The organism is Chryseobacterium sp. FR048 (assembly GCF_056844665.1).
Window position 1 is genome coordinate 519043 of record NZ_JBXDSE010000001.1, and the last position, 43432, is coordinate 562474.

Here is a 43432-nt window from a genome sequence, read left to right on the forward strand (position 1 = left end):
ATTTACAGTAACATTATGTGTATTGGCAATTTGTATTGCATCTGTACAACTTGGAACGGTTCCTTTATTCCAGGTAGCAGCATTATTCCAGTTTCCGCTGGTAACTGAAGCAAATGGGATATCTGAATTACTGATTCCTATATATAAAGGTCCAGCTAAAAGATCTGCCTGAGGTAGCGTCACACGTTGTGCTCCCGGTGTTATAGTTCCGTTCTGATGTGTTCCACCTATAGCACTGTTCGCGGCCATTATTCTGGAGTTACCACTGGTTGCCAGAAATGCTCCCGGTGCAAGCAGGGCAACAGAGTAAGAACTTGCAGCAATAGAAGTTCCTTCATTAGACACAGTCCAATTTCCATCATATCTATCTGTAACAGTATAAGTTCCATCAACAATGCTCAAACCTGAAGTCGTTGTAGTGGCATCATTATATACTGCAGCAAGCTCACCTGCAGCCGCTCCTGTTGTATTAGTTCTCGTAATAAACATACCTCTGTCAGATCCTGTAGTACTTACAAAAGGATATTTACTTGTTGTAGCTGTAGGATCACTTCCGGCAGTAATGGTAGTTCCTGTTCCTGTAGCAGCCCAATATCTTGAAAATTTAGCACCTGGTAAAAATCCAGTTCCGCTTGGTGCAGTAAGGGTATTTGCTGCCGCATTATTTCCAAAAGTCATTTTATTATTTCCCAGGTTCACTCTTGCTCCGGTCATATTCAGGTTATAAGCAACCTTAATATCATTAAAGGACCAGTTGATATTAGGAACAGCAGTATTGGTATTAGAGAAAGTAATGTTTCTTATTATCCCATTATTGAATGTTCCTGACCCTGACACCGTCTGTACATTAGCTCCGCTAAGTGTAAGGTTACCTGAAGTAGTTGATCCTACAGAAAGATCGATTGTACCGTTATTAACTATATTTCCGGCAACATTCAGTGTTTTTCCTGTTGTTCCGTTAAATACATTAATCATCCCTCCTGGATTTACATTCAGATTTCCACTCACAGCAAATGAAGTTGGAGTTGTTCCGTAAGCCAAAGTCCCTTTTACAGTCACATTACTGGCTGCCTGGCTTGTAGCATTGATGGTAACCACATGCCCTGTATCCACAGTTACATTATCAAATACTGTAGGTACGGCATTTGCATCCCAGGTTGAAGCTGATCCCCAGTTTCCAGTAGCAATTGATGTAAAATTCCCTGGAGGGCTTGATGTCAATGTAACATCGTCTATTGCTGCAGGTGGTTGTGTACCTGATGTACTATCATTGGTCCACATGAATACCAAACGCATGCTAACCGGACTGGTAGCATTTCCTAAATTAGTGATACTAATATTCTGATTCGTCCACGCTGCTCCTTTTAAATTATATAGCCAGTTGTTCGGGTAAGTACTTGTACTCGGTATATTACCCGCTGTAGGTGTATAAGTTGTAGGTACCAGATAGACTCTGAGATAATCATAATCATCTCCTATGTAATTCTCACCCTGAACAAGCAGCTTAAAAGATAAATTAATCTTTATTTCTCCCGCGGGAAAGGTTACATCCTGGTATAAAAACGTTGTGGAAGTGTTGGTAAGTGAATAGTTATTCGCATACGGAGCACTTGCACTATTCGAAATGTAAGCAGAATTTGTTCCTGAAAATCCTGCGGCAGCATTCGTATCGACCTGCCACTTGTTGGTTTCTGTTCCATTGACAAAAGTCCATCCGGCAGTACCGGATTCAAATCCCCCATTATTCACCGTGGGCGATATAAGAGTGGTTTGTGCTGATGACCATATTCCGAGGGTCAGCATACACATGTGTAAAAGTTTTTTCATACTTCGTAAAATAAAAGTTAGGGCGGTAAATGTAAGCAAATATTTAAATCAATATCAAAATTTATCTTAAAATGATACACCAAAACATTTAAAATACCTATTATTTTTATCAAAAATTAAACGATTATTTAATTTTAACTAAAATTCAACAATTGATGACAAAAATACAAAACACTGATTTACAGTAAATTAAATTAAACAAATCAAAAAACTACTCCTGAGGAAAAACCCCACTTAACATAATATATTTCTTGATAAATTTTATAGACTATTCTTTTTTTACAGACTTTTAAAACAAAAAAAGAGTGACAAAAGCCACTCTTTCAAATTATTATATCTCTTTTTAATTCAGATAGAACTCATATTTATTAAGCAACTGAATTTCTTTGATCAGATCACCGTTCAGATCCACCGAGTGCTTCATAGACTGCACTTCTATATGAGAATCGTCATCAATATTTTTGATAAAGAACTTCAATTTCTGATTTCCTTTATTCCTGTCCAGAACCGTTCTGAAAAAGTCGAGATCCTCCGGTCTTACATCCATTACATCCATTACCAAAGATATACTTTTTGCAAATCGCTCAAATGCTTCCTGAAGTTCTATGACATCATTTACATTCACAAAAACCCTTCCGTCTTTTACCTGAGCAAATTTGATCTTGAAAATTACAAATCTCTGGACCTCCAGTTTTTCCTTCAATCTCATATAATCTCTGTCTCCCAATCTGAAAGAATAGGAACCCGAATAGTCTTCCAATGTCACAAATGCCACTTTTTCACCGCTTCTGAAACCATCCTGAACTCTGTATTCTGTAATCAGTCCGGCTACAGTATATTCTTTACCACCGCCGCCATTTTCTCTTTCTTTCTGAAGGGTTTTCCAGTCTTTCTTCTTTTCCTGGAAAAGCTCTTCCTGTTTATTGGCAAAAGCCTGCTCTTTATAGGCATCAACCTCATCAAGATTCAGAAACATGAAATTACCTTTCGGCTCAGCCTTTTTTGTTACCTCTTCCACAACTTCTTCTTCTCCCGCTACTACATCATCAGACACGATCTCGGTAAGGTCTACATTATCATCCTGAGCGTCCTGTTCTAATACCGGAGCTTCTTCTGTCGCTGTTTTTCCTTCTTCATCTTTTTCCAGCACCGACTTTTTGGAAAGCTGCCCCTGCATAAACTGAAACTGATATTTGAATTCATCCAACGGATGTGCAGAAAGATAGAAACCAATGATTTCTTTTTCCTTATTCAGCTTATGCATATTCGGCCATTCCGGGCACGGTGGCAATTTAGGCTGCTCAATCTGAACTTCTTCTGCAAAATCTGCAAACAGGGAATGCTCCATCTCGTTCTTACTCTCCTGGAAGCTTTGTCCATATCGGATCAGTCTCTCCAGATTGGTTCTTCCTGCCATGTCAATATCAAAATACTGTCCTCTGTGGAAAGAATCCAGTTCATCAAAAGCTCCTGCCAGCACTAAACTTTCCGCCACCCTTTTATTCATTTGGGAAGGCATTATTCTTTCAAAGAAATCGTAAATATTTTTAAATCTTCCGTTTTCCCTTTCTCTTGTAATTGCTTCACTCGGTCCCTCCCCGATTCCTTTAATCGCTCCAAGACCAAAGCGAACCTGGCCTTTTTCGTTTACAGAGAATTTGTATTGAGATTCATTAACGTCAGGCCCCAAAACATCCACCCCCATACTCTTACAATCTTCCATGAACATGGTGATAGAGTCTGTGTTGTTAATGTTATTACTCATTACACTCGCCATATATTCTGCCGGATAATTGGCCTTCAGATAAGCTGTCTGATAGGCAATAAAGGCATAGCAGGTAGAGTGCGACTTGTTGAAGGCATATTCTGCAAAGGCTTTCCAGTCATTCCAGATTTTTTCTAAACGTTCTTCGTTCAGATTGTTCTTTCTACCTCCTTCAATGAATTTAGGGTACATTTTATTCAGAACGTCGATCTGCTTTTTACCCATTGCTTTTCTCAAAGTATCGGCTTCCCCTTTTGTAAAGTTGGCCAGTTTCTGGGATAAAAGCATTACCTGCTCCTGATAAACGGTAATTCCGTAGGTTTCTTTAAGGTATTCTTCCGTTTCCGGCAGGTCATATACAATTTCTTCAATTCCGTGCTTACGGTTGATAAAGTTTGGAATATACTTGATAGGACCCGGACGATATAATGCATTCATGGCAATAAGATCGGCAAAAACCGTAGGCTTAAGCTCTCTCATGTATTTTTGCATCCCGGGACTTTCATACTGGAAAATCCCTACCGTTCTTCCTTCTTTAAACAGCTGATAGGTTTTAGCATCATCAAGCGGAATAAGATCCGGATCAATATCTACTCCATATCTTGCTTTTACCAGCTTCAATGCGTCTTTAATGATCGTCAGCGTTCTCAGCCCCAGGAAGTCCATCTTCAGAAGTCCCGCACTTTCAGCCACCGAGTTATCAAACTGTGACACCAAAATATCGGCATCTTTTGCTGCTATAGTTACAGGAACCAGGTTACTTACATCCTCAGGTGTAATGATTACCCCACAGGCATGGATTCCCGTATTTCTGATACAGCCTTCCATCTTTTTTGCACTGGCAAGAACACCGTGGCGCGCGTCATCCGGACTGTCCAGAACATACCTCATCTCATCAACAAGCATCTGTTCTTCCGGTTTCAGTTTATCATATTTTGCCAAAGCTTTTGCAATGTTCATCCCCGGACTTGGAGGAATAAGCTTAGCAATATTGTTGGTATCAGGAATCGGAACATCTAAAACTCTTCCGGCATCTTTAATGGCGGATTTCCCTCCCAATACAGAGTAAGTAATAATCTGTGCTACCTGAGTTTTACCATATTTTTCAACAACCCATTTGATAATTTTATCTCTACCTTCATCATCAAAGTCAATATCAATATCGGGCATCGATACCCTTTCCGGGTTCAGGAATCTCTCAAAAAGGAGATCATATTTAATAGGGTCTACGTTGGTAATTCCGATACAGTAAGCAACGGCAGAACCCGCTGCAGATCCCCTTCCCGGGCCTACCCATACTCCCATTTTACGGGCTTCGTTACAGAAATCCTGTACAATAAGGAAATATCCCGGATACCCGGTATTGGCGATTACTTCAAGCTCAAAGTCCAGACGTTCTTTAATTTCATCTGTAATACCTCCTATCGGATCATATCTTCTTTTAGCCCCCTCATAGGTAAGATAAGTAAGATAAGCCATCTCCCCTCTTTTTCCTCCGTCTACATCATCTTCAGCATGAATAAACTCTTCCGGAATATCAAACTTAGGTAGAAGAACATCTCTTTTTAAGGTATAAGGCTTAAATTTTGCTGTAAATTCTTCATAAGCATCAAATGCATCAGGATATGCCAGGAAAGCTTCTTTTATTTCATCAGAATTTTTGATGTAATATTCTCCCGTCGCCAGCCCTCTCCTTTTACCAAATCCTTTTCCAATAGGTGTTGTCAGCTTCTCACCATCTTTGATACAGCTTACAATATCCTGGATATTGGCATCATCTTTATTGGTGTAAAACGTTTCGTTTTGGGCTAAAATCTTAACATTATATTTATCCGCCAGATAGAGAAGAACTTCATTTAAGTGTTCTTCTTCAGGCAGTTTATGGTTTTGAAGCTGTACATAGAAGTCATCTTCAAAGGTATCTTTCCACCATTTGAAAAGCTCCTCCCCTTTCTGCTCACCGGTATTTAAGATCGCATCGGGAATATCTCCCATAATTCCGGAAGTCAAAGCAATGACTCCTTCTTTATACTCAGCAATCAGCTCACGGCTCACCCTGGGAACTCCAAAGTAGAATCCTTTAAGGAATCCAATACTTGAAAGTTTTGCTAAATTTTTATATCCGTTAAAATCTTTTGCCAAAAGCACCACCTGCGTCCTTCTGTCCGGATCATCTTTGGTAAACTGCTTCTGCTCATAACGGTCTGAAATATAGAATTCGCAACCCACAACAGGAATTAGCGGCTCTGAAACAGGCTCCGTTTCATTGAATTCTGTTCCGTTTTCTTCAGCCTCCTGCTTTTTAGCTAAATATTCTTTATGTTTTTTGGATCTGTCTCCATTAGCTCCCTCTACTGCAGAAACGAACTTGAAAGCTCCCATCATATTTCCAAGATCCACCATTCCTACTGCCGGAAAATTTTCTTCGGAAGCTTTTTTGATCAGATCATTGATGCTGGAAGTAGCCGTCAGCGTAGAGAAAACACTATGGTTATTGAAGTTGAAATATCTACCGAGATCAATTTCGTCAATACTTCCGAAATCCTGCTGCTTTTTCTTATTATGAAAATCAGCAACCTGCCTTCTGATAACAATATTAAAAGGCTTAATAGGATCCGGATAAAGACTTCTGAAATAAGCAAGCTGATCCTCTGAAATCTTTAATGTTTCAGCAGGAACCACTCCAATTCTTACCATCTCAAAGAAAGCTCTGGCTGTAGCATTTACGTCGGCCGCCGCATTGTGGGCTTCGTCAAACTTATTGCCATACAGCTTTTCATAAAGCTCTTCCAACTTCGGAGGTTTGAACCTTCCACCACGACCACCGCCCAACTGGCAGTAATCCGTTCCCAAGATCATGGTATCCGCTTTAGGCTTTTCCTGTAAATTGTCTTTTAAATTTTTCCTGTAGAATTCAGCTCCTACGATATTGTAGTCAAACTCTACATTGTGCCCGGAGACCACTCTTACTCTTTCCAGTACTTTGGAAAATTCTTCTAAGATCTCCTGCAGATCACGTCCTTCTTCATTGGCAATCTTCGTTGTGATCCCGTGAATTCTGGCAGCGTTGAAGGGAATATCATACCCTTCAGGTTTTATAATATAATCCTGGTTTTCAATCAGATTTCCGTCATCATCGTGCAATTGCCATGCAATCTGAACCATTCTGGGCCAGTTATCCGAATCTGAAAGCGGAGCGTTGAAATTTTTTGGTAAACCGGTTGTTTCTGTGTCAAAAATTAAATACATATAATTTTCTAACTTTTTTATACAAAAGAGAATGTAAAGTTACTTCATTTTTTCCAAATATGGCTTTAAAGTCACCATTTAAACGATCAATAGTATGGAAAAACAGCATTGAAATTATCAATAAAAAACGGTAATCAATGATACCGTTTCAACTGTTTCATAAAAATCATTCAATTATCCTGATTACGGGTCATAGATTTTGCCCAATGCGGTATCCCGGGAGTTTATTTTCCCGAAATAGTATAGGTAAAAAGACTTATTTCTGAAAAAATAAATAAGGAATTAACAGTAAATCAATTGATTTCTTACAAAATACTAACAACTGTTAGTATTTTGTTTTTTTAATGTATATTTGCTTCCTATGGAAAATACACTTCACGAAAAAGTTTCTCAGGATATTTTACTTAAAGCGTACAATCATATGATGCTGGCAAAAGCAATGGCTGACATTTATGAAGAAAACAGGAATGTGTGCAAATACGTTCACAGTACTTCAAGAGGTCATGAAGCCATCCAGCTGGCAACTGCTTATCAGCTCAAGAAGGAGGACTGGGTTTCTCCTTACTACAGAGATGAGAGTATTCTTTTAGGAATCGGTTTTGAACCTTATCAACTGATGCTTCAGTTATTGGCTAAAGCTGACGATCCTTTTTCTGGAGGAAGATCCTATTATTCACATCCTTCAAGTAGGGATGAAAACAAACCGAAAATCATTCACCAGAGTTCCGCTACCGGAATGCAGACCATTCCTACAACAGGGGTGGCACAGGGAATCAAATATATCCAGGATTTCAATCTTCAGAATTTTGAAAACAACCCTGTGGTAGTATGCAGCCTTGGAGACAATTCTGTGACTGAAGGTGAAGTGAGTGAAGCGTTACAATTTGCCGCTTTACACCAACTTCCTATTATCTTCCTTGTACAGGATAATGAGTGGGGAATTTCTGTAACGAAAGACGAAGCAAGAACGTGTGATGCCTATGATTTTGTGGCAGGATTTACAGGTTTAAGTAGAATGAGAGTGGACGGAACTGATTTCGTGGAGAGTTTTGAAGCCATGAAAAAAGCTGTTGATTTTGTAAGAACAGAAAGAAAGCCTTTAGTGGTATGTGCAAAAACCGTTTTGATCGGGCACCATACTTCGGGAGTAAGAAGAGAATTCTATAGAGACGAAGAAGATTTAACTAAACATAGAGCTAAAGATCCTGGAGAAATCCTTAGAAAGCATTTACTGGAAACAGGTACTGATGAAGATCTTCTGAAACAGATTACGAAAAAAGCCCGACTTGAAGCTGAGGAAGCTTTTGAAAGAGCTAAAAACGCAGAAGATCCAAAGCCTGAAACAGTAATGCAGCACGTTTTCGCTCCTACTCCAATTACTGAAGAAGCAGGAACTCGTGAACCGGCCAACGGTGAAAAGATCGTTATGGTAGATGCTGCCATCCACGCTATTCAGGAATTAATGTGGAAACATCCTGAAGCGCTACTTTACGGACAGGATGTAGGGGAAAGAATCGGTGGTGTTTTCCGTGAAACGGTAACTTTAGGAAAAAAATTCGGAAGCAAGAGAGTTTTCAATACGGCTATCCAGGAAGCCTATATCATTGGTTCTACCGCGGGTATGAGTGCTGTAGGATTAAAACCGATCGTTGAAGTACAGTTTGCCGATTATATCTACCCTGGAATCAATCAGCTGATTACGGAAATTTCAAAATCCAGCTACCTGAGTGGCGGAAAGTTCCCGGTCAGCAACATCATCCGTGTTCCGATCGGAGCTTACGGTGGTGGTGGCCCTTACCACAGTGGCAGCGTAGAAAGTATCTTAGCCAATATTAAAGGAATCAAAATAGCGTATCCAAGTAATGCAGCCGATTTCAAAGGTTTGCTGAAGGCTGCCTATTACGATCCGAATCCGGTAGTAATGCTGGAGCATAAAGGATTGTACTGGAGCAAAGTTCCGGGAACTGAAGATGCTAAAACAATAGAACCGGCTGAAGACTATGTTCTTCCGTTCGGAAAAGGAAAAGTAATCATCGAGGCGGATAAGAACGAAACTGAAAAAGGAAGAACAGTATTGGTTGTTACTTACGGAATGGGTGTTTACTGGGCTAAAGAAGCTGCCAAGCAATTCAATGGAAGAGTTGAAGTGATCGATTTAAGAACGTTGATTCCTCTTGATGAAGAGCTTGTTTTTGAAAGAGTAAAAGCACATGGAAAGTGTATTGTTCTGACTGAAGAGCAACTCAACAACTCTTTTGCTGAAGCCTTTGCTCACCGTATTTCTAAAAACTGTTTCAAATATCTGGATGCTCCGGTAGAGACAATGGGATCGCTGGATGTACCTGCAGTTCCTATCAACCTGGTACTGGAAAAAGAAATGCTCCCGAATGCTGAAAAGCTTTCCAAAAAGATCGAAGAAATGCTGAAATATTAAATTTCTATATATTGAAACCTCTAAATATTTTTTAGAGGTTTTTTTATGCATTTTTTTTATTACTTTTATTTAAGATTATAAATCTCAATGCTAGGCCATTATACCTCAATAAAGTCTGAAACATTATCTATAACAGGTTATACCAACCAAACCTCATTACAGTTTGGTACTTATTTTGTCTGTACACGCAAAACACATTCATCTTTATGATCACAACCAAATACGTCAATTATAAACAGGTTCTCAATCTATCCGGCGTTCATCTTATCCTGATTTCTATCTGGTGTACGCTGATTGCTGTTATTTTTTATTTCTTCAACTGGCACTGGATGACTATTCCATGGGTTCCCGTGGCTCTGATTGGTACAGCGGAAGCATTTTTGGTAGGTTTCAAAAACAACCAGGCGTATGACAGACTTTGGGAAGCCCGCAAGATCTGGGGCGGAATCGTCAACTCCAGCCGTTCATTTGCTTCTATGGTGTACGCTTTTGATACTCAGAATGAGCAGATTGGCACTTTTGATCTTGAAGACCGTAAGAAAAGAATTGTCAACCGCCACATTGCATGGTTATATACTTTCCGTGAACAGCTTCTGGTTCCTACAGAATGGGAGCATATCAGCAGCAGTGAAAATAATAAATTCGGAAATATCAACCTGAGAAGAAACCGACTGATAAGAGCAGGATTTCCTGACTATGGAAGAGCTCCTATTTTCCTCCACAAATACCTTTCTGAGGAAGAATATGAATTGAAAAATCATTACAAGAATTTCGCAACCTATCTGATTTCTCAGCAAGCCAAAGACATCAATGAACTGAAAAATATGAATGCCATCACAGATTTCAACCAGACACAGCTTCAAAACAGTCTGAATGAATTCTATAATTTTCAGGGACAGGCAGAAAGAATTAAAAAATTTCCTTCGCCAAGACAGTTTGCCAGCACCGCATTTGTATTCAACATCTTATTTATTACCCTTCTTCCTCTGGGATTAGTGAATGAATTTGCCAAATTGGGAGATTGGGGAATATGGACGTCTATTCCTTTCTGTATCATCATCGGCTGGATCTATATCATTATGGAACTGGTAGGAGATTATTCTGAAAACCCTTTTGCTGGTTTGATGTTTGATGTACCTATGCTTTCCATATGCAGAACTATCGAAATCGATCTTCTTCAAATGGGTGGTGAAACAGACCTTCCGGATCCTATTGCCTCTAAACAGGGAGTATTGGTATAATATTTCATTATGCGAAAGTTCAAAATTATATTCAGCTGCTTAGTATTGCTTCCTTTTTTCAATATAAAGGCACAGACCGAGGAATGTGATAAGCTTTATCAGGAAGATAAACAGTATTATGAAAAAAATCAGGCTGCTATCAAAGAGACTGACTTTTCAGGCTTATTAAAAAATCTCTATCATAATGAAGACTTCAAAAACTTCATCGCAGAAGATAAAAACATCATCCTGAATATCCTTATAAAGACAAGACAAGATGCTATTTGTGGTAATGTTCCCTATCATGAATGCAAAAGGTTTGAAAAAAACGAATATCCTGAGCTTTTTGAAAAGCTTTGGAATAAAGAAAACTACCTGAATTTTGTCAAAATGAACAAAGGCAAAATTATTATTCCTGCCGTCAATTCAAAATTGATTTATGATTTTTCAGCCTTTAAAAAAAGAATACAGTGGAACACCGAAACCGGTAAAGAAATTCTTGAAGACGGAAATACAAGAAACTTCTATTACAACACGGGACTAAAACTGAAAAAAGAACTGACAATAGATCAGCATTCTGATTTTAATATATTAGGAATTGCCATACTTCCATGGTATATGAAGAATCAGGAGAATTGCTATCTGGTACAGATACAGTTTAATGAAAGTAAACCTGATTTCAAATATTCAAAATCAATGATTTATCAGTACAAAAATAAATCCTGGCAGTTTCTGGAGTACTATGAATAAAAAATTACTTTCATAGAATCTATCATTTGTACAGGACTGAAAAGAAATAATGCGAGAAAAGTATGGATTAAACAGATCATTTCCTCTTCTTACTTTACAAAATGATTGCCGTTGTATTTTTCACCTCAGAAATCATAAACGAACTGTGTGTACTGGCAATATGCTGAAGTGTTGTCAGCTTGGTCAGCATAAAATTACGGTAGTCTTCAATATCTTTCACGCCTATTTTAAGTATATAGTCATAATCTCCGCTTACATGAAAGCATTCTGTGACTTCCTGAAGATTCATCACCTCTTTTTCAAACTGCAGGACAAACTCTTTTTTATGCTGGGTAAGTTTCACATGGCAAAGCACAATAAAGTTCCGCTTCACCTTATTTCTGTCCAGCAAAGCAACATACTTTGAAATAACACCCGCATTTTCAAGCTTCTTTATCCGCTCATAAATGGCTGTAACCGACAATCCCAGCTTACCGGACAGCTCTTTGGTGGTTTGTTTACAGTCTTCCTGCAAAAACACTAATAATTTTTTGTCCGTTTCATCCAGTTCCATAGATAATTTTTTGGTGGAAATTTAATATTTCCGAAGATAACAATTATTTTTTCTAAATAAACAATATTTTACAGTTTTATATTCTATAAATTCAAATTTATATTGTATTAATTAAGAAAATAACGCAAATTGGGCCGATAAAATAAAAACAATGCTTATGGAAAACTTTAACGCAGCCAACGAGATCCAGGATCTTCAGTACTTCGGCGAATTTGGAGGAGTAAACCCTTCTATTTCTGACAGCTCTACCTATACTTTCCTTTCTGCAAAGACCATGTTTGATACTTTCGAAGGAAATGCAGAAGGATGCTATCTGTATTCCAGACATTCATCCCCAATGAATCTTTATCTGGCACAGGCTCTTGCCAAAATGGAAAACACAGAATCAGCCAATGTTACAGCATCCGGAATGGGAGCCATTACCTCAGTTCTGATGCAGGTGTGCAAAAGTGGAGACCATATCATTTCAAGCAGAACGATCTATGGCGGAACTTATGCTTTTCTGAAAAATTTTCTTCCACAATTCAATGTAGCCACTACATTTGTGGACATCAACAATTTTGAATCCATAGAAAATGCCATTACTCCAAGTACAAAAGTGATCTATTGTGAAAGTGTGAGCAATCCACTTCTTGAGGTAGCAGACCTTAGAAAGCTTTCGGAGATCTGTAAAAAGCATAATTTGAAACTTATCGTTGACAATACTTTTTCACCACTTTCTATCAGTCCACAACTATTTGGAGCGGATGTCGTTATCCACAGTTTAACGAAATTCATCAACGGAAGCAGTGATACGGTAGGAGGTGTATATTGTGCATCACAGTCATTCATCGACGATACCAAAAACGTAAATTCCGGAGCATGTATGCTTCTCGGCCCTACTATGGACAGCTTAAGAGCATCCAGTATTCTGAAAAATCTGAGAACTCTCCATATCAGAATTAAACAACATAGCCACAATGCTATGTATCTGGCTGAAAAATTTGAAAAAGACGGCTTAAAAGTATCCTACCCAGGACTTCCTTCCCACAAGAATCATGAATTGATGAAAAGCATGATTGACGAAGAATACGGATTCGGAGGACTATTGACTCTGGATGCCGGAACTACGGAAAAAGCAAACGAACTGATGGAAATGATGCAGAAAGAAAACCTGGGCTACCTTGCAGTAAGCTTAGGATTCTATAAAACCTTATTCTCCTGCTCAGGAAAATCTACCTCATCAGAAATTCCGGAAGAAGAACGTGCTTCCATTGGTATTTCTGACGGACTAATCAGATTCTCCATAGGCCTGGACCACGACATTAAAAGAACTTACCAAAAAATGAAAGAGTGTATGCTGAAAGTAGGTGTTCTTAACCACCATGAAAACATTCATATATCCTAAATTTTATTACGAAAGCCGGCTATTTCACTTGAAATAGCCGGCTTTGTTTTTTTATTATTCTATTGAGACAGATAAAATAAACAGAGTGATTCAATAGGAACGGGCTTTAGCCCGTTAATCAATAAGATCAAATTCAATCGGCTTTAGCCAAAACCTATTCCCCTTTTATTTCTTATAATAATGATGAGGAAATGCATCTTCAGGTTTCATCCTAAGCACATTCAGCAAAATCCACGATTTCAGAAAACCATACCCATAGGAAAACATTTGAATATAGGTTGAAATAACGGCCATTCCTGCAATACTTATATTTTTAGTCAGTAGCAAAGCATGGAACAACACCAGAAATGTATACAAGCCATAAAAACTCAGGATAATTCCTCTGTCTAAAATAAAATACTCCAGAAAGCCCATCACATACCCTAGCATAAATAAGGTAGGAAATGCAAAGGAAATTTTCACATAATTAGGATGCCTCTGATTAAGTATTGGTCTTGCACAGCCAAACTGATAAACCTGTTTGGAGAATTTTCCGAAATCTACCCTACGTTTATGATATACTGCAATATCATCAAAAAAAGCAGTCGTAAATCCGTTTTCCCAAAGGGTCATCGAAAGATCCGGGTCCTCACCTATTCTCATCTCTGAAAATCCGCCTACTTTTTCAAAGACCGCTTTTTTCACTCCCATGTTAAAGCTTCTTGGCTGAAACTTTGAAACAGCCTTCTTACTTCCTCTGATTCCTCCTGTAGTAAAAACAGAGGTCATAGAATAGGAAATCGCTTTCTGCATCAGGTTAAATCCCTTATGAGCTTTATCAGCCCCTCCGAAGGCATCACAAGGAATGGTAAGAATATCATTTTTAATGTGCTCGATATAATCTTTCTCTACGATCACATCACTGTCTACAAAAACCAGCCATTCGTTCGCTGCTCTTGCTGCTCCATAATTTCTTGTAAGCCCTGGCCCGGAATTATCTTTTTTGAAATATTTAATGTCCAGACTTTCTTCAAAATTAGATATGGTAGGTTTCAGGTCTATTGAAGATCCGTCATCTACAATAATGATTTCAAACTCTGGGTCGGTCTGTTGGGTCAAAGAGGTAAGCAACTCGAAAAGTTCATCTTTTCGGTTGTAAATAGCAACAACGATGGAAATACTAGGTTTCAAATTGAAAATTTTTCAAAATTACTTATTCGCAGAAGAATCTACAAACAGTTTAACAGCTTATTCAGAGAAATTAACGTAAACAGATTTCACTGATCTGTCAACACAGGTGAAATTCTGAGCCAAATTATTTGGCATTTTAAACAAAATCATCATCCCGGATACCACCTAATTTTGCTATAGAAATTTAAAACAACAAAAAATGGAACCTATTATCAATCCACTACAGCAGCCTTTACATTCAGGTTTTAATACAGATTCAACAGCTCAGGAAATCATCAGCGGAATCGATCTTACCGGAAAAACAGTCATTATCACCGGCGGCTATGCAGGTATAGGCCTTGAAACAACCAAAGTGCTTACCTCAGCAGGAGCTCATGTGATTATTCCTGCGAGAGATATTGAAAAGGCAATGAAAAACCTTTCAGGAATGGAAAATATTGAACCTGAAAGAATGGATCTTATGGACCCCGAATCCATTGATGCTTTTGCAGATAGATTCATTGCTTCAGGCAGGAAGCTCGATCTTCTCATCAACAATGCCGGCATCATGTGGGTACCCCTTCGCAGAGACCGCAGAGGCTTTGAATCTCAGTTGGCGACCAATTACCTCGGACAGTTTCATCTGACAGCAAAACTGTGGCCGGCACTCAAGAAAGCAAACGGAGCAAGGGTCATCAGTGTTTCATCTTATGGACATCAGATGTCACCTTTTGATTTTGAAGATCCTAATTTTGAAAAAAGGGACTATGATACACTTTCAGGGTATGGACAATCTAAAACGGCCTGTAATCTATTTTCAGTAGCGCTTGATGAAAGAGGAAAAGACCTGAACATCAGAGCATATTCTCTTCATCCGGGTTCTGTGTATGGAACTGATCTGGGCAGAGAAGAACCCATAGAGCTATTCAAACAGCTTGGAACTCATGATGAAAACGGAAATATAAAACCTGAGGTGGAAGCCAGATTAAAAACCATTCCACAAGGAGCTGCTACAACCATTTGGTGTGCAGTGAGTCCTCAGCTTAACAACATCGGAGGCGTTTACTGCGAAAACTGTGATATTGCTGAAATTGATAATGGCCAGATCGATCACAGATTTGATGAACCTTCAACGATCAGAGGGGTACAATCCTACTCTGTAGATCGAAAAAATGCAGAAAAACTATGGACATTAAGTGAAAAAATGCTGGGATTCCGTTTTGATGCAAAATGATTTCTTTTTTAAATACATTTGTAATGACAAACTGCTGACGATGGATTTTCAGATTCAATACCTTACACCGGAGATTAAAATTTCCAGTTATGATGATAAGCTTTTCAAAACCGAAACGGTATTTGAATATCATATGCTGGTATGGTTTATATCAGGTGAAACCAGAATTATCCAGGCGGACAGGTCCTATCTGTTCAAAGCCGGAGATATTTTCCTGATTCCGAGGAATCATCTTGCCACCATCATCAATTATCCTAAAGACGGACTTCCCCATAAAGCTGTTGTCATGCATCTTACTACGGAACGCCTGAAACAGTTTTATACTTCTGTTGATCAGCAACGGAAAGTGATCTCCAGAGATTCCAGCATTCACAGCTTCAGCCATCATCCGCTTCTGAAAAGCTGCCTGGCTTCTCTTATTCCATATTTTGAAATAGAAGGACCGCTGCCTGAGAATATTGCGCATCTGAAGATTACAGAAGCCATCAGTATTTTAAGAGAAATTGATCCGGATATTGATGCTGTTCTGGCTGATTTTGATGAACCGGGAAAAGTTGACCTGATCACTTTTATGGAAAAGAATTATATGTTCAACATGCCTTTGGAACGATTCGGGTATCTTACAGGAAGAAGTTTATCTACCTTCAACCGGGATTTCAGGAAGCTTTTTCAGACCACGCCACAGCGCTGGCTTATCCAAAAGCGGCTTGAACTGGCCTATTATCATTTATCCGAAAAGAATAAAAAGCCCTCTGACGTTTTCCTTGAAGTGGGCTTTGAAGATCTGTCGCATTTCTCCCATGCTTTCAAAAAACAGTATGGCTTTGCTCCTTCACTGGCACGATAAAACAAAACAGACTGTACTCTTTGTGAATACAGTCTGTTTTTTATTTTTAATGTAAAACGAAGTTATACAAACCAACCTGATTTAAAATAAATATACAGGACCACAGAAATAAAAAAAGCAATTACTGAGCTGCTGAACAGAAGCAATTTAAAAATACTTTTAAAATAATAAAGTTCCATTACATACAGCACAAAAAATATCAAAAACGAGATTCCAACACCTATTAAAGAAGCTATAACCAGAGTCTGTGTATTATTTTCTACTGGCAGTGGGTCTTTAAAAACCATCAGAAAAAAGAATGCTGACACTGCAATCAATGCGGCACTTATTTTCTCTGTAAAATATTTTGATCTCCCCGACTCCTTTTTTTGTGGCTTTTCATCATAATTCAGGCTTTTCCTGTCTGAACTCAAACGGGAACCTAAGCCAAAATCAGAACTAAAAATATCCAGCACATCAAAAATAAACCCCAATACATCAAAAAGTTTCCAGAACATAAATTTTATTATTTTAAATGATGATTGCTATGATTTATTTCCTTCGGTTTTATCTGCTTTCTTCGTTCCTTCATCTATCCCGCTCTTCTGTAATCCCGATTCTTCCGACACTTGTTTTTGAGATGTATCAGCCATACCCGGATTTTTTTTATCCGAATCTGATCGAGAACCAGACCATGAACCAGAAGTAAAAAATTCTATTGCATCAAAGACAAATTCAAATATATCGAGAGGATTCCAGGCCATAAGTTTATTATTCTAAACGGTAATAGCTTTTATTTATTCCCTTCTATCTTATGTATTTTTTTCGTTCCTTCATACATTTCGTATTGTAAAAATCTTGTTTCCAGTTTTCCATTGAAAAGTTTGATTTTTCTTGAAGGACGTAATCCGATCTTTTTCACCGCTTCAAGATCAGAAGAGATCAGCCATGCCAATGTATTCGGATAACTTGTTTTAAAGGTATCTCCTATTTTCTTGTAGAAATCATCATCATTGATAGAAATTCTCTCGTCATATGGTGGATTGAATACCATTAATAGCGGGAAAAGTTCTTTTTTAGAGTCAAAGAAATTCTGTTTTTTGATTTCTATCACATCTTCCATTTCAGCAGCCTCTACATTCATTCTTGCCGCATTCAGCATTCTTGCATCAATGTCATACCCTACAATCTTTCCGTCAAACTGTCGCACTCTGTTGATTCTGAATTCTTTGATTTTCGAAAACAGGTCCGCATCATAGTTTTTCCAGTTCTGGAATCCGAATCTCTTTCTGAAGATCTGAGCCGGAAGATCCATAGCAATCATAGCCGCTTCAATCAATAAAGTCCCTGAACCACACATGGGGTCAAGAAAATTCCCTTTTCCGTCCCAGCCTGCCAGCTGAAGCATTCCGCTTGCCAGAACTTCATTGATAGGCGCTTCACCCTGCTCTCTTCTGTACCCTCTTTTGAATAGCGGATCTCCTGAAGAATCCATAGAGATCATCACCAGTTCCCTGTCAATATGAAGATGGAATTTAATATCCGGATTTCTCGTTTCAACATTCGGACGTCTTTTGAATTTTTCCTGGAAATAATCAACGATGGCATCCTTCATTTTTAAAGTCACAAACTGAGAATGCTTGAATGTTTCAGAGTTTACCGTCGCATCAATAGAAAAAGACTGATCCACATCCATGAATTCATCCCATTCAAATTTGAACAGCCTGTCATAGAACTGATGCTGGTTAAAGGCCTTAAACTGATGAATAGGCACCAAAATTTTCAATGCCGTTCTTGCCGAATAATTGATTTTGTAAAGAAATCCAAGATCTCCTTCACAGTTTACGGCCCTGTTTTTAATTTCAACCTTTCTTCCGCCTAATTTTTTGATTTCTTCCGCCAGGATCTGTTCCAATCCGAAGAATGTCTTGATCTGTATCTGTAGATTTTCTATGTCCATATTTTTGAGTTAAAAGATTTAAAGATTTAGAAATTAAGAGATTACCAGTATAAACTTTTAATCTATTGAATTTTTCAATGAATCAATATCTAAAATACTTTTCCTTTTACCGCACAAATTTAGTTATTTTTGCATTATGGAATGGTTTGAATCTTGGTTTGATACCCCTTATTATCATTTGCTCTATAGCAACAGAGACTATACTGAAGCTGAAAACTTCATCACAAAGCTTACAGCGGATCTTCAGCTCCCGCCTCAATCCAGGATTATTGATCTGGCCTGTGGGAAAGGAAGACACTCTGTTTTTCTCAATAAATTAGGCTACGATGTTCTCGGATTGGATCTTTCAAGACAAAGCATCGAGTCCGACAAACAATATGAAAACCAAACGCTGCTCTTTGAAGTGCATGATATGAGAAATCCGATTGATGCAGATCCTATGGACGCTGTTTTCAATTTATTTACAAGTTTCGGGTATTTCGATAACGAGAATGATGACAAAAAAGTCTTTCAGTCCGTTTACGATGTACTGAAGCCTGGTGGATATTTTGTGCTGGATTATCTGAATGAGGAATATGTAAGAAATACATTAGTTCCGGAAACTGTCATTACCCGTGGTGATATAGATTTTAAAATTCTGAAAAAAATCGAGGGCAGACATGTGATCAAGGACATTCGTTTTGAAGCTGACGGCAAATCTTATCATTTCTTTGAAAAAGTGAAACTTCATACCCTGGAAGCTATTCATGCTTATGCTTCAGACTGTGGTTTTGAAAGAATAAAAATATGGGGAGATTACCAGCTCAATGAATTCAATAAGGAAAATGCCCCACGTTGCATCAATTTATTTAGGAAAAAATAATTTTAAATTGGCTCGAGGGTGGTTACTAATATCATACTTTCATTAGGAACTGTGATTTCAATTTATTCAGGAATTAAATTCGGATATTTTGATAGCCATACCCCTCCTCCTCCATTTATTATTTCCAGTTTACTTGTAATTATAGGAATACTTTTAATTTTTTTAAAGAAAAAAACTGCAAAAAAAACAATTTATACATTTCATCTCATCATAATAGGTGTAAATCTAATTATTATTTTATTTTGTTTCTTACCTCTTTTTATGTAATATGACTTTTACCTTACTTATATTGAGCGTCATTACCGGAGTTTTACTTGGAAAGTACTTTGGTAAAAAAGAAAAACTGGCCAAAAACCTTCTGGTATTGAGTGCCGGATTTTTAATCACGATCTGCTTAAATGAAGTTTTCCCTCAGGTATATACTTCTGAAGCAGGGAGCAGTCTGGGAATATTTGTCATTGCAGGGGTTCTTCTGCAAATGATCCTGGAGGCCCTTACCAAAGGCTTTGAACATGGCCATTTTCATCATCATGGTGATCACAACATTCTACCAATTGCTTTAATGGTTGGACTCTTTATCCATGCCTTTATTGAAGGAATTCCTTTGGCTAATGAAGAACATGAATTATCTCCTTATCTCTTGGGGATTCTATTTCACAATCTTCCGATCTCCTTTATTCTGGGTGCATTTTTATTTAACGGAAAAAAAGACTCAAAAAGTTCATCATATCCTTCTATTCTGATCGTAGCGCTTTTTGCACTGGCGTCTCCAATGGGAATGCTTCTGGGGAATTATTTCGATCCTAACCTTCAGCCTTATTTTCTGGCCATAGTAGGAGGAATTTTCCTGCATATCTCATCGGTGATCATTTTTGAAAGCAATAAAAACCACAATATTGACTGGGTGAAAATCGGTCTGGTTGTTTTAGGAGTATCTCTGGCATTGGTGATGCATCTTTTCCACCAGCATCCCGCTGCTCATTCACATTAAAAAATAAAAAAGCTCCGAGAAATTTCGGAGCTTTTAATTTATATATTCTTACTGAATGTTAGAATTTCCATCCTATTGTAAGGAAGAAGTTATTTCTGGTATTTTTAACATCACTTACCGCATAAGAATCACTTTCGAAAATATTCTTTGCAGAGTAATAGGAAGAGTCAAAATTGTCTCCCATATAACCTCTCATAAAAGGATTGCTGTATTTCGATGTAATGTTCTGATAAGAAGCATCTACATAGAATGATTTGAAATCATAACCAATACCGAATGAAAGGGTATTTCTGTCACTCAGCATCAGGTTGCTGTAAGATTGGTCACCAACATTACCTGCATCATTGAATCTGCTGATGGTAAGCGCATCAAACGGACTTGACTGATAAGCGTATCCACCTCTCAATCTCAACTGTTGTACTCTGTACTCAGCTCCTACTCTTACTTCAGAAAGATTCTTATAATTTTCCTTAAAGAAATCATTCAGCTCTCTTTCTGCAGATCCGTATACTTTGTAATCAGGTTTTGTAAGTCCCAATGTATAGTCTACGTTCAATGAGAAATTTTTGCTTGCTACAAACGCAGCACTTACCGTTGCTTTAAGCGGTGAAGTAAACTTTCGGCTTTCAGCACCTCTGTCATCTCCGTACACAGGATCATTATAGAAGTCATAGGTTCTGTCGATGTTCCAGAATGTAGGAGTCTCCAAAGAAGCTCCAAGTCTGAAATTAGGACTCAGTTTTCCGATCACCCCTAATGAAGCTGAAAAACCTGAAGATCTTTCATAGAAAGGAGTGTCCTGCTTTCTGTACTCTTCCATGGTGTTGGTCTGAAGTGGTCGGTAAAACAATCGGTCATACTGATCCACAGATGCATTGAAAAAGTTTAATCCTGCCCCTATATAAAGATTGTGGTTATAGTTAGCCCCTACCCCAAAGCTCATTTTAGACACATTACCATATCTTTCATAGTTGTGTCCTGCATATGATCTTCCAGTAGTAGGATCATTAACGTCATTATAATAGACGATATTACTGTTACCAGGAGACTGAATTATATTATCAAGAGACTGGTTAGAAAAATTAATCCCTATATTGATAAACTTCCATGCTGATTCAGCTCTCAGTGGAAATGCAATGATTCCCCCTGCGTTTCCAAGATCACCTCTTGTCTTACTATAATCTAATGTAGAGCCATTCAAAGAGCTGCTGTTTTTATTTCCTAAGATCGATAAAGTTCCTGAAACCTCTCCTGAAATAGCTACTCCCAAACCAGCCGGGTTCGTCAGCAAAGAGTTTGCATCTCCTCCCAATGCACCATTTGATCCAGCCATCGCATTAAATTTAGCTGATCCCACCATAGGAGTAGTTGAGTAAACCTCCACAGTATTTCTGATGACAGAAACATCCTGAGCCTGCGCATAGAATGCAGCAGAAATACTCATTATTACTAAAGATTTTTTTAACATTATTTTTTAATAGTTTATTAGTTTGATAAATTATCTGAAGCCACCTCTGCCTCCGCCACCGGATCTGAAGCCGCCTCCACCACCGGAAGAACCACCTCTGAAGCCGCCACCGGAATTAAATCCGCCACTTGATCTGAAGCCTCCTGAATCGTTGGATCTGAATCCGCCATTGTTATATCTTGGCTGTGATTGTTGATAATCCGGTCTTGACTGAGGAACAGAATTACGGAAACCTCCGTTAGACTGTGTATTTCTGAAGCCTCCGGAATTACCGTTTCTGAAGCCTCCGGAGTCACCCTGCTGTCTGAAACCACCAGAGTTACCTTGTCTGAAACCTCCATTTGAATTACCATCTCTGAAGCCTCCGGTATTATTAGTATTTCTGAAACCTCCGGTATTATTTCCGTTTCTAAATCCTGAATTAGCTGTATTCGTTCTATAGACAGCATTCGCTACCCCAGGGTTTACGAAACCTCTGCCGCTCGCTCCACTTCTTCTGTATATAGGTGCGTAATAGCTACCACCCCAGTGTCCGCCATATCCCCAATATGGGTTTCCATAGTAACCACCCCAGAACGGATCATATCCCCAATATGGAGAATATCCCCAGTATGGACTACCCCATCCGAAAGAGCCTCCCCAGCCCCATCCGAATGAACCACCCCAACCCCAGGAAAGGCTTCCACCCCAGCCCCAGCCACGGTTCCAGCCCCAATATGGGTTATAGCCACCGTACCAGCCCCAAGGAGATCCCCAACCCCATGAATTGTCATAATAGTTGGTTTGCGAACCTGCATACATTCCCCAATCGGAATCTGTAGCATTAGAACTCCAGTTCGTATTCGTTCCGCTCCATTCGTTATATCTGTTTTGCTGTTCTCGGGAATTCGCTTCTGCATTCTGAATCACATTGGAATCCTGATAGTAGTCATAATACTCCCCTACTCTGTTTCCGCTATCATTAATGATAACTCCTTCAGGTAGCGTATCCTTATTAGGGTCATAATATACCCCGTCTGTCTCGCTATACCCTCCCATCTGAGCACCACAAGACACAAGCAACAATCCACCTGAGATTGCCAATACCCCTTTGGATTTTAGCAGCCCAAGCAAATTTTTATGTATATTTCTTTTCATGATAACGTAAAAATTTTTAATTTAAATTATATTTGCAATCTGTACCAAAAATGTACTATACTGGTTAAAAAATCTATCAAAAATAGATTTTTATTTTTAGATAACAATAATGTACAAAAGTTAAAAAAATTTTAAAAGATAATGGCAAAATTAACCTCAAGAAGCGAAGATTACAGCAAATGGTATAATGAGCTTGTTGTAAAAGCTGACTTAGCTGAAAATTCAGGTGTGCGCGGATGTATGGTAATCAAACCATATGGCTATGCAATCTGGGAAAAAATGCGTGATGAAATGGATAAAAAATTCAAGGAAACAGGTCACGTGAACGCATACTTCCCGCTTTTTGTGCCCAAAAGCTTGTTTGAGGCAGAGGAGAAAAATGCGGAAGGCTTTGCTAAAGAATGTGCTGTAGTTACTCACTACAGACTGAAAACTGATCCGAACAACCCATCGAAACTGATTGTGGATCCGGATGCAAAACTGGAAGAAGAACTGATTGTTCGTCCTACTTCTGAAGCAATTATCTGGAATACTTATAAAAACTGGATCCAGTCTTACAGAGATCTGCCTATCCTGATCAACCAATGGGCAAATGTTGTACGTTGGGAAATGAGAACCCGTCTGTTCCTTAGAACGGCAGAATTCTTGTGGCAGGAAGGGCATACTGCTCATGCTACAAAAGAAGAAGCAGTAGAAGAGGCTGAAAAAATGAATAAAGTATATGCAGATTTTGCAGAAAACTTTATGGCAATACCTGTAATTCAGGGATTAAAAACACCTTCTGAAAGATTTGCAGGAGCTGACGAAACTTATTGTATTGAAGCATTGATGCAGGACGGAAAAGCTCTTCAGGCAGGAACTTCACACTTCCTGGGTCAGAATTTCGCAAAAGCATTTGACGTAAAATTCACCAACAAAGAAGGTAAAATAGAACATGCATGGGCTACTTCATGGGGAACCTCTACCCGTTTGATGGGAGCATTGATTATGACGCACTCTGATGATTTCGGATTGGTACTGCCTCCTACTCTGGCTCCTATTCAGGTCGTGATTGTTCCGATCTTCAAAGGAGAAGAGCAATTGGCACAGATCAGCGAAGTGGCTTTGGATATTCAGGCTAAACTGAGAGCTAAAGGTATTTCTGTAAAATTCGATAACGATACTCAAAACAAACCGGGTTGGAAATTCGCAGAATACGAATTGAAAGGGGTGCCGGTAAGAATTGCCATGGGACCTAGAGATCTTGAAAACAATTCTGTGGAAATTGCGAGAAGAGACAACCTTACCAAAGAAGTTCGTTCTATCGAAGGAATAGATACTTATATCGAAGAATTATTGAAAACGATCCAACAGGACATTTTCAACAAAGCTCTGAACTTCAGAAAAGAGAATATTACCAAAGTAGATACTTATGAAGAGTTCAAAACAGTTTTAGAAGAGAAAGGAGGTTTCATCTATGCTCATTGGGATGGTACTGCTGAAGAGGAAGAACAGATCAAAGACGAAACTAAAGCTACCATCAGATGTATTCCTTTGGATGATGATGTAGAAGAGGGAGTTTCTCTGATCTCCGGAAAACCATCTAAGAGACGTGTATTATTCGCAAAAGCGTATTAATAATTTTAACGATTTTAAAAAAAATCTTTAATTTTTAGAGAAATATTCAAAATAAAGTGACATTTGGACAGATTTTTGTTTAAATTTATATCAACATTAATCCAAAAAAATTTATTATGTCTTTAAATGTCATTGATTTAATTAAAGGGCAATTAGGTCCCGCTTTGGTTTCACAGGCTGCATCGCAGTTTGGAGAAAGCGAATCCGGTATTTCTAAAGCAATTGGTGGTTTATTACCTGCTGTAGTAGGTGGATTAGCCAATAACGCAGACAATCCTGGTGTTGTGGATGCTATTACGAAAGCCTCATCCAGTGGAATATTAGGGAATTTATTAGGAGGATCATCCAGTAATCCCATCATTACCACTTTATTGTCTTCACTTTTTGGAGATAAAATAGGCGGACTTGTAAATTCCATTGCCAGTTTTTCAGGAATCAGCAACAACTCTGCAGGTTCTCTGTTAAATCTGGTTACCGGGGCTACAGTAGGCACTGTGGGAAAATATGCAGCAGACAATAACTTGGGTGCTTCAGGGATTTCCAGCTTACTGAATGATCAGAAAGGCATTATCTCTTCCTTATTGCCGGCAGGTCTTTCTTTGGCTTCCTTCGGACTGGGCGCTGAAAACTGGTTTGGTCAGGCTAAGGAAACTGTTTCATCATTAACGTCTACTGCTAAAGACAACATCGCTGAAGGTGTGGCTACGGCAAGAGAAAACGTTTCGGAAGGAGCAAGAGAAATAAGAGAGCAATTTGAAAATAACAACAATAATCAAGGCGGAGGCTCCATTTGGAAATGGTTGCTTCCGCTTTTGTTAGTCATTGCCGCAGGATATTTCCTATGGAAGCAATGTGAGAAGAAACAGACTACGACTACAACCACTACCTCTGATTCTACAAAAGCAGGTTCGGGTACAGATACAGCTGCTGTAAGTGGAACAGCAACTGCTACTCCGGCTCCGGCAACTGCTAAAACAGATGAAAACATTGACCTGAACGGGGTAATGTTAAAAGGTTACAAAGGAGGTATGGAAGATCAGATGATTGCATTCCTGAAATCCGGTGGTTATAAAAATGCGGCTGATGATTCAGCATTGAAAGACAAATGGTATGATTTTGACCATGTGAATTTCAAAATAGGAAAAGCGAATGAATTAGAAGCTGGATCTCAAGGTCAGCTGGACAATCTGGTAGCGATCCTTAAGGCTTTCCCTGATGCTAAAGTAAAAATCGGTGGATACACTGACAAAACAGGGGACGAAGCTAAAAATTTAAAACTATCCAAAGAGAGAGCTGAGTATATCAAAGCAGCTTTAGCAAAAGCAGGCGTTGGAGCTCAAGTACTGGAAGCTGACGGATATGGAAGTAAATTTGCTAAAGTAGATGCAAAAGCGTCTGATGCAGAAAGAGCTGCTGACAGAAAAATGGCAGTAAGATTTGCTAAATAATCTTTAGAATCAATAAAAATTGAGTCCCGGAAAGTGATTTCCGGGATTTTTTCTTGTCATGATTTTTGTGTTTACATTTATTTAATTAAATTTGTTAGTCATTTCTAACATTTATGAGTTTCAATTTAAAAAGCGCCTGGCGAAAAGATAAAACATCTCATTCCTTATCGGAAGTCTATTCTTCTATAAAAGTTCCTAAAAAGGGTAATTTTTGGAGGAAATACCTTGCGTTTGCAGGTCCTGGGCTGATGATTGCCGTAGGTTATATGGATCCGGGAAACTGGGCTACCGATATTGCCGGAGGGGCACAGTTCGGGTATACCCTGCTTTCGGTGATTCTGATCTCCAATATATTTGCGATGGTATTACAGCATTTGTCTGTTAAACTGGGAGTCGTTGCAGAAAGAGATCTCGCACAAGCCTGCAGAGATCACTTTAGCCCTACTACCAATTTTATTCTCTGGGTATTCTGTGAAATAGCCATTGCTGCCTGCGACCTCGCCGAAGTGATTGGTTCAGCGATCGCCTTAAACCTCCTATTCCACATTCCATTGACCTGGGGAATCGTCATTACAACTGTAGACGTTCTTGTCATTCTCTTACTTCAGGCCAAAGGATTCCGCTGGATTGAAAGTATTGTTGGCGGACTTATCTTTATCATTCTTGCCTGTTTTGTTTATGAAATAGTGATCTCAAAACCTGCATTCAACGAAATTCTGGGCGGATTGGTTCCTCAAAAGGAAATTATTCAGAATCCGGCAATGCTCTATATTGCCATCGGAATTCTGGGAGCTACCGTTATGCCACACAACCTTTATCTTCACAGCAGTATTGTTCAGACCAGAGACTATACCCGTGATACAGAAGGTAAAAAAGAGGCGATTAAGTTTGCCACTTTAGACAGTACGGTTTCTCTGATGCTGGCTTTCTTCATCAATGCGGCCATTCTTATTCTGGCAGCAGCCACTTTCCATACTACAGGAAATGAGCATGTGGCGGATATTCATGATGCCTACAAAATGCTTACTCCTATTCTGGGGGCTTCAATGGCAAGTATCGCTTTTGCAATTGCCTTACTGGCTTCCGGGCAAAATTCTACTCTTACCGGAACTCTTGCGGGACAGATCGTCATGGAAGGATTTCTGAATATCAAATTAAAACCATGGCTGCGAAGACTGATTACAAGACTTATTGCCGTAATTCCGGCATTGATTGTAGCTATTCTTTATGGAGAGCAGGGCACCACCGAATTATTGGTTTTAAGCCAGGTTATTCTATCCATGCAACTAAGTTTTGCTGTAGTTCCATTGGTGATGTTTACCAATGACAAAGCGAAAATGGGTGAATTTGTAAACAAGCCTTTCCTGAAAGTATGTGTATGGGTAATTTCAGTTATTATCATTGTTTTAAACTTATATCTATTATATCAGACGTTTACGGGAGCATAATAATTAACTGTGGGTTTGAAGATAGTTGGGGTGGGTTGAGAGATTGAACCACCCCGTCAAAAATTCTTTGAATTTTTGCCACCCCTCCAGAGGATGGGAATGATGGTGGTCGTTCATTTTAAGTTACTGTATTTTATTCTTTATTCTTTATTCTTTATTCTTTATTCTTTATTCTTTATTCTTTATTCTTTATTCTTTATTCTTTATTCTTTATTCTTTATTCTTTATTCTTTATTCTTTATTCTTTATTCTTTATTCTTAAATAAAATATTTACAACTATACACTTTTACCCCTTCTACATCTACAATCATTTTTCTGCCTTAATGTCCTGTTTTTTCCTTTGGCAGAGTCTTTGCGAATCATTCATGTAAATAAATATTGAATTATGGAAAATCAGGATATTAACGAAGAAAGCATCAATAATCAGGAAGATAACAACGTTCAGAACGAAACAGCGTCTCAGGACAATGTGACAGCAACTCCTTCTGCTGAGGAACTTTTGGCAGAAGAAAAGGATCGTTACATCAGATTGTATGCTGAGTTCGAAAATTATAAAAAAAGAACTTCTAAGGAAAAAATGGAATTCTTCCAATACGCTAATCAGGATATGATGGTTTCTATGCTGGGTGTTTTGGATGACTTTGAAAGAGCATTAAAGGAAATCGCTAAAAACGGAAATCCTGCAGACCTTCAGGGTGTTGAATTAATCTATCAGAAATTCAAAAACAAGCTTACTGAAAAAGGCTTACAGACTATGGAAGTAAAAGCTGGAGACAGCTTCAATGTAGATTTCCATGAGGCTATTACTCAAATTCCTGCACCATCAGAAGAATTAAAAGGAAAAATCGTAGACGTTATTGAAACAGGATATACTTTGAATGATAAAGTGATCCGTTTTGCAAAAGTAGTAACAGGAAACTAAAATTCATAAATGATAAATGATGGGTGATAATTGATGACGTTTCATTTATTAAACTTTAAAATATCTTTTATCATTTATCAACAATCAATTATTTAATTGTCATGTCAAAAAGAGATTATTACGAGGTTCTTGAGATCAGCAAATCTGCATCAGCCGACGAAATAAAAAAAGCATACCGTAAAATGGCCATCAAATTTCACCCTGATAAAAATCCGGGAGATAAGGAGGCTGAGGAAAAATTTAAAGAAGCAGCTGAAGCCTATGAAGTATTGAGCGACGATCAGAAACGTGCAAGATACGACCAGTTCGGCCATGCCGGAATGGGCGGAAACGGTGGTTTCGGAGGCGGCGGCTTCGGAGGCGGTATGAACATGGAAGATATTTTCAGCCAGTTTGGAGATATTTTTGGTGGCGGTTTCGGAGGATTCGGCGGTGGCGGCGGAGGCCGTCAGCAGGTAAAAGGTTCTAATCTGAGAATCAGAATCAAGCTGAATCTTGAGGAAATGGTAAACGGAACTCACAAAACCATTAAAGTAAAAAAAATGAAGATGGCAGAAGGTGCCACTTCAAAAACATGTCCTACCTGTAACGGTTCCGGTGTTCAGCTTAAAGTAATGAATACGATGTTTGGTCAAATGCAGACTCAGACTACCTGTGGAACTTGCCAGGGAATTGGAAAAGTTGCTGATAAAATTCCTGCAGGGGCAAACGCTCAGGGTCTTGTAAAAGATGAAGAAGAAATTACCATCAACATTCCGGCAGGAGCAAGAGACGGAATTCAGCTTAATGTAAGAGGAAAAGGAAATGACGCTCCGTTTGGAGGAACTCCAGGTGATCTATTGGTGATCATTGAAGAGGAAGTGGATCAAACCATCAAAAGAGAAGGCGACAACCTTCACCAGGAATTGTATGTTTCATTTGCTGAAGCAGCTTTAGGAACTAAAAAAGAAATTCCAACAGTAGGTGGAAAAGTAAAAATCACCGTTGATCCTGGAACGCAGTCCGGAAAAATCTTAAGATTAGCCGGAAAAGGTCTTCCAAGCATCGATAGCTATGGAAAAGGAGACATGTTCATCCACATCAATGTATGGACCCCTCAAAAGCTTACTAAAGATCAGAAAGACTTCTTTGAAAAGCAGATGTCCAGCGGCGAAATGGTTGCAGAACCGTCCGGAAAGGAAAAAACTTTTTTTGATAAAGTGAAAGATTTATTCAATTAATATAGAAAAAGAGGCTGTCTCAAAAGGTAAACTAATGCTCTGAGAATCTCCTAAATGACAAAATTTGTCAGACAGGAGTCCGAGAGAGGGGGTACTTTTGAGACAGCCTCTTTTTTTTGTTCAAAGTTCAAGATTCAAACTTTAATATTTCAAAATTATATTTGAACCTGTTCATAAAAAAACCTGTACTCAATCGAGCACAGGTTTTTTTGGTTATTTAATTCTAATTCTGTTTTATTTTTTTGTTGCTAAAGAATAGATTCCTTTTCCTAAAGTAAATACGGCAACCGCTGCCAATCCACCAACCACACCAAGTGTAAGCTCTTTCAAAACATCTGGCCAGGTTGGAAGTATACCATGGAAAAATTCAATCCTATGCAGAAAAATTCCACCGGCAACCATTATTAGAGCAATTGTTCCTACGACTCCTAATATTTTAATAACAATAGGTAAAGCCTTCACTAATAGATGTCCAAGCCTCCCGAAAAAACCTTTATCGTTACTTTTCTTTATTAATTTAAATCCTGCATCATCCATTCTTACGATCAAAGCTACAATTCCATAAACTCCAACAGTAGCGATAAATGCAACTAAGCTCGTTACTAAAATCTGTGTAATGAAAGGATGGCTTTCTTCCAATACGGTTCCTAAAGCGATAATAACAATCTCGATTGATAAAATAAAATCTGTTGTAATTGCTGATTTTACTTTCTGTTTTTCTATTTCTTCTGAACTTTTTTCTTCTTCTTCAATTTCCTCTATAACTTCATGACCCTTTTTGTCACGGTGAAAAAGAAATTCTATTACTTTTTCAACGCCTTCAAAAGCCAGATAGAATCCTCCAAGGATCAATACATAGTTAATAGCCGGAGCATACAACCAATTGAGTAAAAAAACGATAGGAAGAATAATCAGTTTATTGATAAATGATCCTTTGGTAATTGCCCACAAAACAGGAATTTCCCGGGAAGATAGAAAGCCTGTGGCTTTTTCTGCATTTACAGCCAGATCATCTCCCAAAATACCTGCTGTTTTTTGTGTAGCTACTTTACTTGTAACGGCTACATCATCCATCAATGCTGCAATATCATCTAAAATTGCAAAAAAGCCTGATGCCATATTTTAATAATTTTTTAATCTTTGTTAAGTTCAGCAAAAATAAATATTTAATTCTATTTACAAACGGTTTATAAAACAATAATTTCTGAGATCAGATTTTAGAATGATTTTGTATCTTTCAAATCAAATACAAAAACCAAAAACTAAGCTTTGAAAACCTATTTTACTTTTTTATTATTCTCTTTTTCAATATTTCAATCTCAGGAGATAGTGGATAAACAAGTGTTTAAAAAATGTAAAAAGGATTACTCAAAAAAAATATGCGGTTCTGACGAAGACAAAGACGGTATCCTTTTTTATCTTGATAAGTGCCCAAAAGAAAACGGACCTGTAGAAAACGATGGCTGTCCCTGGCCCGACACTGATGGCGATGGGGTGATTGATAAAAATGATGCCTGTCCCAATGTAAAAGGAGTTCCTGAGAATAATGGCTGCCCATGGCCGGATACTGATGGTGACGGAGTTTTCGATAAAGATGATAAATGCCCTACTTATGCTGCTCCTACTAAAAGTGGTTGCCCTGAGCCCGACTGTGAAGCATACCTTAAGAAAGAGAAAAAAATCCTTGAAGAATTTAAAGCAAAAAACAATGCGGAAAAGGAAAGGTTTACAGCATTAAGGAATATTATATTCAATAAGATTCCAAAAAAACTTCTGTCAGGAAACAACATCATTGTAAGCATTCATGTAAATACCTTCATCAATGACAATATTAAAGATTGTGCTTCCAGGTCTTCTCTATCGCATGACAAAAATCTGTTTCTGGACCAGCTTTTCTGGAACGAAGAAACTTTTAAATACATTGGTAACAAACTGAAAAAAAATATCTTCCCGACTGCAGAATTCGGGAAATATCCTATAGTGCGTACTTTGCTGGACAATTATGAAGCTGACGGATATTACAGTTTTATGGAAAATTTTTCCAAAGTTCCCGGCATTCGCCAATCTTCTTCGGATCAGGAAATTTACTATTATCCGGGAAGTACGCAGAAACCTGAATTTAAACGATTTGAAAGCCTTAGAATAAGACTACTTTTTCCGGAATATGAAAGCAAAAACCAAGCGACCGTTGAATTCGTAAAAGGAAATGATTTTCAATCTTTCACCTATGAATATAGCAATGGACATTGGAATATTGTGAGCCAGGAAACCCATAATCATTATAACCGATGAGAGCTAGATTTTTGTTATTAGGATTATTTCCCGCATTATTTTGGGCCCAGAAAGAACCCGATTATCTTCAATGTTATTTAAAATCACTTACCACTGTCTGTAACGGGAACAGCAAAAAGATTATTTCCAAAATCGGCAGTGAAGGAGGAATTACCATATATGGCAGGTTCAGTGATCTTCAAAAAGGGTTATCCGAAAGAGCTCTTGAAAAATATAAAGGTAAAATCAGTTTCAGCTGCCCTGAAGATGTAAAATATGACTCCTTAAACGAGATTCATTATTCGCAGAAATCTGGTGATCAGAGAAAGTTCTATTTCATTTATGAAGGTGTTCCGTCAAAAATACGATACAAGGGAACTGAAAATAATATGAAACTAAAGGTCATAGATCTTGATGCCAACCAAAAATATCTCCAGCTTTTCAGCAAAGAAAATAAGGACGATCCCGAGTATGAAGCTTCATTCTACTATTATAATTCACAGGATCAGCTGATATACCGTTTTCATCAGCGTGGAAATGAATTTGACGAATACACTTATCTTTACAGGGATTCTTTTGATGGCACAGCACTTTCTGAGGTCTATAAAAATGGAATTCTCTTTGAGGAATATTCTTATGCCCGGGAAGAAAATACCTTTGAAAAAAGAATCAAAGAGTATAACGTTGAAGAATCCTATCAATTGGATAAAAAAGGGCAACCCGTCTTAAAGAAATCCAGCTACAGCAGTTCTCCTGATCATTGTATCTGTAAGAACGGCTATTCTACAACCATCATTTATTGGGCAGACCCTCAATGTTCAAGGAATATTATTCTTGAATAAAAACAATCCGAAAAATCAAAAAAAACCAAATCTTTTCAATTTGGAAAGTATGAAAAATAAAAGATAAATATTTCTCAGATATTTCTTATTTAAATTGTTGATATAAACAAAAGTCTGCTTAATTTTAACCGTTTTTTTAAAACCAGATAGTATGCGGTATCCATCTTATATTTTAGCCTTAGGATGTTTGATTTTTATGTTAACAACACCTTGTTTACGTGTAAAAGCCCAGAGTCAAACGAATATCAGCAATAGTCATCAGGAAAAGAAAACCCAGGAAATAGACCATATTATAAAAGCATATGAAGCTATTCATAAATTTAATGGAACAGCTTTGATCCATTATCAGAATAAAACCATTTTCGAAAAGTCTTACGGCTGGCAGGATGCAGAAAAAAAGATTCCCAATCAGAACAAAAATGTCTATCAGATTGCCTCTCTAACCAAATCTTTCACAGCCCTGGTGATTGTAAAACTAAATGAAGAGGGAAAGCTTTCCGTTAAAGACCCCATCTCAAAGTTCATTACCGATTATCCGAGGGGAAATGAAATTACCATCGAACATCTTCTTACCCACACCTCAGGAATTTATGAAGCCTTACAAAATAAAGAGTACTTTCGTCTGCTTCACACCGGAAAAATCATTACCCAAAATGAACAGCTCTCTTTTTTTAAAAACGAACCTCTGGCTTTTGAACCCGGCACTCAATTCTCCTATACCAATTCCGGATATATCATACTAGGCATGATCATTGAAAAAGTAACAGGTCTTTCTTATGAAGATGCAGTAAGAAAAATCATCTTAAGCCCTTTGGATATGACCCATACCGGCTTTGATTACCTTGCACTGAAGAGTCCGTACAAGACAGTTCCTTATTCTTATATTTCAAAAACAAAACAGGAAAAAACAGAAATTTGGAATCCTATATTTACGGGTCCTTCAGGGCAGATTTACAGTACTGCTGAAGACCTGTACAAGTATTACGAAGGTCTGAGAGATTATAAAATTGTCTCCAAAGAAGCATTTAAAAAAGCGACTACACCCCATTTAAGCGGCTATGGCTACGGCTGGTTCATTGATGATCTGTATGGAAAAAAACTAATCAATCATGGCGGAAATATAGAGGGTTCCACAAGTTATTTTGCCATGCTTCCAGATGATGATCTCTGCATTATTCTCCTCAACAATATCACGAGTAAAAAACTGGAGAAGGCAGGAAACACTATTTTAGCAGCTATTCTAGGGCAATCCTACACTCTTCCACAACCTAAGAAAGAAATAACTTTGAGTACGGAGGCTCTCAAAAAATATGTTGGGAATTACGAACTTTCAGATAATAATGTCATCCATATTCTTTACGAAAACGGTCAGCTTTATATTCAGAACAATAATGATCCTAAACTAAGAATGCTTGCTGAAAAAGAAGATACATTTTTCTTACAGGATGATGACACCGAAATTTCTTTCATTTTCAAAAAGGGAGAAAAAGACGTTATCATGATCAGAAAAGGACTTTCCTCAAAAACAGCAGAACGGCTTTAAGCATTGTAATAAACCGATTTTTTCCGTAAATTTAATCTATGAAAAAACTCATTCTCAGGTATCATTTTTTCGTTATGGGATGTATCAGTTTTCTGCTGCAATCCTGTAATACGAGATTCAGGGTTTGGGTAGGGCCAGATGGCCAGCAGAAAATCTATAATCTGAAATATGGAGAACACAAAAGGCAGAAAATGGATATTTTTCTTCCAAAAGATTATGCCGTAGATTCTCCCGTTGTGTTAATTGTACATGGAGGAGCATGGACTATGGGAAGAAAAGAACATATGATCCAGATCCAGAAAATGCTTTTCAAAAATAAGATTCCCAGCATCAATATGAATTACCGGCTGGTCTCCACACGGAAAAAAATCACTTACAAACAACAATTGGAGGATATAGGCTCTGCCATTGACAAATTCAATTCTCTATCAGAAAAAGCAGAACTGCAACCCGACAATTACATTATTCTGGGAGAAAGTGCCGGCGGACATCTTGCTCTGCTTTATGGATACCAGCATTCTGATCAGATCAAAAAAATCATTTCTTTAAGCGGTCCTACTGACTTTTACAGCCCGGAATACCTTAATTCTTTTTATTCCAAATACACCTCTCCTACTTTCCAGAAGGTAGTAGGGAGCAAGTTTAACCGGAAAAGTATTTCTGAAGCCTTTAAGGAAGCCAGCCCGATCGCCAATATCACGAATGTTCCTACGCTACTATTTCAGGGGAACCATGATTTTCTGGTCAATCAGCATCAGGGAATAGCGATGGATTCGGCTCTTACTCATATGAATGTTCCACATAAATTCATTTTTATGGAAAGAACAGGTCATGTACCGAGATTTTTTAGTAAAAAGAAAAGAGACAGTATTATTTATCCTAATATTCTGAATTGGATCAGGAATGATTTTGATTCGAAATTGTGATATTGTCTATGTTTTTTTTGCCACGAATGCACTAATAAATTCTGGATGCGTTTGTTATAAGCGTATATTATATATGATTTTTGGATAAATCTATGGGTGATAAAAATAAGCAGTATTCAATTTTATCGAATATAAAACCCTGGCGCCTTACCCACATACTGAAAGGAAAACCTTAGCGTCATTGCGTTTTCCAACAAATAAGATTCGTGCATTCGTGGCAAAAAAAAGCAGCCTCATACGAGACTGCTTTCTATATTTTGAGTTTAAAATTCTTATTCAAAGTCCTTATTCTCATATTTAGAAAAATCTTCTTTTTTCCCAAACATAAACTTAAAGATCACCGGAAGTGTGGTTATAAGAACAATCACAATAATAATATATTCCAGTTTTTCTTTTAAGTTGATCCCAAACTGCTCCATAAATAATTTGTCCAGATAGTGTCCGGCAAAGATCAGAATGAAAGACCAAAGAACAGCTCCGATAATATTATCTCTTAAAAATTCTTTTTTATCCATTTTTACGATCCCTGCAACAATTGGAGTAAAGGTTCTCACTACAGGTAAGAATCTCGCCATGATAATGGCCAGTGCACCATGTTTTTCAAAAAAGTCATGAGCCTGATAAAGATATTTCTTCTTGAAAAGCATTGAATCTGGTCTTTTATACAAAGCCGGACCCGCTTTTCTACCAAAATAATATCCTACTTCATTTCCTACAATTGCGGCAAGTGCTACTCCAGAGGCTAAAAGCGTCGTATCCAGGAAATCGCTTCCTGTGGAGCCAAAAGTCTCTTTGATGATTTCAACGGCATAAATTCCTGAAACAAACAGTAATGAATCTCCGGGTAGGAAAAATCCTACAAAAAGACCTGTTTCAGCAAACACAATAAACAAAATAAGCCAAAACCCGCCCATTTTGATATAAAATTCCGGGTTTAATAAATCCTTCCAGCTATTGAAATCTTCCATATATATCGATGAACAACAAAAATAGGTCTAAAATATCTGAAACAAAAATTAATTATAAGATTTTAACTAAAATTCATGTGATATTTTACAGGTCCAGGTCATCATCGGAAACTGCGGTCCCATCGGCCATCAGGAAAGCTTTGAGAAACGGAGTGATATTTCCGTTCATCACCGCATCCACATCTGACGTCTCATGACCTGAGCGTACATCTTTTACCAATTTGTATGGGTGCATCACGTAGTTTCTGATCTGGCTTCCCCACTCGATCTTCATTTTGTTGGCTTCAATTTCGTTTCTGGCCTTCATACGTTCTTCCAATTCCATTTCGTATAGTCTGGAACGAAGGAGCTGCATGGCTTTCTCTTTATTCTGAAGCTGGGAACGGGATTCTGAGTTTTCAATGATAATTCCGGTAGGTGCGTGGCGAAGACGTACTGCCGTTTCTACCTTGTTTACGTTCTGACCTCCTGCTCCTGAAGCTCTCATGGTTTCAAAAGAGATGTCGGCAGGGTTGATGTTGATCTCAATAGTATCGTCTACCAAAGGATAAACATATACGGAAACAAAACTTGTATGGCGTTTCGCATTACTGTCAAAAGGGGAAATTCTTACCAGACGGTGTACTCCATTTTCACCTCTTAAATATCCAAAGGCAAATTCACCTTCTATTTCAAGGGTAACGGTTTTCACTCCGGCTACATCTCCTTCCTGGAAGTTCAGCTCGCGGATCTTGTACCCTTGCTTTTCTGCCCACATGGTGTACATTCTCATCAGCATAGAAGCCCAGTCACAGCTTTCTGTACCACCGGCACCGGCAGTAATCTGAAGAACAGCAGACAATTCGTCCCCTTCATTAGAAAGCATATTTTTAAATTCCAGGTCTTCAATTTTTTCTACCAACTGCGGGAAAGTTTCATCCAGCTCTTTTTCAGAATCAGGATCTTCTTTGGCAAAGTCTGCCAGAACCTGCATATCTTCAAACTGGGTCTTGATTTCATCATAGCTTTCTACCCATTTTTTCTTGGAACGAAGCTGCTTCAGAAAAGCCTCTGCTATTTTTGGACTGTCCCAAAATTCAGGAGCGGCTGTTTTTTCATCATCGTTGGCTATTTCTATCTTCTTTTTATCAATCTGAAGGTATCTGTGTAAGTCTTCAATCCTGGATTGAACTTCTTTTATCTGGTCGTTGTTGATCACGATTTTTTCTTTTTTGCAAAAATAGGGAATTCTTTTAGAGTGCAGAATTCAAAGTTAAAAGTTGAGGGTCTATACCGAAAGTATTTTTAAGGAATTAGGATTTGAAATTTAAATCTGAAAATAAAAGCGAGTTGTACGTCACTTACAGTTTTTTATCATTCTGAATTCTATTCACAAGAACCTGTCGCAAAATGATTAACAGATCACTATCCATTTATAATTCTTGCTTCAAAACTTTTCCTCAGATATTCTTTTGACTTTTTACTTTCTGTTTTGAAACCAAACATGGTCAGAATGTAGACAAATAGCAGCATCAAAAGGGGTATAAAAGAATTGATTGATACGTTATGATCTCTTATACTCATTGCACATATGCCAATGAAAAACATTATTGCAAACGAGCACCAAACGATTAAAAAAAATATGACAAATGTGTTCAGCCTCATGGTAACATCAATCTGAGTTCCAGCGTTGGATGGATGAATTGTGCCGTTTATCTGAGGAAGAAAAGAATTCCTGTAATTGATGATCCGGCTGATCTCAAAACTGTCTGGATTCACAGCCCCTTCATATTCTTTGCTATATTTCTTCCCAAACCCAAATTTTTTAGGTTCAACAAATTCATTAAGTTTTTCCATCACTTCTTTGCCAGTCTGGTCTGTTGTGTAAGTAATACGTTCAAAAGGTAGATATTTCATGGTGTCATAATATTATATAAGTTCTGCTATTTTTTCGCCCATCACGGGAGCTAGAGCCACTCCCATTCCGGAAAGCCTTACAGCGCAGAACTGTCTTTCGGAAAGTTGTTTTACAATAGGCGTTTTTTCTGCCCCCATTGCCATAATTCCTGACCAGCGTAAAGCAATTTTAACATCATGATCCGGTAAAATAATTTCTTTTAAAAAATCTTCAAGATGACGCTGCAGAAATTCTGTGGTTTCAAAGGCTGTTGTTTCCTCAGTTTTAAAATCCTGATTTCGTCCTCCTCCCAGCAACACGCGATTTCCGAGATTTCTAAAGTAATAAAATCCTTCATCATAATGAAAAGTTCCGTTAAGTTTCAACCCTTCTATAGATTCTGTCAGTAAAATCTGTCCACGGGCAGGAATAATATTTTCGTTTTTCAGAAATTTTGAACTGAACGCATTGGTGCAATATATCACCTTATCCGCCTTTATAGAAGTAGTTTCTGAAAGATAAACCTCAACTTTATGAGGGGTTTCATCAATATTTTTAACTTCTGTTCCCAATAAAAACTCAACTTTCAGTTCATAACATTTCTCCAGCAGTTTCTGCAGCAACTTTCCCGAATGCAGACTTCCTTCACAAGGATTTTCGATCAGAAAAGGAGATCTTCCCAGACCGAATTCTTTTATTTTATGCTGTTTTAAAGTATAGGTTTCTTCAAGTCCTGTGATGCGTTTCAGTTTTTCGTTGACTTCTTTGATCTGCATCAAGGGTTCATCATTATTCAAAATTTCGTAGCCTCCGTTGAGTTCAAAGTCTATTTCATCACTTTTAAAATACCGTCTGATCTTCTGAAGTCCCTCAAATCTCATTGTAACAAGGTCCAACGTCTTTTCCCAGCCCATTTTCTGAGCGTCAGCAATCACCTCCGTGAGACTTCCAAAGCAGGCAAAACCGGCATTTCTTGTGGAAGCACCTAGCGGAACAGCATTTCGCTCTATAATCAGAACAGATTTTTCAGGATGTTTTTCCTTAATCGCAATAGCTGCCCAGAGTCCCGAAAATCCGGAACCAATAATGACAATATCTCTTTTTCTGTAGAAGGTTTCCAGTTCCCAGATGCTGTTCATGAGTGATGGATAATTAGTAATGAGTAATTGGTGATAATGGTGAGCATAAGACAAAGATAGAGGATGTGATAATAGACAAAAAGATAATGGACTGGGATTCGGGAAATACTTTGTAGAGCTTCAATTTCTAAATTTGAAACCATTGTAATGTCACTTCCCGAAACTCGTATTCCCTTTAGTCTTCCTTTTCCCCATTGTGATGAAAACCAATTGCACGTCTCGGTTCTTCAACTACTTTATAGGTTTCCAGCTCATTTCTCAGGGCCTGGATTCTGAATTTGAATTCATCGAGATTATTGATAATAACGTCTGCAAGGAATCTGGCAACCTGATCAAGATATTCTTCAGTCAGCTTTCCGGCAGCATCCCTTAATGCTCCATCCAAAAGTTTCTGATCTATTTTCAGCTTTTCATTTCTGGTTCTTTGGTAAAGATTTTTGATCCGTTTCTTCAAACTTTGTGTAAAATCGATCAGCATCGTATTGCTGAAAGCTTTCATTTTGGAAGCCACTTCATGCCAGAAAGGAACTTTGTCGGCTTTATTATTTTTAAGGATTTTGTAAAGCAAAGAATCTTCTTCAAGACCTCTTGTCATGGCATATAAAATAATTTCCGAACGTTCTGCTGCATTGGGTGGAAAGATAGGGATCATCACATCAAATCTTCCGGGAGCGAGAATCTCTTCGTCAATTTCTGAAACAGAATTGGCTGAGCCTACCATTAATACGCCTTCTTTTTCAAATTTAGCGATATAATGAAGAATAAGTTCCTGAGCTTCAAGATTACAGGAGGCAATATCTGTTTCTGCCGTTCTCTGTCTCATAATTTCATCAAAATCATCAAGGAAAAGCAGCATTTTATTTTCTTTCATCATCTTGAGCAGGAAATCACTGAAATTGATCTCATTTCCATCAATAAGTGAAGTTCCGAGATAATGTTTTTTAACTTCTTTAAACTGGTATCCGATGATCTCTGCGATCTTATTGGCCCAAAATATCTTCCCGCTTCCAGGAGGACCGTAAAGAATAATTCCTGCAGGCTTATTGATCCCCCAATCCTTGATCTGCTGAGGATTCAGAAAGGGTTCTAATACAGCGGAAGTATAGAAAAACAGATCTCTGTATCCTATAAAGTCTCTTTGCTGCAGGCTGGTCTTATGCCCAAAATAGTTATAGACAAATTTGTAGTTCCCTCCCAGTTTGTTATCGATCCCGTAACTTGAAATGGAAGATTTGAAGAACCCATTATCAAAAATATTAAGATCGCTGTCTTTAATGGCTTTTTCAACTTTATCTTTAGGCTGGTTGATCACTTCTGCGATCTGCTCCAGGGTCTTATTTTTATCCAGGTCTTTTTCATAGAGCCTTAAAAAATCTACATTTTCGCGGGCAAATTTTTCAAAATCCTCTTTTACTTCAAAATTGGTACTGATACAGTCTACCAGTTCAAGATCAAAATCCTGTATAAACTGTTTGATTGCTTCTGCAGAAACATTCAGTTCTTCTGCGAGTTCAATTAACTTCATAACTTTTCATTGATTATATCAAATTTAATGCATTTACCATTAAATTTAAATTGATTTATGATAATTCTGTAACATTTCTTAATTTACATAGACTACTACTATGTAAAACAAATTACATGGAAAAGATTTTATCAGTAAAGAATCTGACAAAAAAATTCAAGAGAGTGGTAGTCAACAATATTTCTTTTGACGTAGAAAAAGGAAATGTATACGGACTATTGGGACCCAACGGGAGCGGAAAATCCACTACCTTCGGGATGTTGCTTTCAACCATCAATCCTACGAGCGGAGATTGGTTTTGGTTTGGCCAAAAAGGAACTGATTCTGAAACATTAAAAAGAATCGGGGCTATTATAGAACAGCCTAATTTTTATCCTTATTTAAGTGCTGAGACCAACCTTAAAATCGTTGCAGAAATCAAAAATGCACCTTACTCCAGGATTGAAGAAGTTCTGAAAATTGTTAATCTGTACGAAAGAAGAAAAGATACCTTTAAAACCTTTTCTTTGGGGATGAAGCAGCGTCTTGCCATCGCTTCTGCCATGCTTAACAATCCTGAAGTACTGATCCTGGACGAGCCTACAAACGGACTGGATCCCGAGGGAATTATCCAGATCAGGGAAATCATCAACAATATTGCAAAACAGGGGATCACCATCATTATCGCCAGCCACCTTCTGGATGAAATTGAAAAAATCTGCAGCCATGTGATTGTGTTGAAAGAAGGAAACTCCATCTATTGTGGAAGAGTGGATGAAATGACTGCCAACAACGGGTATTTTGAATTAAAGGCAGACAACAACACCCTACTTTTAAATGCTTTAAATGAACTTCCGTGGTTCAGTTTTGTCAATCAGGACAGAGATTATATTAAAGCCCAACTTCGTGATGATGCATCGGTATCAGCTTCGGCACTGAATCAGAAGCTGGCTGAGAAAGGAATTTTCCTGTCACACCTGACCAAAAAGAAACTGTCTCTTGAATCTCAATTCCTTGAACTTGTAAAAAACACTCATTAGTCATGATCAAATTATTAAAATTAGAATATTATAAAAATCTGAATTACAGACCCTTTAAAGTCTTTACAATCCTTTACTTTGCTATTCTTATCGCATTGCTTTTCATTGGATTGGTAGATTTTGATCTTTTCGGGGGAACTGTCAATTTAAAAGAAGAAGGGATCTATAACTTCCCTGAAATCTGGAATTTTACGACCTGGATCGTTGCTTTGCTGAAGATCTTTTTAGGACTGATCATTGTGTTTTCCATTTCACAGGAATTCAGCAACAGGATGTTTAAGCAAAATACCATTGATGGTCTGAGCAGAAAAGAGTTTATCATGTCAAAATTACTGACGATCAGCATTTTCACTATTGTCTCTACCCTCATCGTATTTGCTATTACCTTATTTTTAGGATACCAATACTCGAAGACTACAGAGTCTGCAAAGGTTTTCGAAGAAATCTTCTTTATCGGAAATTACTTCGTAAAACTATTTACATTCTTCTGCTTTTTAATGTTCTTATCCATTTTACTGAGAAAATCGATTTTCGTATTCCTCGCTCTTTTCGTTTTCTGGATTGGAGAAGGAATTTTATCCGCAGTTGAAGTTTTCTCAAAAGTAAAAGGGATGCAGGGAGTACAAAGGAATGAAATCCTTCAAAATGACTTTTTTATTACGCACCTTTTACCATTGGAAAGTATGTCTAACCTTATTCCCAATCCGATGATGCGTCTGAATATGGCGAAATTGATGGGTCTGAAATACGAGTTCCACTACCCTACAGAAAGCCTTGTTGCCTGTCTGATCTGGTGTGCTTTATTTATTTTCGGATCATATTGGATCCTGAGAAAAAGAGATTGGTAGACTTTATAAATTGATAAAAAAAATACATTCAAAGTGGTTCGTTTCCGGGCCACTTTTTTTGGCTTAAAATTTTCATTCGTTCTTGAAAACCAATAACAATGAAAAAAATATATTATTTCCCTGGATTAATCAGTGCTATCATGATTCCGGTTTTATTCTGGTATTATGGAAATCAGAAGTTCGAAGAAATCAATGTCTCTGTAATGGATATTGGTCTTCCTGCAAAAGTAAGAGAAGATATAAAGAGTCCCATTAAGTTTGAACCTTACAGAAGCTGGGACTATAAAAAAATAACAATAGCTCCCGGTACTGCTGAGCAGAATTCAGAACTATATATTACTGAGCTCCAAAAGCTACAGAAAAGGAATGAAAAGCATACAGGTATTGAATTTATCTTAGACCAAAATAATACGTATGGTGATTTTGTATCTGTGATTAATGATATGGAAATAGCCCGGCAGTATCAGTATGACATTGACCTGGATAAAACGGGACATATTTTTGCAATCCATAGCTTTATAGATCCTACTCTTAAAGATATTGATACGTCACTTATGTATAGATGTGTTACTATTCGCGGTTTCCCTGAAGAACATTATTATAAAGGATTTCAAAAATTTGAATATCAGCTGGCTCAATTACCACAGCAATCTTTTTATATGATCTTTGTTTTTTTACTATTCTTAAATATCTCGATGTTGAGCATTAAAGAAAGATTTCAAATCAATTCTGCTTTCTCTTCCTGAATAATTTACTTGATAATGCACGAATCTTGTTTGTTGGAAAGCGCAAAGGCGCTAGGATTTTCCTTGTAATAAGTATATAAGGCGCCAGGATTTTATCTTCGATAAAATTGAATACTGCTTATTTTTATCACCCATAGATTTATACAAAAATCATATATAATATACGTTTATAACAAACGTATCCAAAATTCATTCGTGAATTTGTAGCATAAAAACAACTTATAAAAAGAAGCGGGGGTAACATCCGGTGAGCCCCCCCCC

The 43432-nt window shown here is 37.8% G+C and carries 35 protein-coding genes (1 of these 35 cut by a window edge); 20 read left to right on the forward strand and 15 right to left on the reverse strand.

Features of this window, described 5'->3' with window-relative positions:
* Window positions 1-1827, reverse strand: the 5' portion of a protein-coding gene (locus AC106K_RS02265) for a T9SS type A sorting domain-containing protein (protein ID WP_482443228.1). It extends 1659 nt beyond the left edge of the window; 1827 of the gene's 3486 nt are visible here — the first part of the coding sequence; it begins with the start codon at window positions 1825-1827; its stop codon lies off the left edge, out of view.
* A 343-nt stretch (window positions 1828-2170) separates the two neighbouring features.
* Entirely contained in the window at window positions 2171-6841 is a 4671-nt protein-coding gene (gene dnaE, locus AC106K_RS02270) for a DNA polymerase III subunit alpha (RefSeq protein WP_482443229.1), read from the reverse strand.
* A 361-nt stretch (window positions 6842-7202) separates the two neighbouring features.
* Between dnaE and AC106K_RS02275 the strand changes: the two genes are divergently transcribed.
* The 3 genes from AC106K_RS02275 (at window position 7203) to AC106K_RS02285 (ending at window position 11245) form a co-directional block, all read left to right on the forward strand.
* Window positions 7203-9275, forward strand: coding sequence for an alpha-ketoacid dehydrogenase subunit alpha/beta (locus AC106K_RS02275; RefSeq protein WP_482443230.1), 2073 nt, complete (start codon window positions 7203-7205; stop codon window positions 9273-9275).
* A gap of 206 nt (window positions 9276-9481) precedes the next feature.
* The gene (locus AC106K_RS02280) at window positions 9482-10516 is read left to right on the forward strand and encodes a bestrophin family protein (protein WP_482443231.1); all 1035 of its coding nucleotides are present in this window, start codon (window positions 9482-9484) and stop codon (window positions 10514-10516) included.
* A gap of 9 nt (window positions 10517-10525) precedes the next feature.
* Window positions 10526-11245, forward strand: coding sequence for a hypothetical protein (locus tag AC106K_RS02285; protein WP_482443232.1), 720 nt, complete (start codon window positions 10526-10528; stop codon window positions 11243-11245).
* A 94-nt stretch (window positions 11246-11339) separates the two neighbouring features.
* Here AC106K_RS02285 and AC106K_RS02290 read toward each other — a convergent pair whose 3' ends face one another.
* Entirely contained in the window at window positions 11340-11798 is a 459-nt protein-coding gene (locus AC106K_RS02290; RefSeq protein WP_047095431.1) for an Lrp/AsnC family transcriptional regulator, read from the reverse strand.
* Window positions 11799-11955: 157 nt separating this feature from the next.
* On the opposite strand from AC106K_RS02290, the gene AC106K_RS02295 reads away from it, so the two are divergent.
* The gene (locus AC106K_RS02295) at window positions 11956-13185 is read left to right on the forward strand and encodes an aminotransferase class I/II-fold pyridoxal phosphate-dependent enzyme (RefSeq protein ID WP_482443233.1); all 1230 of its coding nucleotides are present in this window, start codon (window positions 11956-11958) and stop codon (window positions 13183-13185) included.
* A 165-nt stretch (window positions 13186-13350) separates the two neighbouring features.
* On the opposite strand, the gene AC106K_RS02300 is transcribed toward AC106K_RS02295, so the two are convergent.
* Window positions 13351-14355 carry a glycosyltransferase family 2 protein gene (locus AC106K_RS02300; RefSeq protein ID WP_482443234.1) on the reverse strand — a complete coding sequence of 335 codons (1005 nt, stop codon included), beginning with the start codon at window positions 14353-14355 and terminating at the stop codon, window positions 13351-13353.
* 199 nt (window positions 14356-14554) lie between these two features.
* On the opposite strand from AC106K_RS02300, the gene AC106K_RS02305 reads away from it, so the two are divergent.
* Window positions 14555-15568, forward strand: coding sequence for an SDR family NAD(P)-dependent oxidoreductase (locus AC106K_RS02305; RefSeq protein WP_482443235.1), 1014 nt, complete (start codon window positions 14555-14557; stop codon window positions 15566-15568).
* 40 nt (window positions 15569-15608) lie between these two features.
* Entirely contained in the window at window positions 15609-16415 is an 807-nt protein-coding gene (locus AC106K_RS02310; protein WP_482443236.1) for a helix-turn-helix domain-containing protein, read from the forward strand.
* Between the two features lie 62 nt (window positions 16416-16477).
* Here AC106K_RS02310 and AC106K_RS02315 read toward each other — a convergent pair whose 3' ends face one another.
* From AC106K_RS02315 to AC106K_RS02325, 3 genes are read right to left on the reverse strand one after another with little or no spacing between them, the layout of a single operon-like run.
* Window positions 16478-16912 carry a branched-chain amino acid ABC transporter substrate-binding protein gene (locus tag AC106K_RS02315; protein ID WP_482443237.1) on the reverse strand — a complete coding sequence of 145 codons (435 nt, stop codon included), beginning with the start codon at window positions 16910-16912 and terminating at the stop codon, window positions 16478-16480.
* Between the two features lie 27 nt (window positions 16913-16939).
* Entirely contained in the window at window positions 16940-17158 is a 219-nt protein-coding gene (locus tag AC106K_RS02320) for a hypothetical protein (protein ID WP_482443238.1), read from the reverse strand.
* A gap of 29 nt (window positions 17159-17187) precedes the next feature.
* A complete protein-coding gene (locus AC106K_RS02325; RefSeq protein ID WP_047095425.1) occupies window positions 17188-18354 on the reverse strand; it encodes a THUMP domain-containing class I SAM-dependent RNA methyltransferase in 1167 nt (388 codons plus the stop codon).
* Window positions 18355-18490: 136 nt separating this feature from the next.
* Here AC106K_RS02325 and AC106K_RS02330 point away from each other — a divergent pair, with 136 nt between their 5' ends.
* Together AC106K_RS02330 and AC106K_RS02335 are read left to right on the forward strand one after the other, a co-directional pair.
* Complete coding sequence (locus AC106K_RS02330) at window positions 18491-19216, forward strand: class I SAM-dependent DNA methyltransferase (protein WP_482443239.1); 726 nt, start codon at window positions 18491-18493, stop codon at window positions 19214-19216.
* Window positions 19217-19484: 268 nt separating this feature from the next.
* Entirely contained in the window at window positions 19485-20207 is a 723-nt protein-coding gene (locus AC106K_RS02335; protein WP_482443240.1) for a ZIP family metal transporter, read from the forward strand.
* Between the two features lie 58 nt (window positions 20208-20265).
* Here the strand turns inward: AC106K_RS02335 and AC106K_RS02340 are convergent, their stop codons facing one another.
* Together AC106K_RS02340 and AC106K_RS02345 are read right to left on the reverse strand one after the other, a co-directional pair.
* The gene (locus tag AC106K_RS02340; protein WP_482443241.1) at window positions 20266-21651 is read right to left on the reverse strand and encodes an OmpP1/FadL family transporter; all 1386 of its coding nucleotides are present in this window, start codon (window positions 21649-21651) and stop codon (window positions 20266-20268) included.
* 54 nt (window positions 21652-21705) lie between these two features.
* Complete coding sequence (locus AC106K_RS02345; RefSeq protein WP_482443242.1) at window positions 21706-22812, reverse strand: prolyl-tRNA synthetase; 1107 nt, start codon at window positions 22810-22812, stop codon at window positions 21706-21708.
* A 141-nt stretch (window positions 22813-22953) separates the two neighbouring features.
* Between AC106K_RS02345 and proS the strand changes: the two genes are divergently transcribed.
* The 5 genes from proS (at window position 22954) to dnaJ (ending at window position 29468) form a co-directional block, all read left to right on the forward strand.
* A complete protein-coding gene (proS, locus tag AC106K_RS02350) occupies window positions 22954-24429 on the forward strand; it encodes a proline--tRNA ligase (RefSeq protein ID WP_047096917.1) in 1476 nt (491 codons plus the stop codon).
* Between the two features lie 116 nt (window positions 24430-24545).
* Complete coding sequence (locus tag AC106K_RS02355) at window positions 24546-25877, forward strand: DUF937 domain-containing protein (protein WP_482443243.1); 1332 nt, start codon at window positions 24546-24548, stop codon at window positions 25875-25877.
* A gap of 113 nt (window positions 25878-25990) precedes the next feature.
* Window positions 25991-27325, forward strand: coding sequence for an Nramp family divalent metal transporter (locus tag AC106K_RS02360; RefSeq protein ID WP_482443244.1), 1335 nt, complete (start codon window positions 25991-25993; stop codon window positions 27323-27325).
* A 386-nt stretch (window positions 27326-27711) separates the two neighbouring features.
* Complete coding sequence (locus tag AC106K_RS02365; RefSeq protein ID WP_047096920.1) at window positions 27712-28248, forward strand: nucleotide exchange factor GrpE; 537 nt, start codon at window positions 27712-27714, stop codon at window positions 28246-28248.
* 101 nt (window positions 28249-28349) lie between these two features.
* Complete coding sequence (gene dnaJ / locus AC106K_RS02370; protein ID WP_047096921.1) at window positions 28350-29468, forward strand: molecular chaperone DnaJ; 1119 nt, start codon at window positions 28350-28352, stop codon at window positions 29466-29468.
* 234 nt (window positions 29469-29702) lie between these two features.
* Here the strand turns inward: dnaJ and AC106K_RS02375 are convergent, their stop codons facing one another.
* The gene (locus AC106K_RS02375) at window positions 29703-30587 is read right to left on the reverse strand and encodes a DUF808 family protein (protein ID WP_482443245.1); all 885 of its coding nucleotides are present in this window, start codon (window positions 30585-30587) and stop codon (window positions 29703-29705) included.
* A gap of 222 nt (window positions 30588-30809) precedes the next feature.
* On the opposite strand from AC106K_RS02375, the gene AC106K_RS02380 reads away from it, so the two are divergent.
* The 4 genes from AC106K_RS02380 to AC106K_RS02395 all read left to right on the forward strand — a co-directional run bounded on the left by AC106K_RS02380 (window position 30810) and on the right by AC106K_RS02395 (window position 35050).
* Window positions 30810-31760, forward strand: coding sequence for a thrombospondin type 3 repeat-containing protein (locus tag AC106K_RS02380; protein ID WP_482443246.1), 951 nt, complete (start codon window positions 30810-30812; stop codon window positions 31758-31760).
* A complete protein-coding gene (locus tag AC106K_RS02385) occupies window positions 31757-32581 on the forward strand; it encodes a hypothetical protein (RefSeq protein ID WP_482443247.1) in 825 nt (274 codons plus the stop codon). The genes AC106K_RS02380 and AC106K_RS02385 overlap by 4 nt, the downstream gene beginning before the upstream one ends.
* A gap of 151 nt (window positions 32582-32732) precedes the next feature.
* On the forward strand, window positions 32733-34124 hold the full coding sequence (locus tag AC106K_RS02390) for a serine hydrolase (protein WP_482443248.1): 1392 nt from the start codon (window positions 32733-32735) through the stop codon (window positions 34122-34124).
* 38 nt (window positions 34125-34162) lie between these two features.
* The gene (locus AC106K_RS02395; protein ID WP_482443249.1) at window positions 34163-35050 is read left to right on the forward strand and encodes an alpha/beta hydrolase; all 888 of its coding nucleotides are present in this window, start codon (window positions 34163-34165) and stop codon (window positions 35048-35050) included.
* Window positions 35051-35322: 272 nt separating this feature from the next.
* Here the strand turns inward: AC106K_RS02395 and AC106K_RS02400 are convergent, their stop codons facing one another.
* From AC106K_RS02400 to AC106K_RS02420, 5 genes are all read right to left on the reverse strand, one after another.
* On the reverse strand, window positions 35323-36018 hold the full coding sequence (locus AC106K_RS02400) for a DedA family protein (RefSeq protein WP_482443250.1): 696 nt from the start codon (window positions 36016-36018) through the stop codon (window positions 35323-35325).
* A gap of 85 nt (window positions 36019-36103) precedes the next feature.
* Complete coding sequence (prfB, locus tag AC106K_RS02405; protein ID WP_482443251.1) at window positions 36104-37216, reverse strand: peptide chain release factor 2; 1113 nt, start codon at window positions 37214-37216, stop codon at window positions 36104-36106.
* A 206-nt stretch (window positions 37217-37422) separates the two neighbouring features.
* Entirely contained in the window at window positions 37423-37914 is a 492-nt protein-coding gene (locus tag AC106K_RS02410) for a hypothetical protein (protein ID WP_482443252.1), read from the reverse strand.
* A gap of 12 nt (window positions 37915-37926) precedes the next feature.
* Complete coding sequence (locus AC106K_RS02415; protein ID WP_482443253.1) at window positions 37927-39033, reverse strand: NAD(P)/FAD-dependent oxidoreductase; 1107 nt, start codon at window positions 39031-39033, stop codon at window positions 37927-37929.
* Between the two features lie 175 nt (window positions 39034-39208).
* Window positions 39209-40558 (reverse strand): AAA family ATPase, encoded by a 1350-nt coding sequence (locus AC106K_RS02420; protein ID WP_482443254.1) that lies wholly within the window; start codon window positions 40556-40558, stop codon window positions 39209-39211.
* A gap of 116 nt (window positions 40559-40674) precedes the next feature.
* Between AC106K_RS02420 and AC106K_RS02425 the strand changes: the two genes are divergently transcribed.
* The 3 genes from AC106K_RS02425 (at window position 40675) to AC106K_RS02435 (ending at window position 43171) form a co-directional block, all read left to right on the forward strand.
* The gene (locus tag AC106K_RS02425) at window positions 40675-41577 is read left to right on the forward strand and encodes an ABC transporter ATP-binding protein (protein WP_482443255.1); all 903 of its coding nucleotides are present in this window, start codon (window positions 40675-40677) and stop codon (window positions 41575-41577) included.
* Window positions 41578-41579: 2 nt separating this feature from the next.
* Window positions 41580-42425: an ABC transporter permease gene (locus AC106K_RS02430; protein ID WP_482443256.1), complete on the forward strand. Its 846-nt coding sequence runs from the start codon at window positions 41580-41582 to the stop codon at window positions 42423-42425.
* A gap of 98 nt (window positions 42426-42523) precedes the next feature.
* Entirely contained in the window at window positions 42524-43171 is a 648-nt protein-coding gene (locus AC106K_RS02435) for a hypothetical protein (protein WP_482443257.1), read from the forward strand.
* The last annotated feature ends 261 nt before the right edge of the window (window positions 43172-43432 follow it).

What these genes read in the sequence shown, in the direction of transcription:
- AC106K_RS02410 (WP_482443252.1), bottom strand. Translation starts at nt 37,914, where the DNA reads ATGAAATATCTACCTTTTGAACGTATTACTTACACAACAGACCAGACT.
- AC106K_RS02360 (WP_482443244.1), top strand. Translation starts at nt 25,991, where the DNA reads ATGAGTTTCAATTTAAAAAGCGCCTGGCGAAAAGATAAAACATCTCAT.
- AC106K_RS02320 (WP_482443238.1), bottom strand. Translation starts at nt 17,158, where the DNA reads ATGGCCTGGAATCCTCTCGATATATTTGAATTTGTCTTTGATGCAATA.
- AC106K_RS02340 (WP_482443241.1), bottom strand. Translation starts at nt 21,651, where the DNA reads ATGAGTATTTCTGCTGCATTCTATGCGCAGGCTCAGGATGTTTCTGTC.
- AC106K_RS02420 (WP_482443254.1), bottom strand. Translation starts at nt 40,558, where the DNA reads ATGAAGTTAATTGAACTCGCAGAAGAACTGAATGTTTCTGCAGAAGCA.
- AC106K_RS02385 (WP_482443247.1), top strand. Translation starts at nt 31,757, where the DNA reads ATGAGAGCTAGATTTTTGTTATTAGGATTATTTCCCGCATTATTTTGG.
- AC106K_RS02400 (WP_482443250.1), bottom strand. Translation starts at nt 36,018, where the DNA reads ATGGAAGATTTCAATAGCTGGAAGGATTTATTAAACCCGGAATTTTAT.
- AC106K_RS02335 (WP_482443240.1), top strand. Translation starts at nt 19,485, where the DNA reads ATGACTTTTACCTTACTTATATTGAGCGTCATTACCGGAGTTTTACTT.
- AC106K_RS02310 (WP_482443236.1), top strand. Translation starts at nt 15,609, where the DNA reads ATGGATTTTCAGATTCAATACCTTACACCGGAGATTAAAATTTCCAGT.
- AC106K_RS02315 (WP_482443237.1), bottom strand. Translation starts at nt 16,912, where the DNA reads ATGTTCTGGAAACTTTTTGATGTATTGGGGTTTATTTTTGATGTGCTG.
- dnaJ (WP_047096921.1), top strand. Translation starts at nt 28,350, where the DNA reads ATGTCAAAAAGAGATTATTACGAGGTTCTTGAGATCAGCAAATCTGCA.
- AC106K_RS02375 (WP_482443245.1), bottom strand. Translation starts at nt 30,587, where the DNA reads ATGGCATCAGGCTTTTTTGCAATTTTAGATGATATTGCAGCATTGATG.
- AC106K_RS02345 (WP_482443242.1), bottom strand. Translation starts at nt 22,812, where the DNA reads ATGAAAAGAAATATACATAAAAATTTGCTTGGGCTGCTAAAATCCAAA.
- AC106K_RS02275 (WP_482443230.1), top strand. Translation starts at nt 7,203, where the DNA reads ATGGAAAATACACTTCACGAAAAAGTTTCTCAGGATATTTTACTTAAA.
- AC106K_RS02430 (WP_482443256.1), top strand. Translation starts at nt 41,580, where the DNA reads ATGATCAAATTATTAAAATTAGAATATTATAAAAATCTGAATTACAGA.
- AC106K_RS02290 (WP_047095431.1), bottom strand. Translation starts at nt 11,798, where the DNA reads ATGGAACTGGATGAAACGGACAAAAAATTATTAGTGTTTTTGCAGGAA.
- AC106K_RS02280 (WP_482443231.1), top strand. Translation starts at nt 9,482, where the DNA reads ATGATCACAACCAAATACGTCAATTATAAACAGGTTCTCAATCTATCC.
- AC106K_RS02305 (WP_482443235.1), top strand. Translation starts at nt 14,555, where the DNA reads ATGGAACCTATTATCAATCCACTACAGCAGCCTTTACATTCAGGTTTT.
- AC106K_RS02395 (WP_482443249.1), top strand. Translation starts at nt 34,163, where the DNA reads ATGAAAAAACTCATTCTCAGGTATCATTTTTTCGTTATGGGATGTATC.
- AC106K_RS02365 (WP_047096920.1), top strand. Translation starts at nt 27,712, where the DNA reads ATGGAAAATCAGGATATTAACGAAGAAAGCATCAATAATCAGGAAGAT.
- AC106K_RS02330 (WP_482443239.1), top strand. Translation starts at nt 18,491, where the DNA reads ATGGAATGGTTTGAATCTTGGTTTGATACCCCTTATTATCATTTGCTC.
- AC106K_RS02435 (WP_482443257.1), top strand. Translation starts at nt 42,524, where the DNA reads ATGAAAAAAATATATTATTTCCCTGGATTAATCAGTGCTATCATGATT.
- AC106K_RS02390 (WP_482443248.1), top strand. Translation starts at nt 32,733, where the DNA reads ATGCGGTATCCATCTTATATTTTAGCCTTAGGATGTTTGATTTTTATG.
- AC106K_RS02285 (WP_482443232.1), top strand. Translation starts at nt 10,526, where the DNA reads ATGCGAAAGTTCAAAATTATATTCAGCTGCTTAGTATTGCTTCCTTTT.
- AC106K_RS02415 (WP_482443253.1), bottom strand. Translation starts at nt 39,033, where the DNA reads ATGAACAGCATCTGGGAACTGGAAACCTTCTACAGAAAAAGAGATATT.
- AC106K_RS02425 (WP_482443255.1), top strand. Translation starts at nt 40,675, where the DNA reads ATGGAAAAGATTTTATCAGTAAAGAATCTGACAAAAAAATTCAAGAGA.
- dnaE (WP_482443229.1), bottom strand. Translation starts at nt 6,841, where the DNA reads ATGTATTTAATTTTTGACACAGAAACAACCGGTTTACCAAAAAATTTC.
- AC106K_RS02325 (WP_047095425.1), bottom strand. Translation starts at nt 18,354, where the DNA reads ATGGACATAGAAAATCTACAGATACAGATCAAGACATTCTTCGGATTG.
- AC106K_RS02355 (WP_482443243.1), top strand. Translation starts at nt 24,546, where the DNA reads ATGTCTTTAAATGTCATTGATTTAATTAAAGGGCAATTAGGTCCCGCT.
- AC106K_RS02295 (WP_482443233.1), top strand. Translation starts at nt 11,956, where the DNA reads ATGGAAAACTTTAACGCAGCCAACGAGATCCAGGATCTTCAGTACTTC.
- proS (WP_047096917.1), top strand. Translation starts at nt 22,954, where the DNA reads ATGGCAAAATTAACCTCAAGAAGCGAAGATTACAGCAAATGGTATAAT.